This is a genomic window from Nocardia wallacei, from assembly GCF_014466955.1.
Lineage (GTDB): Bacteria > Actinomycetota > Actinomycetes > Mycobacteriales > Mycobacteriaceae > Nocardia > Nocardia wallacei.
On sequence record NZ_AP023396.1, the window covers coordinates 3,512,336 to 3,569,371 of the forward strand.

Annotated in this window: 52 protein-coding genes (2 of these 52 only partly in view); 31 read left to right on the forward strand and 21 right to left on the reverse strand. The window is 71.0% G+C overall.

What is annotated here, in order from left to right; genetic code table 11:
* From NWFMUON74_RS15580 to NWFMUON74_RS15605, 6 genes are all read right to left on the reverse strand, one after another.
* On the reverse strand, positions 1-1,272 hold the 5' portion of the coding sequence (locus NWFMUON74_RS15580; protein ID WP_187688499.1) for a SpoIIE family protein phosphatase. The gene continues 1,041 nt to the left of window position 1, outside the view; only the first 1,272 of its 2,313 coding nucleotides appear in the window; it begins with the start codon at positions 1,270-1,272; its stop codon lies off the left edge, out of view.
* On the reverse strand, positions 1,269-1,901 hold the full coding sequence (locus tag NWFMUON74_RS15585) for a SpoIIE family protein phosphatase (RefSeq protein WP_187688500.1): 633 nt from the start codon (positions 1,899-1,901) through the stop codon (positions 1,269-1,271). Before NWFMUON74_RS15585 ends, NWFMUON74_RS15580 begins: the two co-directional genes overlap by 4 nt.
* Positions 1,894-2,274, reverse strand: coding sequence for an ATP-binding protein (locus tag NWFMUON74_RS15590; protein WP_187689184.1), 381 nt, complete (start codon positions 2,272-2,274; stop codon positions 1,894-1,896). The genes NWFMUON74_RS15585 and NWFMUON74_RS15590 overlap by 8 nt, the downstream gene beginning before the upstream one ends.
* Positions 2,275-2,309: 35 nt before the next feature.
* Positions 2,310-2,684 carry an STAS domain-containing protein gene (locus NWFMUON74_RS15595; RefSeq protein WP_187688501.1) on the reverse strand — a complete coding sequence of 125 codons (375 nt, stop codon included), beginning with the start codon at positions 2,682-2,684 and terminating at the stop codon, positions 2,310-2,312.
* 14 nt (positions 2,685-2,698) lie between these two features.
* Positions 2,699-3,592: an STAS domain-containing protein gene (locus tag NWFMUON74_RS15600; RefSeq protein ID WP_187688502.1), complete on the reverse strand. Its 894-nt coding sequence runs from the start codon at positions 3,590-3,592 to the stop codon at positions 2,699-2,701.
* Between the two features lie 129 nt (positions 3,593-3,721).
* On the reverse strand, positions 3,722-4,234 hold the full coding sequence (locus NWFMUON74_RS15605) for a MarR family winged helix-turn-helix transcriptional regulator (RefSeq protein WP_187688503.1): 513 nt from the start codon (positions 4,232-4,234) through the stop codon (positions 3,722-3,724).
* 235 nt (positions 4,235-4,469) lie between these two features.
* Here NWFMUON74_RS15605 and NWFMUON74_RS15610 point away from each other — a divergent pair, with 235 nt between their 5' ends.
* The gene (locus tag NWFMUON74_RS15610; protein ID WP_187688504.1) at positions 4,470-6,146 is read left to right on the forward strand and encodes a fumarate hydratase; all 1,677 of its coding nucleotides are present in this window, start codon (positions 4,470-4,472) and stop codon (positions 6,144-6,146) included.
* A 7-nt stretch (positions 6,147-6,153) separates the two neighbouring features.
* Here the strand turns inward: NWFMUON74_RS15610 and NWFMUON74_RS15615 are convergent, their stop codons facing one another.
* Positions 6,154-6,306, reverse strand: a complete 153-nt coding sequence (locus NWFMUON74_RS15615; RefSeq protein ID WP_187688505.1) for a hypothetical protein — start codon at positions 6,304-6,306, stop codon at positions 6,154-6,156.
* Positions 6,307-6,483: 177 nt separating this feature from the next.
* On the opposite strand from NWFMUON74_RS15615, the gene NWFMUON74_RS15620 reads away from it, so the two are divergent.
* The 4 genes from NWFMUON74_RS15620 (at position 6,484) to NWFMUON74_RS15635 (ending at position 9,417) form a co-directional block, all read left to right on the forward strand.
* Entirely contained in the window at positions 6,484-6,966 is a 483-nt protein-coding gene (locus tag NWFMUON74_RS15620; protein WP_187688506.1) for a M15 family metallopeptidase, read from the forward strand.
* A 172-nt stretch (positions 6,967-7,138) separates the two neighbouring features.
* Positions 7,139-7,387, forward strand: a complete 249-nt coding sequence (locus NWFMUON74_RS15625) for a hypothetical protein (RefSeq protein WP_187688507.1) — start codon at positions 7,139-7,141, stop codon at positions 7,385-7,387.
* Positions 7,388-7,631: 244 nt separating this feature from the next.
* Complete coding sequence (locus NWFMUON74_RS15630; protein WP_187688508.1) at positions 7,632-8,597, forward strand: helix-turn-helix transcriptional regulator; 966 nt, start codon at positions 7,632-7,634, stop codon at positions 8,595-8,597.
* A gap of 232 nt (positions 8,598-8,829) precedes the next feature.
* Entirely contained in the window at positions 8,830-9,417 is a 588-nt protein-coding gene (locus tag NWFMUON74_RS15635; protein ID WP_187688509.1) for a TetR family transcriptional regulator, read from the forward strand.
* Between the two features lie 6 nt (positions 9,418-9,423).
* Here the strand turns inward: NWFMUON74_RS15635 and NWFMUON74_RS15640 are convergent, their stop codons facing one another.
* The 4 genes from NWFMUON74_RS15640 to NWFMUON74_RS15655 all read right to left on the reverse strand — a co-directional run bounded on the left by NWFMUON74_RS15640 (position 9,424) and on the right by NWFMUON74_RS15655 (position 17,939).
* Entirely contained in the window at positions 9,424-13,620 is a 4,197-nt protein-coding gene (locus NWFMUON74_RS15640; RefSeq protein WP_187688510.1) for a TIGR02680 family protein, read from the reverse strand.
* Between the two features lie 3 nt (positions 13,621-13,623).
* Complete coding sequence (locus tag NWFMUON74_RS15645; RefSeq protein WP_187688511.1) at positions 13,624-15,033, reverse strand: TIGR02678 family protein; 1,410 nt, start codon at positions 15,031-15,033, stop codon at positions 13,624-13,626.
* Complete coding sequence (locus NWFMUON74_RS15650) at positions 15,033-16,535, reverse strand: TIGR02677 family protein (protein WP_187689185.1); 1,503 nt, start codon at positions 16,533-16,535, stop codon at positions 15,033-15,035. The genes NWFMUON74_RS15645 and NWFMUON74_RS15650 overlap by 1 nt, the downstream gene beginning before the upstream one ends.
* Before the next feature lie 213 nt (positions 16,536-16,748).
* Positions 16,749-17,939, reverse strand: a complete 1,191-nt coding sequence (locus tag NWFMUON74_RS15655; RefSeq protein ID WP_197987020.1) for an NsdA family TPR-like regulatory protein — start codon at positions 17,937-17,939, stop codon at positions 16,749-16,751.
* Between the two features lie 281 nt (positions 17,940-18,220).
* Here NWFMUON74_RS15655 and NWFMUON74_RS15660 point away from each other — a divergent pair, with 281 nt between their 5' ends.
* Positions 18,221-18,502, forward strand: a complete 282-nt coding sequence (locus tag NWFMUON74_RS15660) for a hypothetical protein (RefSeq protein WP_232111045.1) — start codon at positions 18,221-18,223, stop codon at positions 18,500-18,502.
* Positions 18,503-18,535: 33 nt separating this feature from the next.
* Here NWFMUON74_RS15660 and NWFMUON74_RS15665 read toward each other — a convergent pair whose 3' ends face one another.
* Positions 18,536-19,420 carry a PAC2 family protein gene (locus NWFMUON74_RS15665; RefSeq protein ID WP_187688513.1) on the reverse strand — a complete coding sequence of 295 codons (885 nt, stop codon included), beginning with the start codon at positions 19,418-19,420 and terminating at the stop codon, positions 18,536-18,538.
* Between the two features lie 256 nt (positions 19,421-19,676).
* Here NWFMUON74_RS15665 and metH point away from each other — a divergent pair, with 256 nt between their 5' ends.
* The 6 genes from metH to NWFMUON74_RS15695 all read left to right on the forward strand — a co-directional run bounded on the left by metH (position 19,677) and on the right by NWFMUON74_RS15695 (position 29,624).
* Complete coding sequence (metH, locus tag NWFMUON74_RS15670) at positions 19,677-23,255, forward strand: methionine synthase (RefSeq protein ID WP_187688514.1); 3,579 nt, start codon at positions 19,677-19,679, stop codon at positions 23,253-23,255.
* 141 nt (positions 23,256-23,396) lie between these two features.
* The gene (locus tag NWFMUON74_RS15675) at positions 23,397-25,040 is read left to right on the forward strand and encodes a serine/threonine-protein kinase (RefSeq protein WP_187688515.1); all 1,644 of its coding nucleotides are present in this window, start codon (positions 23,397-23,399) and stop codon (positions 25,038-25,040) included.
* 88 nt (positions 25,041-25,128) lie between these two features.
* Complete coding sequence (locus NWFMUON74_RS15680) at positions 25,129-25,800, forward strand: HAD family hydrolase (protein ID WP_269475337.1); 672 nt, start codon at positions 25,129-25,131, stop codon at positions 25,798-25,800.
* Positions 25,801-26,196: 396 nt separating this feature from the next.
* Positions 26,197-26,973 (forward strand): HalD/BesD family halogenase, encoded by a 777-nt coding sequence (locus NWFMUON74_RS15685; protein ID WP_232111046.1) that lies wholly within the window; start codon positions 26,197-26,199, stop codon positions 26,971-26,973.
* Positions 26,974-26,985: 12 nt separating this feature from the next.
* Positions 26,986-27,810 carry a class I SAM-dependent methyltransferase gene (locus NWFMUON74_RS15690; RefSeq protein ID WP_187688517.1) on the forward strand — a complete coding sequence of 275 codons (825 nt, stop codon included), beginning with the start codon at positions 26,986-26,988 and terminating at the stop codon, positions 27,808-27,810.
* Positions 27,807-29,624, forward strand: coding sequence for a choline/carnitine O-acyltransferase (locus NWFMUON74_RS15695; RefSeq protein ID WP_187688518.1), 1,818 nt, complete (start codon positions 27,807-27,809; stop codon positions 29,622-29,624). The genes NWFMUON74_RS15690 and NWFMUON74_RS15695 overlap by 4 nt, the downstream gene beginning before the upstream one ends.
* Before the next feature lie 89 nt (positions 29,625-29,713).
* On the opposite strand, the gene NWFMUON74_RS15700 is transcribed toward NWFMUON74_RS15695, so the two are convergent.
* Complete coding sequence (locus NWFMUON74_RS15700) at positions 29,714-29,866, reverse strand: hypothetical protein (protein WP_187688519.1); 153 nt, start codon at positions 29,864-29,866, stop codon at positions 29,714-29,716.
* A 2-nt stretch (positions 29,867-29,868) separates the two neighbouring features.
* A complete protein-coding gene (locus NWFMUON74_RS15705) occupies positions 29,869-30,234 on the reverse strand; it encodes a hypothetical protein (RefSeq protein ID WP_187688520.1) in 366 nt (121 codons plus the stop codon).
* Positions 30,235-30,432: 198 nt separating this feature from the next.
* Between NWFMUON74_RS15705 and NWFMUON74_RS15710 the strand changes: the two genes are divergently transcribed.
* The 3 genes from NWFMUON74_RS15710 to hisG all read left to right on the forward strand — a co-directional run bounded on the left by NWFMUON74_RS15710 (position 30,433) and on the right by hisG (position 32,247).
* Positions 30,433-30,999 carry a GNAT family N-acetyltransferase gene (locus tag NWFMUON74_RS15710; protein WP_187688521.1) on the forward strand — a complete coding sequence of 189 codons (567 nt, stop codon included), beginning with the start codon at positions 30,433-30,435 and terminating at the stop codon, positions 30,997-30,999.
* Positions 31,000-31,046: 47 nt separating this feature from the next.
* Entirely contained in the window at positions 31,047-31,328 is a 282-nt protein-coding gene (locus tag NWFMUON74_RS15715; protein ID WP_187689188.1) for a phosphoribosyl-ATP diphosphatase, read from the forward strand.
* A gap of 67 nt (positions 31,329-31,395) precedes the next feature.
* Positions 31,396-32,247: an ATP phosphoribosyltransferase gene (gene hisG, locus NWFMUON74_RS15720; protein WP_187688522.1), complete on the forward strand. Its 852-nt coding sequence runs from the start codon at positions 31,396-31,398 to the stop codon at positions 32,245-32,247.
* Between the two features lie 171 nt (positions 32,248-32,418).
* On the opposite strand, the gene NWFMUON74_RS15725 is transcribed toward hisG, so the two are convergent.
* Positions 32,419-33,285 (reverse strand): RecB family exonuclease, encoded by an 867-nt coding sequence (locus tag NWFMUON74_RS15725; RefSeq protein ID WP_187688523.1) that lies wholly within the window; start codon positions 33,283-33,285, stop codon positions 32,419-32,421.
* 52 nt (positions 33,286-33,337) lie between these two features.
* Here NWFMUON74_RS15725 and NWFMUON74_RS15730 point away from each other — a divergent pair, with 52 nt between their 5' ends.
* Complete coding sequence (locus NWFMUON74_RS15730) at positions 33,338-34,171, forward strand: tRNA (adenine-N1)-methyltransferase (protein WP_187688524.1); 834 nt, start codon at positions 33,338-33,340, stop codon at positions 34,169-34,171.
* 97 nt (positions 34,172-34,268) lie between these two features.
* Here the strand turns inward: NWFMUON74_RS15730 and NWFMUON74_RS15735 are convergent, their stop codons facing one another.
* Entirely contained in the window at positions 34,269-34,754 is a 486-nt protein-coding gene (locus NWFMUON74_RS15735; RefSeq protein ID WP_232111047.1) for a WKL family lipoprotein, read from the reverse strand.
* A 270-nt stretch (positions 34,755-35,024) separates the two neighbouring features.
* On the opposite strand from NWFMUON74_RS15735, the gene arc reads away from it, so the two are divergent.
* The 9 genes from arc to NWFMUON74_RS15780 all read left to right on the forward strand — a co-directional run bounded on the left by arc (position 35,025) and on the right by NWFMUON74_RS15780 (position 47,646).
* Entirely contained in the window at positions 35,025-36,785 is a 1,761-nt protein-coding gene (gene arc / locus NWFMUON74_RS15740) for a proteasome ATPase (RefSeq protein ID WP_187688525.1), read from the forward strand.
* Between the two features lie 207 nt (positions 36,786-36,992).
* Entirely contained in the window at positions 36,993-38,471 is a 1,479-nt protein-coding gene (locus NWFMUON74_RS15745) for a serine/threonine-protein kinase (protein WP_187688526.1), read from the forward strand.
* A complete protein-coding gene (locus NWFMUON74_RS15750) occupies positions 38,468-39,694 on the forward strand; it encodes a DUF7373 family lipoprotein (RefSeq protein ID WP_187688527.1) in 1,227 nt (408 codons plus the stop codon). The genes NWFMUON74_RS15745 and NWFMUON74_RS15750 overlap by 4 nt, the downstream gene beginning before the upstream one ends.
* Positions 39,695-39,697: 3 nt before the next feature.
* The gene (locus NWFMUON74_RS15755) at positions 39,698-41,233 is read left to right on the forward strand and encodes a serine/threonine-protein kinase (protein ID WP_187688528.1); all 1,536 of its coding nucleotides are present in this window, start codon (positions 39,698-39,700) and stop codon (positions 41,231-41,233) included.
* A 26-nt stretch (positions 41,234-41,259) separates the two neighbouring features.
* The gene (locus tag NWFMUON74_RS15760; RefSeq protein WP_187688529.1) at positions 41,260-42,639 is read left to right on the forward strand and encodes a serine/threonine-protein kinase; all 1,380 of its coding nucleotides are present in this window, start codon (positions 41,260-41,262) and stop codon (positions 42,637-42,639) included.
* Positions 42,636-43,922, forward strand: a complete 1,287-nt coding sequence (locus NWFMUON74_RS15765; RefSeq protein WP_187688530.1) for a DUF7373 family lipoprotein — start codon at positions 42,636-42,638, stop codon at positions 43,920-43,922. Before NWFMUON74_RS15760 ends, NWFMUON74_RS15765 begins: the two co-directional genes overlap by 4 nt.
* Positions 43,922-45,439 (forward strand): serine/threonine-protein kinase, encoded by a 1,518-nt coding sequence (locus NWFMUON74_RS15770; protein WP_187688531.1) that lies wholly within the window; start codon positions 43,922-43,924, stop codon positions 45,437-45,439. Before NWFMUON74_RS15765 ends, NWFMUON74_RS15770 begins: the two co-directional genes overlap by 1 nt.
* 54 nt (positions 45,440-45,493) lie before the next feature.
* Positions 45,494-46,126, forward strand: coding sequence for a TetR/AcrR family transcriptional regulator (locus tag NWFMUON74_RS15775; RefSeq protein ID WP_187688532.1), 633 nt, complete (start codon positions 45,494-45,496; stop codon positions 46,124-46,126).
* On the forward strand, positions 46,123-47,646 hold the full coding sequence (locus NWFMUON74_RS15780) for an ArnT family glycosyltransferase (protein ID WP_187688533.1): 1,524 nt from the start codon (positions 46,123-46,125) through the stop codon (positions 47,644-47,646). The genes NWFMUON74_RS15775 and NWFMUON74_RS15780 overlap by 4 nt, the downstream gene beginning before the upstream one ends.
* 22 nt (positions 47,647-47,668) lie before the next feature.
* Here the strand turns inward: NWFMUON74_RS15780 and NWFMUON74_RS15785 are convergent, their stop codons facing one another.
* On the reverse strand, positions 47,669-48,394 hold the full coding sequence (locus tag NWFMUON74_RS15785) for a peptidylprolyl isomerase (protein WP_187688534.1): 726 nt from the start codon (positions 48,392-48,394) through the stop codon (positions 47,669-47,671).
* Positions 48,395-48,592: 198 nt separating this feature from the next.
* Here NWFMUON74_RS15785 and NWFMUON74_RS15790 point away from each other — a divergent pair, with 198 nt between their 5' ends.
* Entirely contained in the window at positions 48,593-48,868 is a 276-nt protein-coding gene (locus NWFMUON74_RS15790; RefSeq protein WP_187688535.1) for a hypothetical protein, read from the forward strand.
* 54 nt (positions 48,869-48,922) lie between these two features.
* Here the strand turns inward: NWFMUON74_RS15790 and NWFMUON74_RS15795 are convergent, their stop codons facing one another.
* Positions 48,923-49,441, reverse strand: coding sequence for an NUDIX hydrolase (locus NWFMUON74_RS15795; RefSeq protein ID WP_187688536.1), 519 nt, complete (start codon positions 49,439-49,441; stop codon positions 48,923-48,925).
* Positions 49,442-49,448: 7 nt separating this feature from the next.
* Complete coding sequence (locus tag NWFMUON74_RS15800; protein WP_187688537.1) at positions 49,449-50,153, reverse strand: GntR family transcriptional regulator; 705 nt, start codon at positions 50,151-50,153, stop codon at positions 49,449-49,451.
* A gap of 169 nt (positions 50,154-50,322) precedes the next feature.
* Here NWFMUON74_RS15800 and NWFMUON74_RS15805 point away from each other — a divergent pair, with 169 nt between their 5' ends.
* The 5 genes from NWFMUON74_RS15805 to NWFMUON74_RS15820 all read left to right on the forward strand — a co-directional run bounded on the left by NWFMUON74_RS15805 (position 50,323) and on the right by NWFMUON74_RS15820 (position 54,404).
* Entirely contained in the window at positions 50,323-51,585 is a 1,263-nt protein-coding gene (locus tag NWFMUON74_RS15805) for an MFS transporter (RefSeq protein WP_187688538.1), read from the forward strand.
* A 25-nt stretch (positions 51,586-51,610) separates the two neighbouring features.
* Positions 51,611-52,357: a LamB/YcsF family protein gene (locus tag NWFMUON74_RS15810; protein WP_232111048.1), complete on the forward strand. Its 747-nt coding sequence runs from the start codon at positions 51,611-51,613 to the stop codon at positions 52,355-52,357.
* Positions 52,354-52,986 (forward strand): 5-oxoprolinase subunit B family protein, encoded by a 633-nt coding sequence (locus NWFMUON74_RS35700; RefSeq protein WP_197987021.1) that lies wholly within the window; start codon positions 52,354-52,356, stop codon positions 52,984-52,986. Before NWFMUON74_RS15810 ends, NWFMUON74_RS35700 begins: the two co-directional genes overlap by 4 nt.
* Positions 52,987-52,994: 8 nt before the next feature.
* Positions 52,995-53,861 carry a 5-oxoprolinase subunit C family protein gene (locus NWFMUON74_RS35705; protein ID WP_197987061.1) on the forward strand — a complete coding sequence of 289 codons (867 nt, stop codon included), beginning with the start codon at positions 52,995-52,997 and terminating at the stop codon, positions 53,859-53,861.
* A 165-nt stretch (positions 53,862-54,026) separates the two neighbouring features.
* The gene (locus NWFMUON74_RS15820) at positions 54,027-54,404 is read left to right on the forward strand and encodes a nitroreductase family deazaflavin-dependent oxidoreductase (protein ID WP_187688541.1); all 378 of its coding nucleotides are present in this window, start codon (positions 54,027-54,029) and stop codon (positions 54,402-54,404) included.
* Positions 54,405-54,417: 13 nt separating this feature from the next.
* Here NWFMUON74_RS15820 and NWFMUON74_RS15825 read toward each other — a convergent pair whose 3' ends face one another.
* Together NWFMUON74_RS15825 and NWFMUON74_RS15830 are read right to left on the reverse strand one after the other, a co-directional pair.
* The gene (locus NWFMUON74_RS15825) at positions 54,418-55,920 is read right to left on the reverse strand and encodes an alpha/beta fold hydrolase (protein ID WP_232111049.1); all 1,503 of its coding nucleotides are present in this window, start codon (positions 55,918-55,920) and stop codon (positions 54,418-54,420) included.
* Between the two features lie 129 nt (positions 55,921-56,049).
* Positions 56,050-57,036, reverse strand: partial view of a condensation domain-containing protein gene (locus NWFMUON74_RS15830; protein WP_187688542.1) — the 3' portion only. It continues 372 nt past the right edge of the window; the window shows 987 of its 1,359 coding nt (coding positions 373-1,359); its start codon lies beyond the right edge, outside the window; it ends in the stop codon at positions 56,050-56,052.

Genomic DNA, 57,036 nt, shown 5'->3' on the forward strand with positions numbered 1-57,036 from the left:
CGAGAACCGCGGCGGCAGTTCGATCGGGCCGAGCATCGCGCGTTGCAGCGTGAGCGAGGTGGAGCGAGCCTGGTCGAAGTTGCGGGCGCGCTGCACGGCCAGGCTGAGATGCCCGACCAGCAGCGAGAACAACGCCCAGTCACCGGGACTGATGGCCCGCGGCGCGGCGAAGCGCAACCACAGCGCGGCATCACCGGTCTCGCCCAGCGGGGCCACGATGCCCTCCGAGGTGGAGGCACCCTCCGGGATCGCGAACATCGTCCGGCCCGGTCGCATCCGGGCCCGGTCGAGTAGCGCCCGCGCCCGGGCGTCGAGCACCTGGCGGGAGACCGCCGCCTCGGATTCCGTTGCGCCGGTGGACGATTCGCTGCCTTCCGGCTCGGCGTCCGGATTGTCGCCGCCGGTGCTCGCCACCGGTCCGGACACGTACAGTTCGGGCCCGGTCTGACGGTTCGGCCACACCGACACCACCGCCGTCTCGGCCCCGATCGCGCGGCGCAGTTCCTCGAGCCCCACCGTGAGCACCTCGACCACGCTGGTGCCGCCCGCCACGGCGGTGGCCAGCCGCGACACCGCTTGATCGCGGGCCTGCGCGTCGTGCTCGGCGGTGACGTCGCGGATGGTGCCGACGAAGATGCGCTCGTCGTCCTCGGGTTTCACCAGCGACGAGGTGCTCACCGCCAGCCACAGTCGCCGGCCGTCGCGGTGGCACACCGGCATCACGAACCGGGCCGCCTCGGTGCCCAGATCCGGATACTTCCCGCCGTCGTCGGCTGCCCACGGGTGCGGCAAGGGATAGGGCGCGCCGTCGGGGCCGTAGCCGGTGATGGCGCCGAAGGCGGAGTTCACCTCGGTCAGGGTGCCCCGCGAATCGGCGACGAAGAAGCCGTCCTGCAGCGATTCGACCAGCGCCGTGCGGAACGCGTCGCGCCCCTCCAGGTCCTCGGTGCGCAGCCGCTGCAATTCGTAGCTGCGGTTGATGTCGAGGAAGCCGCGGGTCGCCACGTCCAGCGCGGCGAGGGTCTGCAGCAGGAATTCCAGCGCGGCCTCGGCGCGATTGCCCGTCTCGGTGCCCTTGGCGGCGTCGACCAGACCGGCGCGGTCGAGGAGGCGGAAGTGGTGTTCGGTGAGATCGAGGATGCTCACGCCCTCGACCAGGGCACGGCGGCCGAGCTCGTACCCTTCGGCGAGGGTGTTCTGGGTGGGCGAATCCAGGTGCAGCCGAAGGGCGTTCGCGTAGGCGTCGCGGAATGCCGCGAGCACGGCGCTCACGGCGCCGGATCCGTGTGCCCGCGGTGCCGGGCCGCCAGCACCAGCGCGTCGTCGGTGTCCTTGGCGTGGCGGCCGAGGATGTCGGCGGTGATGTCGGCGGTGGATTTGGCCAGATCGATGGCGTCGACGAAGTCGTCCACGATGCCGTCGGTGGACATCAGCAGCAGATCGCCGGGGCGCACCGCGACCGTCTGGGTCTGCAGATTGGGAGGCAGCAGATAGCCGACGATGCCGCCGGTCAGCAGGGCGGTCGCGCGCAGGGCGGGTTTGCCGGGCCCGGCCGTCACCACCCGCGACTCCACGTTCCCGACGCCGAGCCAGTGCAACTCGTCCTCGGAACTGAACAGCGCCAGCGACACCGCCGCCCCGCGGGTGTCGGCCATGGCGCGATGACACAGCACCATCAGCACGTCGAGCGGTTCGGCGCGATTCTCCGACAGCACCTGGCCCGCCCGGTCGGCGGCCTCACCGGCCGCGGCGCCGTGGCCCAGCCCGTCGAGCACCGCGAACAGCACCGCGCCGCCCCCGGCGTCCAGCACCACCGATCGATCCCCCGATACCTTCTGACCGGGTAGGGCACGGCCCGCGACCGCCCACTCGACCGCGCCGATGTAGCCGTCCTCATACACCGGTGGGTACCCACTTCCACATTTCCACCAGCGTGCCCTGCCCGGGCGCGGACTCCACCAGCAGCCGATCCATCAGCCGCTTGGCGCCCGGCAAGCCCAGGCCCAGGCCCCGCCCGGTGGAATAGCCGTCCTCCAGGGCGCGGGCGATATCGGGAATGCCGGGCCCCTGGTCCTGGGCCTGCACGACGAGCGCGCGACGGCCCTCCCGCTCTTCCACGGTCACGCGGACCTCGCCGGTGCCCGCATAGCTGGTGATATTGCGGGCCACCTCCGAGATGGCCGTGGAGATCATGGTGATGTCGGTCAGGGTGAAGCCCAGCTTGGCAGCCAGCTCCCGCCCGGCCTGACGCGCGGTCACGATGTCGTTGGACATCTTGACCGCGATCACCACGTTGTCAGCGGTCACGGTCACGAACCATCTCGCTGGAAGGTGGCGAACTTTCTGTTGAGCCAGGCCAGCCCTTCCTCGAGGTCGAGCGCGGTATGCATGTCTTCGAACGTCAGGCCCAGTTGCACCATGGCGAACGCGACCTCCGGCTGCAGCCCGACGATCACCGTCTGGGCGCCGCGCAGTTTGGTCATGTGCACGATGGTGCGCAAGGAACGGGCGGCGAAGGAGTCCATCACATCGATCGCGGTGACGTCGACGATGATGCCCTTCGCGCGGTATTTGCTGACGTACTTCATCAAGTCGTCCTGCAGCCGCTCGGTATCGGCATCGGTCAGTGCCGACTGCACGGACGCGATGAGGTAGGTGCCCTGTTTCAGAATGGGTACCGGCATGGGGGCGCCCCGGGTCAGCGTCCGTGTCGATCGGTCACGCGGGAGACCTCGTAGCCGAGCAGCCGCTCCGCCTCCTCGATACCGCCCTGCAGGTCACCGACCGCCTTTATCTTCGACAGATCGAGGCCTATGGTCACCAGGACCAGCGCGATCTCCGAGGACAGGCCGGTGATGATCACGCTGGCGCCCATCAGGCCCGACGCGTCGACCGTCTGCACGAGGTGGTTGGCCACCGTGGAGTCGATCGAGGGCACACCGGTGATGTCGATGACGACCAGCTTCGCGCGGTTGGCGCGGATGGCCCGCAGCAGCTGCTCGGTGAGCTGGCGGGCCCGCTGACTGTCCAGCACACCGATGATGGGCAGGATGAGCAGCTGTTCGCGCACCTGCAGGACCGGCGTGGACAGCTCGCGGATGGCCTCCTGCTGCTGGCGGATGACGCGCTCGCGCTCCTGCACGAAGGACACGGCCACGGTGTTGGCGATGCGGTTGGCGGCCGGTTCGTACGCGTCGAGTACGCGTTTGAGCAGGTCGAAATTGGACTGGTATTTCTCGAACAGGCTGCGCGCCAGCACATCTCGCAGCAGCAGCACGATGCCGATGACCTCGTCGGTCTCGACGCCACGGGGAATGATGCGCTCGGACAGATCGCGGGCGTACGCCTGCAGCGCCTCGACGCTACCGGTTTCCAACACCTCGACGTAGTTGTCGTAGACCGAGGTCGCCTCGGAGAAGATCTCCTCCGGCGTCATAGCGGTCAGCAGCTGGGCATCCGTGATGCGGCGCGCCCATTCCTCGCGGAGCTCTGTGCGATTCTGACGCAGGTGTTCGACCAACTCCGGGAGGAGGTTGTCGACCTGGCCGGTCGGCCGGGAATCCGGCGACAGACCGATGGACACGTCGGACATTGGAAACTCCTGCCCCTTTCGTAAGGGTAGGTGGCTACTCGTCAGGTGACTCGCACGGCTGCAATCCAGCATGCCACTACGAGCCTAGTCTTACCCGATACCCGCTGAGACACAAAACAAACATCCCCGTCAGGGGATGTTTCGGTCCTCCGGCGGGGCAGGGGAGGCTGGGTGCGGGGCCTCGCCCGGTCTTCGGTGATGGGCCAGCAGGGTGTCGTAGATGTCGGCGAGGGCGGTGAGCTGGTCGCGGTCGAGCACGTCGATCATGTGCCTGCGCACGCTGGCGACGTGTGCGGGTGCGGCGGTGTCGAGCACGTCCGCGCCCTTGCCGGTGAGCACGGCCGCGGTGCGGCGGGCGTCGTCGGGGATCGATTCGCGGGCCACCAGCCCGCGCTTCTCCATCCGGGTGATCTGATGCGACAGCCGGCTCTGCGACCACTCCAGCACGGCGGCCAGTTCGGCGAAGCTGCGCCGGTGGTCGGGGGCGTCGGCCAGGCGGGCCAGCACCGTGTACTCGACATAGGTGAGATTCGAGGCGCGCAGCGAATCGCGTCCGACCGCCGCGGCGATGAGATCGCGAGTGAACACGAAACCGAGCCACGCGCGCTTCTCGAGATCGTCGAGCCAACGGGGTTCGGTCACGATTCCTCTCCAGGTCCCTGATACGTCATGCTATTGCCTCCCCGGCCTCGGCCACCACTCCTGACGACAGGTACACCCCCATTGTTGAAGGTGCAACCTTTGTGACCCCGATGAGATTAGGCTTGCCTGAGATCGGGCCGGCATCGGGTGCTGGCTAGAGTCGAATCGCTTGGATTCACCCGGCTGCCCGTGCGCCCGTGCGCCGCAGCCCCTCGTCGAGGAGTGTGTGCGAAACGTGTCCGCGCCTGAGTTCCTGTATTCGGATCTGCTGCCGATCGGTGCGGACGAGACGCCGTACCGGCTGCTGACCACCGAGGGCGTGCGCACGTTCGAGGCGGGCGGGCGGACCTTCCTGGAGGTCGAGCCGGAGGTGCTGCGCCTGCTCACCGCCGAGGCCATGCACGACATCAGCCACTACCTGCGCCCGGCGCACCTGGCGCAGCTGCGCCGGATCATCGACGATCCGGAATCCTCCGGCAACGACCGGTTCGTGGCGCTGGACCTGCTGAAGAACGTCAACATCTCCGCCGGCGGCATCCTGCCGATGTGCCAGGACACCGGCACCGCGATCGTGATGGGCAAGAAGTCCGAGGGCGTGCTCACCGGCGCCGACGACGCGGAGTGGATCAGCCGCGGCGTGTACGACGCGTACACGAAGCTGAACCTGCGGTACTCGCAGCTGGCGCCGCTGACCATGTGGGACGAGAAGAACACCGGCTCGAACCTGCCCGCGCAGGTCGAATTGTATTCGGCGGCGGGCGATCCCGCGCATCCGGCGTACAAGTTCCTGTTCATGGCCAAGGGCGGCGGCTCGGCGAACAAGTCGTTCCTGTACCAGGAGACCAAGGCCGTCCTGAACCCGGAGCGGATGCTCGAGTTCCTGGACGAGAAGATCCGCTCGCTCGGCACCGCGGCCTGCCCGCCCTATCACCTGGCGGTCGTGATCGGCGGTACCAGTGCGGAATTCGCCCTCAAGACAGCGAAATACGCCTCGGCGCACTATCTGGACGACCTGCCGACCGAGGGCTCGATGGCCGCGCACGGCTTCCGTGATCTGGCGCTGGAGGAGGAGGTCTTCAGGCTGACCCAATCCTTCGGCATCGGTGCGCAGTTCGGCGGCAAGTACTTCTGCCACGACGTGCGGGTCGTCCGGCTGCCGCGGCACGGCGCGAGCTGCCCGGTGGCGATCGCGGTGTCCTGCTCGGCCGACCGGCAGGCGCTGGCCAAGATCACTCCCGAGGGCGTGTTCCTGGAGCAGCTGGAACGTGAACCGGCGCAATACCTTCCGGAGCAGACCGATGCCATCCTCGGCGGCGACGTGGTGCGGATCGACCTCAACCGGCCGATGTCGGAGATCCGCGCCGAGCTGTCGAAGTACCCGGTGAAGACCCGGCTGTCGCTGACCGGGCCGCTGGTGGTGGCCCGCGACATCGCGCACGCCAAGATCAAGGAGCGGCTGGACGCGGGCGAGCCGATGCCGGAGTATCTGCGCGACATGGCCGTCTACTACGCCGGTCCGGCCAAGACGCCCGACGGATACGCGTCCGGCTCGTTCGGGCCGACGACGGCCGGGCGGATGGATTCCTACGTCGACCAGTTCCAGGCGGCGGGCGGCTCATTCGTCATGCTGGCCAAGGGGAATCGCTCGGCCCAGGTGACCAGAGCGTGCAAGGAGCACGGCGGGTTCTACCTCGGCTCGATCGGCGGCCCGGCGGCCCGGCTGGCGCTGGACTGCATCAAGAACGTCGAGGTCCTCGAATACCCCGAACTCGGCATGGAGGCCGTGTGGAAGATCGAGGTCGAGGATTTCCCGGCGTTCATCGTGGTCGACGACAAGGGCAACGACTTCTTCGCCGAGACGCAGAAGCCGATCGCGCTGCGGGTGCGCACCCGCTCCAAGGAACGGGTCTGAGCGCGTCTCATCGCGCGGCGGTCCGCACCGCGGTCACGTAGTTGTCGCGGGCGCCGGAATCGGTTCTCGTCGGGGCTCGGGTGGTGAGCGCCACGAGCGCGGTCGCACCGAGCCCGGCCGCCAGCGACACCAGTACGTGCGCCGTCATCGGAAGTGCCATGACACCCTCCTCGCCGTCGGGCCGACAGACCACCGAACGCCTGTAAAGGTAGCCGGTGGGCGGGGAGTTCGGCCGCGGACACGCAGACGCGCGTCGACGTGCAGGGTGATGGTCCGAAAACTACGGATAGTCCTGTTTGCTGTCGAGTAGCTGTTATCGCTGGATAGGATCTTTCGCATGCTGCGAGGAGTTGTGTGGTCGGTGTTGGTGGTCGGGATCGGGATCGGTGGCTGGGCGGCGCCCGCCGGGCAGGCCGCGCCCGTGTCCACCGAATCCGCCGAGGGCACAGCGGGTCTCGACCCGGCCCTGGCCGCCGCGTACACCCTCGCCGAGCGGCAGGCGCACGCCGAAGGGGTGCCGCTGTCGATCACCTCCGGCTATCGCACGCCCGAGCAGCAGCAAGAACTGTGGCAGGACGGCCTGGCCACCTACGGCAGTCCCGACGCGGCGCGCCGCTGGGTGCTGCCGCCGGAGGAGTCCACCCACGTCCAGGGCCGGGCGGTCGATGTCGGGCCCGAGGAGGGCGCTCGCTGGCTCGAGGACAACGGCAACCGCTGGGGGCTGTGCCGCACCTACGCCAACGAATATTGGCACTTCGAGCTGGCGACCGTGCCGGGCGGCGTGTGCCCGCCCGCCATCCCCGACGCCAGCGAACGCTGAGGGGCCGAGCTGCGAGTGTGGCAACTGTCCAGTTGACAGTTGTTCCCGAAAGACACGCCGATTGTCCTGTGCATTACCGGTGTGGCGAACGCCGGGATCGGTAATCCTGGTGTGCTGGCGGGTTTCCGGCAAACGGCCGGAGGATCCGGACGATCGAAACGATGGAGGTTCGGTGACAGGTCGGGTGCACGGCGCGGACTATTGGTCGGTACCGATCCCACGGCGCGAGGATCGCGCCGAGCGCCGCCCCGCCCCCGCTTGGACCCCCGGCTGGCTGTTACTGGACCTCCCCACCGCCCTCCTCCTCGCCGTCTTCGTCGGTACCGGCTGGCTCGGCTACGCCCAGCCGGGCCCGGCGGAAGCGGACGCCCCCACCCCGACCATGGTGATCCCGGCCGAGCCCCGTCTCACCCCGCCCTGACCGGACGCTAGCCAGTCGAATGCCGGTGTGGCACAGGGCTGTTGCCCGTTGACTTCGCCCGTGGCCGATCATCCGGGCGTGGGCGGACGCACCGGCCGCCGGTGGTACGGACAACCCGTGTGTACCTGGGCATTCGAGCGGGGTGCCTCTCGTCTCGGTGCCGGGCTCGTCCTGGCCCGGCGCACACGGCACGTCGCCCCATCTAGGACAGGACCAGTCCTGGTGGTGCGGCAGGATGCATCGTATGACCGATACCCCTGCTCGTCTGCTGCGCCTGCTGTCGCTGCTGCAGACGCCGCGTGACTGGCCCGGTAGTGAATTGGCCGTGCGGCTGCGGGTGACCGATCGGACGGTGCGGCGGGATATCGAGCGGTTGCGGGCGTTGGGGTATCCGATCGAGGCGACGCTGGGCGCGGCGGGCGGCTACCGGCTGCTGGCGGGGACGGCGATGCCGCCCTTGCTGCTCGACGACGAGGAGGCGGTAGCGGTCGCGGTCGGGCTGCGCGCGGCGGCGGGCCAGGCGGTCGCCGGTATCGAGGAGGCGTCGGTGCGCGCGCTGGCGAAGCTGGAACAGGTGTTGCCCGCGCGCCTACGCCGCCGGGTGAGGGTGGTGAGCACCGCGACCGCGGCCGCCGCGGGCGATAGCCCGAATGCCGACCCCGAGGTGCTCAGCGCCCTCGCCGCCGCCGTCACCAACAAGGAGCGGGTGCGTTTCACCTACCGTGACGCCGCCGGGACCGAGACCCGCCGCCACGTCGAGCCCGCGGGCCTGGCGGTGCGAGGCAGACGCTGGTACGCGGTGGCCTACGACCTCGACCGCGACGACTGGCGCAGCTTCCGCGTGGACCGCGTCGACCGAGCCCAGCCCACCGGCGCCCGCCGCACCCCGCGCACCCTCCCCGCCGCCGACGCCGCCGCCTACCTGGCAGGCGACCGAACCGATTGGGGCACACCGCGATACAACGTGGACATCACCATTCACGCTCCGGCCCACCGGATCACCGGCCGCCTCGGCGAGACGCCGGGAATCCTCGAACCGACCGGCGATCACACCTGCCGCCTACGCACGGACCGCGACGACGACCCCCGCTGGCTCGCCACCCGCCTACTCACCCTCGGAGTGGATTTCGAGATCCGCCGGTCCCCGGAACTGGACCGAGAACTCCGCGACCTACGTGCTGTGATCGGCCGCGCGCTCCGTTCGGCCTGACCATCCCCGGGTCTGCCGCCCGTTGGATCGCCGTCATGGCGTCGACCGCTCCTCGGCGTGGTCCGTGCCCCCGAAAAGCGTTGATGGCGGCCATACTTGCGGCGTCCATGGTGAACTGCTCGAGCACCGCGGGTCGTGATCGCGAAGAAGTTCTCCACTCGAGGTGCTCTGCCGCCCGGTGATTTTCGGCCCCTCACGCCCCGGACGGCGACGGTCTGTGCAGGATGGTGAGGTGCCCGTGAACACTCGCAGCGACGCCCAGCGCAGCCGGTTGCTGCTCGTCGACGCGGTCCGCAGCCTGCTGCGGTCCGGCCGGGTCGGCTTCTCGATGCCCGAACTGGCCGCGGCGGCCGGAGTCGGGGTGGCGACCGCGTATCGGCACTTCCCGACGCCGCAGGACGCGATGCAGGCGTTCCACCGCCGCGCCATCGAACAGCTCATCGGAGCGCTCGACGCGGTCGACCCCGGACTCGAGCCGGTGCCGCGTTTCCACCGGTGCTGCCAGATCTGGGTCGAGCAGGCGATGCAGTGGGGCCCGGCGGTGCGCTATGTGCGCAGCAGCAAGGGTTTCGTCGAACGCCTCACAGACGGCGACGAATCCATCACCGCCCTGCACGACCACCTCGCGGGCGTACTGGACGCCCTGGCCCGCGCGGGCCAGACCACCGAGTACGACCTCACCTACGCGGTCCTGTTGTGGATCACCATCTTCGACGAGCGCGTCGTCTACGACCTCACCGAACACCGGCGCTGGACCCCGGCCGAGGTGACCGACCACCTCACCCGCGCGGTGGCGGGCGCACTCGGCATCGCGGTGTGAGCGCGGTCAGGAACTCGGCGCCAGCGCCTCGTCGAAGGTGATGCCGCCCTCGACGGTGTGCGGGGTGCGGCGGCGATTCGGCGAGCCCAGGGCCGCGGTGAGATCCGAGCCGTCGTGTTCGGCCAGCAGATCCTTCGAGTCCCACACCAGCAGCGTCGCGCTGACGGTGTTCTCGGCCGCCGAATGCGCCAGGTCGTAGTGAGCGCAGGCGGGTACGTGGTCGTAGGTGATCCACAGGTCGTAGCCGGTCATGAACAGATCCAGATCGAAATCGACCGACAGGCCCAGCAATTCGCTGCGGCCGTTGTCGTCGACACCGGCGAACGCCTCGTCCAGTGCCAGCAGGCGCGGGGCCTGCGGGTCGGCGGAATCCAGCATGACGTGCGCGGCCGCGAACAGCGGCAGGTGCAGCGACACCGACTGCTCACCGCCGGACAGGGCGCTGTGCCGGGCCACCGTCAGCCGGTCCTCGGTGCCGTCGGCGGTGACGAGCGTGAACGAGAACACCCGCCAGGTGCGGTAATCCAGTGTGGTGGCGAGGATTTCGGGGTATGAGCGCTCCGGGTGCGCGGCACGGGCGGCGCGGATCTCGGCGGCGAAATGCGCGCGGATGGTCGCCAGGTCCTCGGGGGCCAGATCGGAGGCGTCGCGGTCGAGCAGTTTGCACACCGCGCGGGCGGACTCGGACAGGTTGTCGGCGAGCACCCAGTGCACGCCGATGGTGTTGCCCGACGACATCCGGCGCTGTTTCATCTCGGAACCCATGCGGGTGATGAGATCGCGTGCGTCGCAAGTGCGTTCGTGGATCTGCTGGGCCAGTCCGGTCAGCAGCGCGTCCTCCAGGATGCGGCGCTCCGCGTCGGTGAGCAGGAGTTCCTGGTCCGAACGCGCGGCGGCGATGCGGTCGGCGAAGTCGGCGAGCGCGGCCGCGCCCTGATCGTCGTGCACCTGGACCACGGTCAGGCCGTCGGCGGCGTCCCACTGCAGGCGGTAGTCCTGGCGGGCGGCGGCCAGCGCCGCGTCGAATTCCTGCAGGGCGGAGGTCACCGCGCTGCGGGTGGACTTGCGGGCCGCCTCGCCCGCCCGCACCCCGGACGTCGCGGCGGAGAGATTCTCGAACAGCTCGTGCACGTCGTCGGGGAGCACTCGCAGTTCGTTACCTCCGGGACCGGTCGTCTCGATGCGGTACAGCAGCTGCTCGGGGGTCGACCAGGCGGCGTCACTGCTGGGCCAGCGGCTGTTCTCGGGAGCGCCGAGCAGGCTGAGCAAGTCCGGACGGGCGTACGGCGCAAGCTTTTTCACGTCGGCGAGCAGTTCGGTGAGGGCGGTGCCGAGCGAATCGTGGGCGGCCCGGTAGGCGCCCTCGGCCGTGCCCACACCCTCGATGGCGTCGGCCGCGGCCTTGCGCGCCGCCTTCTGCTCGGCGCGCGCGGCGTCGATGCGTGCGCGGGCCTGCTCGAGGTCGCGGTCGATATCGGCGGCTCCGGCGCCCAGCGCCTCCCGCAGCGTCTCGAGTTTGCGCAGCTGCTCCTCGTAGCCGGCGCGGGCGGCCTCGGCCTCCTCGGCGAATGCCTCGGCCAGATCGCGGGATTCGGCGAGGCGGTCGTCGGCCTCGCGGGCGCGCTCGTGCTCGCGCTGATGGTCGCCGCGCAGCCGCAGCAGGGCGGTGCCGGTGTTCTCGAAGTGCCGGATGGCGGCGGCGAGGGCGTCGAGTTCGGCCGGGTCGCGCGGCGCTCGGTGGGCGGCGGCGACCGCGCGCACCTTCTTGTCCGCGGCGCCGAACTCGGCCACTGCCTGATCGAGATCGCGTTCGGCCTGTGCCGCGGTCTCCGAGCGGGAACGCAGCATGCCCGCGGCCTCCGAGACCGCCCGCAACGCCGCGGTGACGCCGTGGGTGCGGGGAAGGGCCTTGGCGGCGGCGGAGATTCGCGCGAGTTCCGCGGTGGCGGCCTGCTCCTCGGCTCGGGCGGCGGCCTCGTCCTGCTCGGCGGATTCGACCGCGGTGGTGAGTTCGGCCAGCCGCAGGTCACGCCGCCGGGCGCGGGCGGTGGCGCCGATGAATTCGGCGTGCGGCTTGGTGTGGCGGCCCACCTGCACGCCCTGGCGGAAGCGGCCGTCTGCTCCGACCGCCGCCCGCGTGGCGGGATCGGACTCGATGTCGCCGAAGGCGATCGAGGCCAGCACGTCCGCGACAAGCTGCCGGGGCACGGCGGAATCCTCTTCCACGACAAGCACGTCCGCGAGCGTCGGGCCCGCGGGACGGGCGGCCGGAGGCAGTGGTACCAGGAATTGGTCCGATTCGTGCGGCGGCAGGTCGGCCGCCGCGCTCACCCAGGCGTCGAGCAGGTTCGCGCCCTGCAGCGCGGCCTCGACGGCGGCGGCCCGCTCGGGGCCGACATCGTCGGCGAAGCGCACCAGCCGCCACAGCGGTGCGCCCGCGCGGCCGTCGCGGGTATCGGTGCGGGCGGCGGAAAGTGGTGGGGCGTCGTCTTGTTCGGCCGCTACCTGCCGGTGCTCGGCGCGCAGTGCCGCCGCGCGTTCGGCGGCCTGCGTGGCGGCGGCACGTGCCTGCTGGCGGCGGGCACGGAGGTCCTCGGTCAGCGGTTCGGTGCGCTCGGCCAGCACCTCGGGGAGGGTGGTGGCGGTATCGGCGCCCGCCTCGGCCAGCGCCGCGTCCAACGCCTCGAACAGGCCGGACCGGACGGGCGTCAGCACCTCGCGATGCTCCTCCCACCATTCCCGCAGTGCCGCGGCGGTATTCGAGCGGGCCAGCGTCACCGACGCCTCGGCTTCGGCCAGCGCGGCGGCGGCCGCGTCCCGCTGTTCCCCGGCGCGCTGGGCGGCGCGTTCGGTGCGGCCCCGGTCGGCGGCGGCCGTGTCGACCAGCGACAGGGCCTGCCGGACGGCGCGCACGTCGGCGTCGCGCTCCTCGGCGTGGCTGCGGACGGTGGTGGTGAGCTGCTCGGCGCGGGCCTGCTCCGGCAGTGCGGCCCAGGCGATCCCGGCCTCCTCGGCGGCGGCGCGCAGTTCGTCCTCGCCGCGCGACAATGCCGCGGCCGCGGCCTCGACGGCGGCCCGGCCGCGTTCGGCCTCCGCGGCGCGCTGGTCGACGGCCTGCTGGGCCTTGGTGGCCTTGTCGCGGTGCACGGCGGCGGAGGTCTCCAGGCGGCGCACGGCGTCGGCCAGGTCGTCGAGTTGCTGTTTGCCCTCGTAGGCGCTGGAACGCTGCAGTGTCTCGCGGTCGGCCAGGGCCTGCTCGTAGGCGCGGTCGGCCTCCTCGGCGCGGGTCTCCGCGGCCGCGCGCTCGGCCTCGCGGCGCTCGCGCAGCGCGGTGGCGGCGAACAGGGCGGTGCTGGTGTGGGTGACCGTCTCCAGCCGTCCGCGCACCTGCTCGACATCCGACTTCGCCTGCACCCCCAGGTATTTGCGGTAGACGTCGACGAATGCGCGCGTCGCCGTGTCGGCCTGGACCAGACCCTCCAGGGTGCGGCCGACCTCCTCCATATCGCTGAACGAGCGGGCCGCGTCCAGGATGAGCTGATCGTCGAGCGGGCGCAGGCCGTCGGTGAGCGCCTGCGACAGCCCGCGCGGATCGAGGTTCTTGGCCAGCTGCGGGCGGCGCAGCGTGAGGATCAGATTGATCAGCTGGTCGTAGCGCTGCAGCCCGAGCCCGAACATGCGGGCGTCGATGGCCGCGCGATAGTCGACCGGCCGATCCGTGATGGCGTCGGTGCCGATCTGCTCGGCGAGTTGCTTGCGGGTCAGCGGCCGGTCGTCGGGGCCGATGAGCGAGAAGTCCACGCCCACCCGGCCGTCGGCGACGAAGTACCAGCGGGTGACCTTGTCCGAGGAACGGGTCGCGCGCATGCCGATGCCGACGGTCACGACCTCCGGGTCGTCCCAGCGCCCGCGCGCGAACTCCATCCAGACATACGAGTACGCCGACTCCTGCTTGCGGTACAGCAGGTTCGACTTCATCGTCCGCTCCTCACCGGCGAACGGGTTGAGCCGGCGCGGCTCGATCCGCCCATCGAACACGAAGGGGAACAGCACCTCCAGGGCCTTGGTCTTGCCGGACCCGTTCGGCCCGCGCAGCACCAGCCGCCCGTCGGCGAAGCAGAACTCCTGGTCGCGGTAGTCCCAGAGATTGACGATTCCCGCCCGGGTGGGAACGAACCGCACGCCACCATGAATGGACTCCATCAGCTACGCCGTCCCCTTCCCTTGTTCCGGTTGCGCGTGGGCGCCGAGTTTGCGCGCCGAGGCGAACAATTCGGATTCCGCCCGGGTCCGCACGGTGACGACGGCGCCGCGGTAACGCGCCAGCGCGGGCAGCACCACCAGCTCCTCGTCGAGGACCTCGACCAGGTGCAGACGCTCGAGCAGCGCGACCACCTCCCGGGTGAGCCCGGGCGCGTCGGCCTGCCACTGGGCGGCGAAGGTGGAGCCGTAGCGCTCGGTGAGCGCCTGCACGGTCTCGCGCACCCACGCGAGGCGCACGACCGGATGCTCCGGAATCTCGGTCTCCTCGGCGGCCCGGCCCGAATCCGCCTCGGCGGCATCGGGTTCGGAGTCGACCACCAGCGGCGTGAACACGGTCGAGGCCGGGATGGCGGCGTCCAGCTGGGCGGCCAGCGCGGTGTCCGGCGGCGGCAGCGGACGCCGGGGCACCGGATTGTCGATATCCAGCACCAGATCCGCGATCTCGCCGATCAGCAGCAGCGCCACCTGGGCCAGGGTGCCGGTGCCGGGGAAGCGGACATCGGAGAAGCGGCCCGAGACGTCGATCAGCGCCACGCCCTCGGCCCGCCGCTCCGCCCGCAGGCCGGTGAGCAACTCGACCTCGGCTACCAGTTTCTCCGTGCCCAGCAGGGCGCGTTCGTCCTCGGGCAACCGCTCGGCGTACACCACCGGCAATTCCACCAGGGCGCGCCGCACCCGGCGCGCGGCGGCGGCGCGGGTCTGCGGCGCGGGACGGCCCGGCGCGGCGTCGGATTCGTCGGTCAGCAGGCCGTGCACACTGTGCAGATGCTGTAGCACCCGCGGGGGCCGGAAGATCGCGAACACCACCGAGCGGTCGATGTCGTAGAGCGCCTCGCCCGCCTCCGGATCGGCGGCCCAGCCGCCCGCGTCGCCGTCGGCCAGCGTCAGGGCGCCGCGCGCGGCCAGCCACGCGATGGCGTCGACGAACGCGTCCCGGTCGGCGGCGCGGTCGGTGGTCAGCTCCAGGCCCTCGACCCGGGTGGCGTAGGACGCGACCTGATCGGCCAGCTCCGACAGCGTGATCTGAGCACCGGCCCGGCCGAGCGCGGCCAGTGCCAAGGCGAGATAGGCGTAGCGGCGGCGATCGAAGACCCGCTCGGCAGGCGTGCGCGCGGGCCGCCCGGCGTCGAGACGGTCCTGTACCGGGAACAGCCGCGCCGTGGTCTCGGTGACCTCCAGCCGGTAGCCGAACAGCTCGGCCAGATCCTCGCGCAGCTCGGTCGCCCAGCGCCGCAGCAGCGGCAGCGCGATCCGATCGGGGAAGGTGCGGGTGACCAGGTGGTTGGCCAAAATCACCCGGGCGGCGCGCTGATAGCTGTCCAGGGCGAGCGGGTCGATGGTGCGCGCGTGCATCACGACCGTCCGGATCCGGTACGGGCGCGGGTGTTCTCGCGCACCTCGAGGCGGCGGTTGTTCAGGTGCAGCAGGCCGCGGGCCGTGCGCACCACGGTGGACCCGGAGTGCTCGCGGACCGTCAGCGTCACCCCGCTGTCGGATCCGGTGGTGCCGCTCACCCGCCCGCTGACCGGTACCCACGCCGTGGACGCCGCATCCAGCAGTCGCAGCAGCACCTCGGTCTCGCGCTCGTCGAGTTGCCGGTCGTGCACATCGGCCGCGGCCAGCGAGCGGGCGGCGGCGGCGCGGGCCTGCTGCGCCTCGAGCTGCTCCTGGCGCAGGCGGCGGACACCGGCGTCGTTGCGCTGAATGCGGGACGGGGCGCCGGGCGACGGCGGCCGACCGGTCTCGGCGAGGGTGCGGGCGATCTCCAACGGCGGTGCGTCCCACCAGGATCGGTTCGGCGGGACGATGTCGGCGTCGGGATGCTCCATGGCCAGGTGGCGCGGCCGGCCGAGCCCGAACACGGCGTCGAACAACGCGTGCGCGCTCTGCGTGGTGGGCGCTGCGGTGAACCAGCCCGCCAGGTGCCGCAGCGCGGACTCCCGGCTCACCCCGCCCTTGCGGGTCTCGGTGACCCGCCGCAACAGCGACAGCACCGCGGCGATCGCGCTCATGGTGGCCTCGCGCAACCGCTCCGCCTCGGTGCCCGGCGCGCCCTCGCCCGCGGTGACCTCCGCCGCCGCCGCGACGAACCAGCCGCGCAGGCCCTGCCAGCGGGCCCGCCAATCCGCCTCGCGCTCGGGCACACTCAGCAGCACCCGCTCGTCGCAGGCGCCCGCCCGGGCGATGAGCTCGGCCACGCCGGTGTCCTCCACCTCGGCGATGGCCGCGGCCAGCCGCGGCGCGAAGCGGGCCAGATCCATACTGAACTCGCGCATGTGCGCCAACAGCGCATCCTTGTGCGCGAGAAACGATTCCGGGGTGGCCTCGGTGGTGCGGACCAGGTCGCCCAGCGTCAGGTAGAAGTGCGCGGCGCGGTCGGCCAACTCGGACAGCGCGGTGTCGAGCCGCTTCAGGATGCGGTACACCCGTTCGGCGTCGCCGGTGCGGTTGGCGCGGGCCAGCGCCTCGAGGTCGGCCAGCAACTCCGGCAGGACCAGCCGCGACAGCGACGCCTCGTCCAGCCGGGCGCCCAGCACCTCCGCGACCGCCCGGTAGGCCTGATATCCGGAGCGGGAGAACTGATAGACGAAGTGCCGGTTGCGATACTCGGCGAGGGTGGCGGCGCGGCTGCCGTCGTAGCTGCGCTCCAGCACACCCCACTGGTGCAGTTGCTCGAGCAGTGGACCGACCTCGGTGGCGGTGAGCCGCGGCGCTTCCGGGAATCTGGTCAGCGTGTCGGCGACGTCGCTGGCGTGCAGCAGCACCACGTACGCGGCGCGGGCGTGGTCGAAAGCGCGCAGTACCCACAGGTATTCGCCGCGCTTCTCGGCGGTGGCGAAGGAGAACAGCCGCAGCCGGTCGCCGAGGGCGGATCCGTCGAGCGGGACGGGCTCGGCCGAGCCGTCGAGCCCGAGTGGCGCGAACACGACGCGACCGCGCTCCAAGGCGGTGGCGTCGGGCAGCAATCCTTCAGCGGACTCGGTCACCGGGATGAGAGTAGTACCGGCCACCGACAGCCCGCCGCCGTCCCCGGCCTCGGCGCGCCGCCGCCGCCCGCCACGCCGTGCTCAGCTCGCGAGCGAACGCAATTGGTCCAGGTACATGTGGGTACGGGGATCGCCGGGAAACCGCTCGATCATCTCCCGCGCCGCCTCTCCGGCGATCCACAGCAGCGACGGCAGCGACCGGCGCTTCCCGGCGAAGGCCCGCATGCCCGCGTCGACGGCCAGCTCCAGCTCCCGGTCGCGCACCGCCACCACGGCGAGGGTCAGATGCGCCTCCGATACCCGCATCGGCCTGCGCAGAGCGCCGTCCGGCCCGGTCGAACTCCGGATCACCTGCTGTGCATACGCTTCCGCGAGCCGATCGTCCCCGGCGACCCGCGAGCAATCCATGGCGTAGAAGTCGAACTTCTGCGGGTCGACGACGAAATGGTTGTCCAGATCGGCGGGGTGGTCGAGTTGCTCCAAGATCGCTCGGCCCTGTTTCAGGCTGGCTTCCATCTGGGCGCGATCACCGAGGCGGGCATACGCTTTGGCTTGCTGCGCGGCGAGCTGTACGCCGACACCTAAGTGCTGGGAGGTAGCCAGCGCGGCCTCAGCGGCCTCGATCGCGCCGCGGTAATTGCCCTGCGTCAAGGCGAACCACGCGGCCATTTCGGCTCCCCAGCCGATGATTTCGGCGTGCTCGGCCTCCTGTCCCAGCGACAGCGCCGCCCGCCGGGTGGCCTCCGCGGCGGTCCGCCGACCCAGATCGTAATCGGCGCAACCGACCAGCAATGCCACCCAGCCCGCGAGCACCAGCACCTCGCGGTGCTGTGCCAGCGTCAGCCGGCCGTCCAGCAACGAGGTGATGCGGCGCAGCCACGCGGTGCCCTCGGCATGCAGCTCGTGCGGGTCGGTACAGGGGTATTCGCTGCACAGCCGCTCGGCGGTGATGCGGATCGCATCCAAAGTGGCCGAAGAGACATCGGACATGCGCAGCCGCCCGATGAACTCCAGCGTGTCCATCCCCGTCGAGGACAGCAGCTCGTCGTCGCGGTTGGGCCGGGCCTTGGGGAAGAAGGCCGCGGTCACCGTGTCGAAGGCCGCGGCGATGATCGGCGCGTAGAAATCGTCCGGGCGCGATTCGCCCGATTCCCAACGGCGCCAATTGCGTAGCAACGTGCTGTCGGTCGGCAGATTGTGAGACGACTTGGCGCGCATGGCGCGTACGGCTTCGGCCTGTGACCACCCCCTGGCGTCGCGTTCGGAACGCATCCTGACAGCCCAGACGGGTCGATCGTCTCCAACGGCCACGGATGTAGTATCCCACCAGTTAACGCGAGATGGCCCGGATAGGGCATACAGATGTCACCGGATTGACATCTGCAATTGCATTTGTGTGTGGCGCATGCTCGAAGTGGGCGATTTGCCGGCCCGATGCCGTACCGGTCGGTCTGGCATCAGCTCTACCGAACGACGCGGTACCGACATGAGAACAGCGAGTCCCTGTCCACATCCATACGGAGGTTCGGGTGCAAGCGTTGATCTATGGATACGTGCGTGACGATCTGGCCGACGGCCACAGCGACGAGCTCGAGGACGCGATGTGCGTCCTCGCCGCCAACGAGGGCTTCTGCTTCGCCGCGACGTTCCATGAATCGACCCAGGGTGACGGCGCCGCGTTCGCGGAGCTGACGGCCGAACTCAAGCGCGCCGACGCCCACCACGTGGTGGTGCCGTCACTCGATCACTTTGCCGGCCAGACGATTCCGCGCGAATTGCTGATCGCGAAGCTGGCCCGGGAGGCGGAGGCGCGGGTGTGGACCATGGAGTGCTGACATCGTCGGCAGCGCCCGGGGCGGTCGCGGGCCTCAGAGGCTGAATCCGCCCGGGCCCCGCCGCCGCAGATACTTCTCGAACTCCGCGGCGATGGCGTCGCCATCGATCTTGGCCATCGCCTCGTTGAGATCGATGGCGGCATCGCCGCGTTCCTCCAGCGATCGGACGTACTCGCTGACTTCCTCGTCGCCCGCGGTCATCTCGTCGACGGCGGCCTCCCAGTCCTCGGCCTGGGCGGGTAACTCACCGAGCGGAACCTCGATATCGAGGACATCCTCGACCCGGCGCAGCAGGGCGATGGTGGCCTTGGGGTTCGGGGGCTGGGAGACGTAGTGGGGCACCGCGGCCCAGAACGAGACGGCCGGGACACCCGCGCGCACGCACGCATCCTGCAGTACGCCGGTGATTCCGGTGGGGCCCTCGTACCGGGTCTGCTCGAGGTTGAACCGCTCGGCCGCCTCCTTGCTGTAGGCGGTGCCGGTGACGGGGACGGGCCGGGTGTGCGGGGTGTCGGCGAGCAGCGCGCCGAGAATGACGACGGTCGAGACCTTGAGCTGCTCGGTGAGTTCCAGGATGTCGTGGCAGAAGCTGCGCCAGCGCATGTTGGGCTCGATGCCGTGCAGCAGCACGATGTCGCGGCTGCTGCCGGGCGGTGAGCACACCGACAGCGTGGTCGACGGCCACTGGATCTCGCGCGTGACACCGTCGACCTGGCGCACGGTCGGCCGGTTCACCTGGTAGTCGTAATAGTCCTCGGAGTCGAGTTCGGCCAGTGGTTCGGCGTCCCAGATCAGTTCCAGATGTTCGACGGCGCCGCTGGCCGCGTCGGCCGCGTCGTTCCAGCCCTCGAAGGCGGCCACGAGCACCGGATCACGCAGCGTCGGCAGGTCCGGATCGGGTGATGCACTGGGGTTCACCCGGTCAGCCTACGGCGTGAGGGCCTTACCCTTCACGGCATATGTAGCAACGCGCGTGTCGAAGGACTCGTGCGCCTGCCGAGCGCCCTCCTTGCGCGCGGCACCTGCCGTTCGCGGCCCGGCTCGATTCCGGACCGACGGAGCGGGGGAGCGAAGCGGAGGAGCGCAGGAGGGAAGAATCGAGCCGGGCCGCGAACCGCGACGCCGGAGGCGGCGCCGAAGAATACCGTCGGAGCGGCCCATTACCCTTGGGTACATGCCTTTGTCCTCACGCGCCGAGTTCGATACCACTTTGCTCGACACGCTCACCCGGCGTGTCGTGGTCGGCGACGGTGCGATGGGCACCATGCTGCAGGCCGCGGATCTGTCGCTGGACGACTTCCGGGGCCTGGAGGGCTGTAACGAGATTCTCAACGAAACCCGCCCCGACGTGCTGCGCGAGATCCACCGCGCGTACTTCGAGGCGGGGGCCGACGCGGTGGAGACGAACACCTTCGGCTGCAACCTGCCCAACCTGGCCGACTACGACATCGCCGACCGCATCCGTGACCTGTCCGAGCGCGGCACCAGGCTGGCCCGCGAGGTCGCCGACGAGATGGGACCCGCCGCGGACGGTACCGCCCGGTTCGTCCTGGGTTCGATGGGACCGGGCACCAAGCTGCCCACGCTGGGTCACGCGCCGTTCGCGGCGCTGCGCGACGCCTACACCGAGGCCGCGCTGGGCATGCTCGACGGCGGCGCCGACGCCGTACTGATCGAGACCTGCCAGGACCTGCTGCAGGTCAAGGCGGCGGTGACGGGCAGCCGGCGGGCGATGGAGCGGGCGGGCCGGCGCATCCCGATCATCACGCACGTCACCGTCGAGACCACCGGCACGATGCTGGTCGGCAGCGAGATCGGGGCCGCGCTGACGGCGATCGAGCCGCTCGGCGTCGACATGATCGGTCTCAATTGCGCCACCGGCCCGGCGGAGATGAGCGAGCACCTGCGTCATCTGTCCAAGCACGCGCGGCTGCCGGTATCGGTGATGCCCAACGCCGGGCTGCCGGTGCTGGGCGCCAACGGCGCCGAATATCCGCTCACCCCTGAGGAATTGGCGGCCGCGCTGCACGGCTTCGTCACCGAGTTCGGGCTGGCGCTGGTGGGCGGCTGCTGTGGCACCACCCCCGAGCACATCCGGCAGGTGGCCGAGGCGGTGGCGCAGGTGTCGCCCGCGCCGCGCGAGCCGCGGCACGAGCCCAGCGTCTCGTCGATGTACACCGCGGTGCCGTTCGAGCAGGACGCGTCGATCCTGATGATCGGCGAGCGCACGAATGCCAACGGCTCCAAGGCCTTCCGCGAGGCCATGCTGGCGGGCGACTGGCAGAAGTGCCTGGACATCGCCAAGGACCAGACCCGCGACGGCGCGCACATGCTGGACCTGTGTGTCGACTACGTGGGCCGCGACGGCACCGCCGACATGTCGGAGCTGGCCAGCCGGCTGGCGACGGCGTCCACGCTGCCGATCATGCTGGACTCCACCGAAACCCCCGTACTGCGCGCGGGGCTGGAGCATCTGGGCGGCCGCTGCGCGGTCAACTCGGTGAACTACGAGGACGGCGCCGGTCCGGATTCGCGCTTCCAGCAGACGATGCGGCTGGTGGCCGAGCACGGCGCGGCCGTCGTCGCGCTGACCATCGACGAGGAGGGCCAGGCCCGCACGGCCGCGAAGAAGGTCGAGATCGCCGAGCGGCTGATCGCCGACATCACCGGCAACTGGGGCCTGGAGGAGAGCGACATCATCATCGACACGCTCACCTTCACCCTGGGCACCGGGCAGGAGGAGTCGCGCCGCGACGGTATCGAAACCATCGAGGGCATCCGGGAATTGAAGCGCCGCCACCCGAATGTGCAGACCACCCTGGGCCTGTCCAATATCTCCTTCGGCCTCAATCCCGCCGCGCGGCAGGTGCTGAACTCGGTGTTCATGCACGAGTGCGTGCAGGCCGGGCTGGACTCGGCGATCGTGCACGCGTCGAAGATCCTGCCCATAGCGCGCATTCCCGAGGAGCAGCGCGAGACGGCGCTGGACCTGGTGTACGACCGCCGCCGCGAGGGCTACGACCCGCTGCAGAAGCTGATGGCGCTGTTCGAGGGCGTGTCCACGGCCTCGTCCAAGGCGTCGCGGGCCGAGGAGCTGGCGGCGCTGCCGCTGTTCGAGCGGCTGGAGCGGCGCATCGTCGACGGCGAGAAGGCCGGCATGGAGGCCGACCTGGACGTGGCGATGGCCGAGGTGCCGCCGCTGAGGATCATCAACGAGACCCTGCTGTCGGGTATGAAGACCGTCGGCGAGCTGTTCGGGTCCGGGCAGATGCAGTTGCCGTTCGTGTTGCAGTCCGCCGAGGTGATGAAGGCGGCCGTGGCGTACCTGGAACCGCACATGGAGGCCACCGACGACTCCGGCAAGGGCCGGATCGTGCTGGCCACCGTGAAGGGCGACGTGCACGACATCGGCAAGAACCTGGTCGACATCATCCTGTCCAACAACGGCTACGAGGTGGTGAACCTCGGCATCAAGCAGCCGATCGCCACGATCCTGGACGCCGCGGTCGACAAGAAGGCCGACGTGATCGGCATGTCGGGGCTGCTGGTGAAGTCGACGGTGGTCATGAAGGAGAACCTCGAGGAGATGAACACCCGGGGGATGGCCGGCCAGTTCCCCGTTCTCCTCGGCGGCGCCGCGCTGACCCGGTCGTATGTCGAGAACGACCTGACCGAGGTGTACGAGGGCGACGTGCACTACGCGCGCGACGCGTTCGAGGGCCTGCGGCTGATGGACGACATCATGACCCGCAAGCGCGGCGGCGCGGTCGAGGACGACAGCCCGGCGGCGGTCGCGGAGCGGGAGAAGGCCGCCGAGCGCAAGGCGCGGCACGAACGCTCCAAGCGGATCGCCGCCGAGCGCCGGGCCAAGGAGGCTCCGGTCGAGGTGCCCGAGCGGTCGGACGTGGCCGCCGACCTGCCGGTCGCGGTGCCGCCGTTCTGGGGTACGCGGGTGGTGAAAGGCCTTGCGGTAGGCGAATATTCGGGTCTGCTCGACGAGCGGGCGCTGTTCTTGGGCCAGTGGGGCCTGCGCGGGCAGCGCGGCGGCGACGGGCCCAGCTACGAGGAGCTGGTCGAGTCCGACGGGCGCCCCCGGCTGCGGTACTGGCTGGACCGGCTCACCGCGGAGGGCGTGCTGCAGCACGCGGCGGTCGTCTACGGATATTTCCCCGCGGTGTCCGAGGGCGACGACGTGATCGTGCTGGAGGCCCCGGATCCCGCCGCACCGGAACGCTACCGGTTCACCTTCCCGCGCCAGCAGCGCGACCGGTTCCTGTGCATCGCCGATTTCGTCCGCTCCCGGGACCTCGCGGAGCAAATGGGACAGGTCGACGTGCTGCCGTTCCAGTTGGTCACCATGGGGCAGCCGATCGCGGATTTCGCCAACGAGCTGTTCGCGCAGGACAATTACCGCGACTATCTCGAGGTGCACGGCATCGGCGTGCAGCTGACCGAGGCGCTGGCCGAGTACTGGCACCGGCGCGTGCGCGAAGAGCTTGTGCTGGAAGGGCATTCGGTGTCGGAGGAGGATCCGGCCGACGTGCAGGACTACTTCAAGCTCGGCTATCGCGGCGCCCGCTACTCCTTCGGCTACGGCGCCTGCCCCGACCTGGAGGACCGCGCGAAACTGGTGTCGCTACTGGAGGCCGAGCGCATCGGTGTGACATTGTCGGAGGAGTTGCAGCTGCATCCGGAGCAGTCCACCGACGCGTTCGTCCTGTTGCATCCGGAAGCAAAGTACTTCAACGCGTAGACTTTTCGAGGTTTCCGGGCTTTGCGCGCAGTGGCGTGGGCCCGACACGAGTGGCCCGGGGACAGCAGCGGAGCGTCACCACGCAGGACGCCGCTCGTGGCGTGAATGGATTCTGCGTGAGCGGGTAAGGGGTACGACAACATGACGTCAGATCGGCTGATCGCGGGGCGGTACCGCCTGGGGGATCCCATCGGTACGGGGGCGATGGGGGTCGTCTGGCGGGCCACCGACGTGCGGCTGCGCCGCACGGTCGCGGTCAAGCAGCTGTTGCTGGCGCCGGGTCTGACGCGGTCGCAGGCGCTCGAGGCGAAACTGCGGGCCATGCGTGAGGGGCGGATCGCGGCCCGGCTGCACCACCAGAACGCGGTGACCGTGTTCGACGTGGCCGAGGAGGACGGCCAGCCGTGGCTGGTCATGGAATTCGTGGACGCGCAGAGCCTCGCGACGGTGATGCGCGAGCAGGGCCCGCTGGACCCGCAGCGGGTGGCACGGATCGGGGCGAAGGTGGCGGCGGCGCTGGCCGTCGCGCACGACGCGGGCATCGTGCACCGGGACGTGAAACCGGCCAACATCCTCGTCGCCGAGAACGGCACCGTGAAGATCACCGATTTCGGCATCTCCCGGGCCGTCGGCGACGTCACGGTCACCTCGACCGGGTTCCTCGCGGGCACACCCGCGTACCTGTCGCCAGAAGTGGCGCGCGGCGAGGACCCGGAACCGGCCTCCGACGTGTTCGCGCTGGGGTCGACGCTGTACGCGGCGGTCGAGGGCACGCCGCCGTTCGGCGAGGGCGAAAACCCTTTGGCCGTACTGCATTCGGTGGCCCGCGCGCAGGTGCCGCCGCCGCGGCGCGCCGCGGCGCTGGGCCCGGTCCTGATGGAACTGCTGGCCGCCGACGCGGGCAACCGGCCCACCATGCGCGAGGCGCAGACGGCCCTCGCCGCCGTGGCCGACGGCCGCGCGGCGCCACCACCCAAGGCGGCGACCAAGATCCTGCCCAAGCCCGGCGCCCCGCTGGACGCGGCGGCGACGACCGTCCTCGCGGGAGCCGCCGCGGGCAACGCCGAGGACCCGACCGTGCACGTGGCGGCGGCGGCGCCGAGCGGCGGCACGGTGCCCGCGGGATCGCCCGCGCCGCAACGCAAGCCGCCCGGGACGGGGCCGAACCGGCGGGTGCTCGCGCTGGCCGCGGCGGGCGCGGTGGCGGTGCTCGTGCTCATCGGCCTGCTCGTCGCGCTCGACGGCAACGACGATGGCGGTGAGCGGACCACGGCGGGCGGCGAGTCGTCGCAGGCGGCGCCCCCGCCGCCGTCCGCCGCCGCCGTGCCGCCACCGGTAGACGACGGGCAGCCCACCCGGGCTCCGGCCGCCACGACCACGCCGGCGGCGCCGTCGTCCAGCGCCGCCCCGTCCAGCACTCCCGGCGCGACCTCGTCCGCGCCGCGCAGCAGCACGCCGCCGACCACGACCGCGGCACCGGCTCAGCCGGTCAGCGCCGCGGCGTTCGTGTCGAGCTACTACGGCATGCTGCCGGCCAACACCAGCGGCGCGTGGTCGCTGTTGTCGCCGGCGTATCAGGCGCAAACCGGCGGATACGACTCGTACGTGCGGTTCTGGAGTCAGTTCAGCGGCGTGAGCGTGTCGAACGTCGTGCAGAACGGGGACCGGGCGTCGGCCACGGTCACCTATCGGTACCGCAACGGCCGGCAGGAATCCGAACAGCGGTGGTTCCGCGTGACCAACGAGGGCGGCAGGTCGCTGATCGTCGACTCCCAGCGGGGCTGAGCCGCCGCCGCGGGACCGGGGTTTGCTGATGATCAACTAGACTGGCGTCGCCCCGCCAGCCCGGCCCGACGAACGGAGCAGACCACCTGTGCCCGCCCTCGCCGCAGTCCTGTGGGACATGGACGGGACCTTGCTGGACTCGGAGAAGCTCTGGGATGTCGGAGTGCGCGAGCTGTCGGTCGAACTGGGCGGGGAGATGACCGACGCGACCCGCCACGCCCTGATCGGCGCCGCGGCCGACGACGCCCTGCGCATCATCTTCGCCGGTCTGGACCTGTATCCCGATCCGGCGGCGATGGCCGAGGCGGGGGAGTGGCTGCACCGGCGGGTGACCGGCCTCATGGCCGGGCCCGTCCCGTGGCGTCCCGGCGCGGCGGACGCCCTGGCCGCCGTCCGCGCCGCCGGCCTGCGTTGCGGGCTGGTGACCAACACCACCCGCGCCATCACCGAGCTGTGCCTGGACACCCTGGGCCGCAACAACTTCGACGTCACGGTCTGCGGCGACGAGGTGCCCCACGGCAAACCGGCCCCCGAACCCTACCTCCACGCCGCCCACCTGCTCGGTGTCCCGCCGGAACACTGTGTGGCCGTGGAGGATTCACCGACCGGCGCGCACGCCGCCGCCACCGCGGGCTGTGCCGTCCTGGTAATCCCCTGCGAAATCCCCGTCCCCCGGCGCCCCGGCTACATCTTCCGCGATTCCCTGGCAGGCCTCACCCCCGCCGACCTCCGATCGATCCACGCGGCGCTGCAGCCCTAGCCCACCCGACCCGTGCGGTGCGACACCGGCGGGCTGCTTCGCCGCGGCGGAAGAAGTCTGCGCCGAATCGCGGAGGCGTGATCGGGAATTCAGTTGTTCGCCGTGCACCGGGAACCTGTCGGCCCGGCACGAACCACGCGGTGGTTCGGCTGTGGAGGGGAATAGCTCTGGCGCACACTGTTACTCGCGGGTTTGTGAGCTTTGACAGTGATCTTGGTGAATCCCGGGCGTGTTCTCGGACGGCAGTACAGAATGGGCTGCATGACTTCGACCGGGGAGCGGGCCGATGCGCGCGAAGATGCTGGGGGACAGGGTGGTTGGTCGGCACTTCACAAAACGGTAGACACCGGTCGGTATCCTTTGCGGGAGCCCGGTAGCGCCGACTGGGACCGCATCGTGGCGCGGGCTCGTGCCGAATTGGCCGCCGACGGCTGCTGCGTGCTCGCGGGTTTCATCCGCCCGGAGCTGCTGGAGACGCTGCGCGCCGAGGGCGACGCACTCGCCCCGCACGCGTACTACACGGTCGAGAAGGTCAACGCCTACAACATCCCGCTCGATGCCGACCTGCCGCCCGACCACCCGGGCAATATCGTGCTCGAACGCGGAAACGCCTTCGTCGCACGGGATCTCATCCCCGCCGAGGCCCTGATCCAGCGCCTCTACACCAGCCCGGACTTCCAGCGCTTCATCGCCGACTGCTTCGGCCTGGCCGAGCTCCACGAATTCGCGGACCCGCTCGCGGGCCTGTGCCTGAACGTGGTGGCGCCCGGCATGTCGCACCCGTGGCACTTCGACACCAACGCGTTCACGGTCTCCATGCTGACCCGTGCGCCCGAGGCCGGCGGGGTGTTCGAATACTGCCCGGCCATCCGCTCGCCCGAGGCGGAGAACCTCGAGGATGTGCGCGCCGTGCTGACCGGCGGCGGCGAGCGGCTGATCCGCCGGCTGCACCTGCGGCCCGGCGATCTGCAGCTGTTCCAGGGCCGGTTCTCGCTGCACCGTGTCTCGCCGGTGGAGGGCGCCACGCAGCGGCACACCGCGATCTTCGCCTACAGCGAGCAGCCCGGCGTCGTCGGCAACGTCGAACGCACCCGCCAACTGTTCGGACGGGTCCTACCGGACCATCTGGCCGCGGCCGGCAATGCCGTCCGCGGGGACCGACTACTGGACTGAGAGGAATCGCCTGTGCAGGTTTCGCTGGACAACACCGGAAAAGCGTCGTTCGACGACATCTACGACCGCCCCGATCCATCCGCCTACTACAGCCGGATGGCCGATCTGGACTACTGCATTCCGGAACTGGCGAAACCACATTTCGAGCGGATCATCGCGGACCGCCGCGCCGCGATCGGCGCCGCGCCCACGGTGCTCGACATCGGATGTTCCTACGGCGTGAACGCCGCGCTGCTACGCCTGGACACCACCGTGGCCGAACTGGCCGAACACTATCGCGACGGCGACACCGCGGCGCGCATCGCCCGCGACCGGGCCCGGCTGGCCGCCGCCGACCCGGCGCCGGAGGTCCGCTTCATCGGGATGGACGCCGCCGCCCCGGCCCTGTCCTACGCCGCCGCAGCGGGTTTGCTGGACGACGTCGTGCACGCCGATCTGGAGGCGGCCGACCCCACCGAGCCGCAGCGCCGCCGGCTCGCCGCCGCCGATCTGGTGATCTCCACCGGGTGCGTCGGCTACGTCACCGACCGCACCCTGCTCCGGGTGGCACGTGCCCACGGCACGCGGCTGCCCTGGATGGCACACTTCGTGCTGCGGATGTTCGACTTCGAGCCGATCGCGAAGCAGCTGGCAGATCTCGGGTACCGGATCGAGCAGGTACCGGGCACCTTCCGGCAGCGCCGCTTCGCCTCCGAGGCCGAACAGACCCAAGTGCTGAACACCCTGTCCGCCAATGGGATCGATCCCACCGGCCTGGAGTCGGACGGGTGGCTGCACGCCCAGTTGCACCTCTGTATCCCCGAAGACCGACCGACCACAGACGAGGACCGCCCGTGACCGACCGCACCTTCGCCTTCGACGACCAGCTGCCGCGCGTGCCGCTGCCCACCCTCGAGGACAGCTGCGCGCGATTCCTGGAATGGAGCGCGCCGCTGCTGACCGAGGACGAGCGTGCCGCGACCGAGCGCGCGGTCGCGGACCTGTTGCGGCCCGACGGCCCGGCCCGCATCCTGCACGCCGACCTGGAGCGTTTCGACGCCGAACCGGGCGTGCAGAGCTGGCTGGACGAGTTCTGGCCCGCGCGGTATCTGGGCCGGCGCGATCGAATCGCGTTGAACGCCAACTTCTTCTTCCTCTTCCGCGACGACACCGCCCTGGCCCGGTCGACCTCCGCCCAGCAGGCCGAGCGCGCCGCCGCGATCATCACCGCGGCGGTGGACTACAAGGTGCGGCTGGACGCCGAGGCGATCCCGCCGGTGACCCAGCGCGGGCAGCACCTGTCGATGGCGCAGAACAAGTTCCTGTTCGCCGAGACCCGCATCCCGGGCGATCCGCAGGACACCGTCCGGGTGCCCTACAGCGAGCAGTGGCCCGGGCCGTCGCAGGCGCGGCACATCGTGGTGTTCTACCGCGGCAACATGTTCCGGATGGACGTGATCGGCGCCGGTGGCACACCTTTCGGCCAGGACGATCTGGTCGACGGCCTGCGCGCGGTCATGAAGGCGGGCACGCGCCGCGCACCCACCGACACCTCCGTCGGTCACCTCACCACCCTGGCGCGTGCCGAATGGGCCGGTGTCCGTACCGCATTGCGGGCCGAGCCGGCCAATGTCGCCGCGCTGGAGACCATCGAGACCGCGCTGTTCTGCGTGTGCCTGGAGGACTTCGCGCCGCGCGACACCCAGCACGCGTGCGATCAACTGCTGCACGGCGACAGCGGAAACCGGTGGTTCGACAAGGCGGTGTCGTTCATCGTGTTCGGTGACGGCAGCGCGGGCATCAATGTCGAGCACTGCGGGCTCGACGGCACCACCATCCTCTCCTTCGTCGACGACCTGCTCGAGGCGCCCGTCGCCGAGCACGCGGAGCGGTCCGGCGCGCAACCGCAGGGGCTGCCCGGTGTCGAGCCGATCGAGTTCGTCCTCGATGAGCGCCTGCGTGGCGAGATCTCGGGCGCGGCAGCGGCATTCGCCCAGTTCGCCGCCGACAACGCGACGCTGACGGTGTCGTTCGACGAGTTCGGCGCGAATCGGGCCAAGCAACTCGGCATGTCGCCGGACGCCTTCGCGCAGCTGAGCTACCAGCTCGCCCACCGGCGCAGCAAGGGGCTCACCGGCGCCACCTACGAGTCCATCGCCACCCGCCAGTACCGCAACGGCCGCACCGAGGCGATGCGGGTGGTCACCCCCCAGATGCTGGAATTCGTTGCGGCCATGGACGATCCGCAGGCGGACGCGGAGGAGAAGCGGGCGCACCTGCGCGCGGCCGCCGACGCCCACGTCAACCGTGCCAAGGACTGCCAGCGCGGCGCCGCGCCGGAGCAGCACCTGTGGGAGCTGCAGTTGATCCAGCGCCGCCGAGGCGAACAGCTCGGCGCCACCGAGCCGATGTCGTTCTACGACAGCCCCGGCTGGATCATCACCCGCGACGACTACCTGAGCACCAGCTCCGCCCCCTCCGCCAATATCGAATACTTCGGCTTCGGCTGCACCAGCCAGAAGTGCATCGGTGTGGCCTACGTCCTGCTGCCCGACCGCTGGAACCTCTACCTCGCCACCCCCAAATCCGTTGCCGCCCAAATGCACGACTTCGCCACCCACCTCCGCACCGCCGTAGCGGAACTGCAGGAGCTGCTCGCCCCCGCGCAGTAACGATGCCCACCGAGGTGGATCGCCACAGCCCGGCGATCCACCTCGGCCCGCGCCACCGAACCACCGACCGCCCTCGGTCCGGGCTGTCGTTACCTCGAGTCTGTATCGAATACGGCACACGGCAAGGTCATCAGTTCCAGATGCTGGGCCATGCCGTGCCGCTCGATCTCACTCAGCTCGTGTTCCTCCTTGCCCAGCAGGACTTTCGGGTCCACCAGGCTCCGGGACGTGGCATCGTCCATATCTACCGGCGCCGGTCGTCGAGCAGGGCCTGCAGCATGGTCGTCGTCGGGGCGTGGCGAGCGTCGGACGTGCGGGCCAGATTCTCGAGCGACCGCTGTAGCGCGACCAATGCGTCGGTGTGATGAGCCTGCGTCGATCTGATTTCGGCGAGCTCAACGGTGTGCTCGTGGAGAATCGCGGTGTGCTCGGCGAGTGTCGTCGTGTGCTCGGCGAGTGTCGCAGTGTGGTCGGCGAGTGTCGTGCTGTGGTTGGCGAGCATTGTGGTGTGCTCGTGCTGGGTGGCCTTGATGTCGGCGAGGTCGACCGCGGTGTTCTGGGCGAAGGTCTCCAGGCCGCGGAGGCGGTTGTCTGCCGTGGCGTCGTTCATGTGCTCCCCCTGGTGTCGATGCCGTCTGCCCGGGCGAGGGACTCCTCGTCCCGGATGCCGACCACCGTAACCAGCCCGCGGCGACTCGCCAAGGTTCGCCGCGTTCCCGCACCCCTTCGGCGTGCCTGCTCGCGGAAAGCGCTGTGACCGGCGAAAACCGGAGGCGGCGGGGAGCGGCGGTTGCTAGCGTGGACGGCTGTGAAGCACACGCGCGCACCGGAGTTCAGCTGGCGGCGAGTCGTGGCGGCGGACTTCCCGTTGCTCGCCGGGTGGCTCGCCCAACCGCATGTGCGGCGCTGGTGGAATCACGAGTTCACGCCGGAGGCGCTGGAGCGCGATTTCGGCCCGGGCGTGCGCGGCGCCGAGCCGGGGGAGGATCTGCTGGTATCGGCCGACGGCGAGCCCTTCGGTCTGGTACAGCGGTGCCGGCTGGCCGACTACCCGGAGTACCTCGACGAGCTGGCGCCCCTGATCGAGGTGCCGCCCGGCGCGGCCTCGCTGGATTACCTCGTCGGCGACCCGGCCCGGGTGGGGCGCGGTCTCGGCTCGGCCATGCTGCGCGCGATCGTCGCGGCCACCTGGACCGACTACCCGGACAGCGGCTGCCTGCTCGTACCCGTCGCCGCCGCCAACCCGGCGTCGTGGCGCGCGCTGGAGAAGGCGGGTATGCACCGCATCGCGGAGGGCTATCTCACCCCGGACAACCCCGCCGACGACGGGAACCACTACGTCTACCGCATCGATCGCCCCCGGCCCGCGGCGTGAGGCGCGCCCCGGCACCCGATAACCGATTGCGGAACGTACGCGGGCGTCTGAAACAATGGCTCCCCGTGAAGACTTTCGAAACCCTGTTCGCCGAGCTGCAGGATCGTGCGGTCAACCGCCCCGAGGGGTCCGGGACCGTGGCGGCATTGGACGCGGGCGTGCATGCGCAGGGCAAGAAGGTTCTGGAGGAGGCCGGCGAGGTCTGGCTCGCCGCCGAGCACGAGAGCGACGAGGCGCTGTCCGAGGAGATCTCGCAGCTGCTGTACTGGGTGCAGGTGCTGATGGTGGGTCGCGGGCTGCGGCTCGAGGACGTCTACCGACATCTGTGACGGATAGCCCGCCGGATGCCCGGCGGACCGACGCCACCGTCCGTCACGAGTCCCGAAAGGACACCCCATGCTCCGCGTCGCAGTCCCCAACAAAGGCGCCCTCTCCGAATCCGCGGTCGAGATCCTCACCGAGGCCGGTTACCGCAAACGCACCGACTCCCGCGACCTGTCCGTGCTCGACAACGCCAATCAGGTCGAGTTCTTCTTCCTGCGCCCCAAGGACATCGCCATCTACGTGGGCTCGGGCGAACTGGATCTCGGCATCACCGGACGAGACCTGGCGCTGGATTCGGGTGCGCCCGTGCAGGAGCGGTTGAGCCTCGGGTTCGGCCGCTCCACATTCCGCTACGCCGCCCCCGCCGGACGCGAGTGGAAGGTGCAGGACCTCTACGACAAGCGCATCGCCACCTCCTATCCCAACCTCGTACTGCGCGACCTGCAGCGCCACGGCATCGAGGCCGAGGTGATCCGCCTCGACGGCGCCGTGGAGATCTCCATCCAGCTCGGCGTGGCCGACGCCATCGCCGATGTGGTCGGTTCCGGGCGGACGCTGCGCCAGCACAATCTGGTGGCGTTCGGCGAGTCGCTGTGCGATTCGGAGGCGGTGCTGATCGAGGGCGCCGGATCCGACCGCGGTGACAAGACACGCAATCAGCTGGTGGCGCGTGTGCAGGGCGTGGTGTTCGCGCAGCAGTACCTGATGCTGGACTACGACTGCCCGAAGGAACTGCTCGACGCCGCCGCGCGGATCACCCCCGGACTGGAGTCGCCGACGGTCTCGCCGCTGGCCGACGAGGGCTGGGTCGCCGTGCGCGCCCTCGTGCCGCGCGGCCAGGGCAACGACCTGATGGACCAGCTCGCCGAACTCGGCGCCAAGGCCATCCTCGCGACCGACATCCGCTCCTGCCGCGCGTTCTGAGTCCGCGACCGTCCGGGCGGATGGCAGACTGGAGACGGTCGGGGAATCCGAGGTAGGAAAGGATCGCTGTCATGCTGCCCGTGCTCGTCCCCGCCAAGGTTCCGACGAACCTCTTCGAATGGATCGCTCAGCTGCTCTGCCATCTCGGCGGCGGTGTGTGCATCGCCTGATCTACCGCCGCTCCGGTTCGGCAGCGAGGTCTGCCACGGGCCAGCCCGGATACGGCGGCGGTGTACCGCCGAAGGCCGGGCACAGGGACTGATAATCGCAGTAGGCGCACAGCGAGTTGCGGTTCGGCGGGAATTCCCCGGTGCGCCCGGCCGCGCTGATGGCCGCCCACAGTGCCGAGAGGATGCGCTCGAAGCGCGACAGCTCGGCCTCGTTGGGCGCGTAGGTGAGGATCTCGCCGTCGGACAGGTAGATCAGGCGCAGCTGGGCCGGGACGATTCCGCGCGTGCGCAGCAGGATCAGCGCGTAGAACTTGAGCTGGAACAGGGCCCGCTGCTCGCCCGCCGGGCCGGGGGAGCGGCCGGTCTTGTAGTCCACCACGCGCAGCTGCCCGGTGGCGGCGACATCGATGCGGTCGACGTAGCCGCGCAGCGGGGAGCCGTCGTCGAGGCACACCTCGATCAGCGACTCGCACGACTCGGGCTCGAACGCGGTCGGATCCTCCAGCGCGTAATAGGCCTGGACCAGCCGATGCACCTCGCCGAGGAACTCGCCGGGACCGCCCTCCTCGACCAGTGTGCCGACCTCCGGGCGTTCGGCCAGCAAACGTTCCCACGCGGGTGTCACGAGGGCGGCGGCGCGCTCCGGACCACGTTCACCGCTCGGTAACCCGTACAGCGATTCCAGCACCGAGTGAACGACCGTGCCGCGCACCGCATACCGCGCCGGCGGTTCCGGAATGCGATCAATCGCACGCAATCGGTATTTCAGCGGACATTGTTTGAAATCCATTGCCCGCGACGGCGACAGCGCCGGCCGGGGTGATACCCGGGCTGCCGGGTCCGGGGTCGTCGTCGGTGGCGTGGCCATACCTGGCAGGCTATCCGGGGGCACCGACATAAACATCGAAGAACGGAGATCCATGACGGCCAGACGGACCGGTCCATTCACCAGCGGTGACCGGGTGCAGCTGACCGACGCCAAAGGCCGTCAGCACACCGTGGTGCTGGAACCCGGCAAGGAGTTCCACACCCACAAGGGGCCGATCCGGCACGACGAGCTGATCGGCGCCGACGAGGGCTGCGTGGTCCAATCCGCCAACGGCACACCGTATCTGGCGTTGCGCCCGCTGCTGGTGGATTACGTGCTGTCGATGCCGCGCGGCGCGGCGGTGATCTATCCGAAGGACGCCGCCCAGATCGTGCACGAGGGCGACATGTTCCCCGGTGCCCGGGTGCTCGAGGCCGGGGCCGGTTCGGGCGCGTTGACCTGCTCGCTGCTGCGGGCGGTCGGGCCGCAGGGCCGGGTGCTGTCCTACGAGATCCGCGAGGATCACGCCGAGCACGCGATCCGCAACGTCGAGAGGTTCTTCGGCGAACGTCCGGCTAACTGGGACTTGACCATCGGCGACGTCGCCGAACACGACGGCGGGCAGGTGGACCGGGTGGTGCTGGACATGCTCAAGCCGTGGGACGCGTTGCCCGCGGTCTCCCGGGCCCTGATCCCCGGCGGCGTGCTGCTCGTCTACGTCGCCACCGTCACGCAGCTCTCGGAGGTGGTGGAGGCGCTGCGGCAGCAGCAGTGCTGGACCGAGCCGAGGTCCTGGGAGTCGCTGGTGCGGCCCTGGCACGTGGTGGGTCTGGCCGTCCGCCCCGAGCACCGCATGCAGGGGCACACCGCGTTCCTGATCAGCGCGCGCCGCCTGGCCGACGGCGTCACCCCGCCCAAGCCGCAGCGCCGTCCCTCCAAGGGCTGAGGCCCCCGTAGGCCCAGTAGCCCCCGTAGGCCCCCGTACGCGCGACAGTGGCCCGCATCCGATGCCCCGGGACGGGCCACTGTCGCGCGCGGCCGGACTACGCCTGGCAGGGCGCCTTGCCCATGGCGAGGATCTGGCAGGCCGAGGCGTCGGAGAGCTGCCAGCCCGCGTCGGAGTGCTCCCAGGTCATCGGCATCGCGGGGGCCGGGCCGTGCGGCGAGGTGATGACGACCTGCGCGGTGGCGTCCTCGTCGTCGGTCTTGACATCCGACACGGCGAAGGTGATCTTGCCGTAGTTGGCCAGGCCCTGGGTCATGGTGTCGATGTTGGCCGTGCGCTTCTCGCCGTCTACGACCAGTTTCGCCTTGTCCGCGGTCGGTTTCGCCGGGTCGACGAAGCCGTCGAGGACGGCCTGCAGCGCCTCCGGCGTGGGCGCGGCGGCGTCGCCGTGCTCGTGGGCGGAGCTGCCGCTCGCCGCGCTGGTGGCGGCGACGGCGCTGGTGGTGCTGGTCGCGGCCGCCGAATCGTCGGACGTGTCGGACCCGCATGCTGTGATACCGGTAACGGCGAGGGCCGCGAACACGGTAGCCGTGACAAGACGAATGCGGGAAACACGAACGGAGTGTGCGACGTTGCCACTACAACGGGTACCACCGGTGGGAAGGAGCATCGAGTAACACACCTTTCGGCTCGGTCCGGCGAATGTGCTCACCGGAATAGGTTAGGGCAGGCTAACATGGTCCCCCGGCCGTCGGCCGTGGCTGAAGATGTGATCACGACGAAACCATGTCGGAAAGCGAGAACGGTTCGCGCCCGGTAGCGTTGATAGACCGGGACTGGGAGGAGCAGCATCATGAGCCCCATCGAGAATTCGGATTCGGCGGCCTGGAGGGAACTCGAGGTAGTACGCGCCGAGGCGGCTGCACTCCGAAGGCAACTCGCCGACGCCCCTGATCGTTCGCGGGAATTGGAAGCGCGCATCGATTCGCTGACAATTCGCAACACCAAGCTGATGGACACGCTGAAGGAAGCCCGCCAGCAGCTCGTCGCCCTGCGCGAGGAGGTAGACCGGCTGGGCCAGCCGCCGAGTGGCTACGGCGTGCTGATCGGTGTCTACGACGATCAGACCGTCGACGTGTTCACCTCGGGGCGCAAGATGCGCCTGACGTGCTCACCGAACATCGACACCGCGACCCTGCACTACGGGCAGACCGTCCGCCTCAACGAGGCGCTGACGGTGGTCGAGGCCGGTGTCTTCGATCAGACCGGCGAAATCGGCACCCTGCGCGAGATCCTCGATGACGGGCGCAGGGCGTTGGTGGTCGGTCATGCCGACGAGGAGCGCGTGGTCTGGCTGTCGGGCCCGCTGAGCAAGCTGGTCGACATCGACGACCTCGAGGATCCGGATCAGCCGATTCGCAAACTGCGGCCGGGTGATTCGCTGCTGGTCGACACCAAGGCCGGCTTCGCCTTCGAGCGCATCCCCAAGGCCGAGGTCGAGGACCTGGTCCTCGAAGAGGTCCCCGATGTCGACTACGAGGACATCGGCGGCCTGTCGCGCCAGATCGAGCAGATCCGCGACGCGGTGGAACTGCCGTTCCTGCACAAGGATCTGTTCCGCGAGTACGCGCTGCGCCCGCCCAAGGGCGTGCTGCTCTACGGCCCGCCCGGCTGCGGTAAGACGCTGATCGCCAAGGCGGTGGCCAACTCGCTGGCGAAGAAGATCGCCGAGGCGCGCGGTGAGGACGCCAAGGAGGCCAAGTCCTTCTTCCTCAACATCAAGGGTCCCGAGCTGCTCAACAAGTTCGTGGGCGAGACCGAGCGCCACATCCGGATCATCTTCCAGCGCGCGCGGGAGAAGGCGTCCGAGGGCACGCCGGTGATCGTGTTCTTCGACGAGATGGACTCGATCTTCCGCACCCGCGGCTCGGGCGTCTCGTCCGACGTGGAGACCACGGTGGTCCCGCAGCTGCTGTCGGAGATCGACGGCGTCGAGGGCCTGGAGAACGTGATCGTGATCGGCGCCTCCAACCGTGAGGACATGATCGACCCGGCCATCCTGCGGCCCGGCCGCCTCGATGTGAAGATCAAGATCGAGCGCCCCGACGCCGAAGCGGCACAGGACATCTTCTCCAAGTACCTCACCGAGAGCCTGCCGCTGCACGCCGACGACATCGCGGAGTTCGGCGGCGACCGGGCCAAGTGCATCCAGGCGATGATCGAGCGGGTCGTCGACCGGATGTACGCCGAGAGCGAGGACAACCGCTTCCTGGAGGTCACCTACGCCAACGGTGACAAGGAGGTCCTGTACTTCAAGGACTTCAACTCCGGCGCCATGATCCAGAACATCGTGGACCGGTCCAAGAAGTACGCGATCAAGTCCGTGCTCGAGACCGGCAACCCCGGTCTGCGCATCCAGCATCTGTTCGATTCGATCGTGGACGAGTTCTCCGAGAACGAGGACCTGCCCAACACCACGAATCCCGATGACTGGGCTCGCATCTCGGGTAAGAAGGGCGAGCGGATCGTGTACATCCGCACCCTGGTCACCGGCAAGAACGCCAGTGCCAGCCGCGCGATCGACACGGAGTCGAACACGGGCCAGTACCTGTAGTACCGGCAGACCACAGGGGCCGCGCTTCCGGGAGGAGGCGCGGCCCTTCGTGTTGCCGGTGCTGGTGAAAGTGGGGTGACGCGAAAACTCGGATCGCAAGGTATCGTGCCCGCAGACAAATCGGACGGGGCGAGGGCAACTGCGCCGCAACACCTTTGAGGTTGCGGGCGAGTTGCTCACAACTGGATCACGGGGGAGGGAGGCTCGATGGACGTCGCCGAGCACGCATCCTTCGCTGGGTATCGCATCGAGCGCGAGCTGGGGTCTGGCGGCATGGGCACGGTCTATCTGGCCCAGCATCCACGGCTGCCGCGCAAGGATGCGGTGAAGGTGCTGGCGGAATCGCACGCCGACGATGCCGCCTTTCGCGCGCGTTTCCTGCGCGAGGCCGAGCTCGCGGCGGGGTTGCAGCACCCCAATCTGGTGGCGATCCGCGACCGCGGCGAGGACGAGGGCCGACTGTGGATCGCGATGCAGTACGTCGACGGCGGCGATCTGGGCGAACTGATCCGCCGCGGCCCGGCCGTGCTGGACGTCGCCCGCGCGGTGCACATCCTGTCCGAGGCGGCCGAGGGGCTCGACGAGATCCACCGGGCCGGGCTGCTGCACCGCGACGTGAAGCCCGCCAATATCCTGATCGCCGAGCAGCCCGGCGGCGCTGACCGCGTCCTGGTCACCGATTTCGGCATCGCCCGCCCGGCCGACGATTCGACGACGCTCGCCGGTCCCGGTGGCCTGTCGGCCACACTGGCCTACGCCGCGCCGGAGCAGCTCAGGGGCGAACCGGTGGATCGGCGCGCCGACATCTACGCGCTGGGTTGCACGCTCTACCAGATGCTCACCGGCTCGGTGCCGTTCCCGCGTCACAGCCCCGGGTCGGTGATGTACGCGCACCTGCACGAACCGCCGCCACGCCCGTCCGAGCGAAACCCCAGGGTGCCGGCGGCATTCGACGCCGTCGTCGCGAAGGCCATGGCCAAGAAGCCCGGCGATCGGTTCGCCACCTGCGGTGAACTCGCGGCCGCCGCGCGGGCGGCCGCGTCCGGGCACGGCTCGGCCGGGTGGCGACCGGGCCGGATCGGCGTGCTCGCCGGGGTGGCCGCGCTGGTCGTGGTGGTCGCGGCCGTGGTGTACGGCCTGCGTGACTCCGAGTCCACCGGTCCGGCGCGCGCCGACCATCGTCCGGTGACGGGCACGATCGAGCCGAGTCAATGGGGTGCGTACGCGTATATCCCGCAGACGTTTCCGGATCTGCTGCCGCCCAGCCCGTACGGCGTGGGCTATCAGGAGCTGACCAGCTGCACCCCCATTCTGGCGGGCGGCGAGGTCGGCGATCTCGACGCCGCGGTGCCGGTGGGCCACCTGTTGTGCCTGGGCAACCTGGATCCGGCCCTGCAGGTGGACGTCACCTGCAACGCCGACCGGTCGCCGATAGCGCCGAACCGCACGTTCGCCGCCGTCGAGGGTGACGAGGCCTGGTCACGTCCCACGGGGACGGGCCACTTGTTCTGGGGCACGGAGAATTTCACCGGCTCCCCGGCGATGCGCCTGAACCGGCCCGCGGTGGGCGTGCTGGACGTGTACTTCGACGACCCGGACCGCAACTTCTGCCGCGTGCACGTGCTCGGTGACGTCACCACCGGCGCCGAACTGCGCCGCCTGTGGTGGCCGGAGGTGCCGCTGTGAGGAGCGGAATCGTCCTGTGCGCACTGCTGCTCGTCGCGGGCTGCGCCACCGGCGGACGCCCGAACGCGGCGTATCCCGATCCGCGATCGCTCGACGCGGGCTCCTACAGCGTGGAACCGCTCGACGAACCGGCCAACGGCAACGAGCACTACGGCCGCGTGCTGGAATCGATGCGGCTGGCCGAGGCGCTGATCGACCCGGCGGAAGCCGATGCGGCGCTGAGCCGTTCGCTCGGCGCCTCGCCGATGATGCCGCTGCCCGCCCCGGCCAACGCGGCCGTGCTGCTCGCCAACCCGGTGCGCCCCGTCCTCGAACGTGACGGCATGCTGGCCGGCGCGGCGGTCGCGGGCGCGGATGTCGACATCCCGTCCGGGCGGCCGGTGATCGGTGGTTCGCGCCTGCTGACCTCGATCGTGCTGCGCTTCCCGGACGCGGCCGCGGCGCAGCGCGCGGCGACCGACATCGACGCGGTCGACGCGGCCGTCAATCCCGACAACGTGCCGGTGCCGATCCCGGGACATCCTGCCGCCCATGCGCATTGGCGGCCGGCGGTGCCGACCATGGCGGCCACGATCGCGCAGGGCGAGTACGTGGTCAGTCTGCTGCTCGGCCACACCGCGCCGGACGCGGCGGTCCTGACCGGTCTGGCGGCGAAGGCGTTCACCGCGCAGTTCGCCCGCCTGCGCGACTTCGCGGCAACCCCGCCCGACCGGTTGGCGGCCCTGCCGCTGGACCGCGACGGCATGGTCCGCCGGATGGTGCCCGACGCGCCGGGGCGCTGGTCGTATCCGGCCGTGATGACCACGAGCAAGGAACTCGACGCCGGATGGAACGCGCTGGTGCTGGGCCGGGGCGTGGTGTACGGGCCGCGGGCGGCGTGGTTGTGGGGCGGGCGCAAGCAGACCGATCACCCGGTCGAGCTCATGGCCAACAACGGTTTCAACGCGCTCATGCGGTACGCCGACCCCGCGACGGCCCGGCGTGCCTTCGACGATTCGAAGCGCAAGGACACCGCGCAGGCGGACCTGCGGCCCGCCTCCGCCCCCGGCGGCGTACCCGACTCGCTGTGCTGGGAGAGTTCGCAACCGGACGCCCTGCGGATGACGAGGTTCATCTGCCGATTGGTGCACGGCCGGTACACCGCGGCGATCGTCGGCCGCGACCTGACGGTGACCCAGCAGAAGACGGCGGCACAGTACGGGCTGCTGGTGAACGGCGGCTAGCAGATGTCGGTAACACCGCGTCCCGGTGTGATTTTCGCCGGGTACCGGATCGAGCGAACGCTCGGTTCCGGCGGGATGGGCACGGTCTATCTGGCCGCGCATCCGCGCCTGCCCCGCTTCGACGCCCTGAAGGTGCTGCCGGGCGAGCTCGGGCGGGATCCCGAGTACCGCGCCCGGTTCGCGCGCGAGGCGGAATCGGCCGCGCGCCTGGACCACCCGAATATCGTGGCGGTGCGCGACCGCGGCGTCGAACACGGCTACCTGTGGATCGCCATGCAGCTCGTCGACGGCATCGACGGCGCGGAGGCGTTGCGCCGCACGCCCGGCGGGCTCGCGCCGCGGGTCGCGGCGCACATCGTCACCGAGGCGGCCCGCGGCTTGGACGAGGCTCATCGCGCGGGCCTGCTGCACCGCGACGTGAAACCGGCCAACCTGCTGCTCGAGCCGCGCGGCGCGGAGCAGTTGCCCCGGGTGTACGTCTCGGACTTCGGCATCGCTCGCGGCGCCACCGACACCGCCGGGCTGACCGAGACGGGTTCGGTGCTGGCGACCGTTGCCTACGCCGCGCCCGAGCAGATCACCGGCGCGGCCGTCGACCACCGGGCCGACGTCTACGCGCTGGGCTGCACCCTCTACGAATTGCTCACCGGCACGAAGCCGTTCCCGCGCCCGACCCCGGCGGCGGTGCTGCACGCCCATCTCACCGACCCGCCACCGCGCCCGACCGCGCAGCGGCCCGGGCTGCCGTCCGCGTTCGACGCGATCGTGGCGCGGGCGCTGGCGAAGAATCCGGCCGATCGGTATCCGAGCTGCGGCGCGCTGGCCGCCGACGTCGCGTCGGCCGCCGGTGGCGAGGCGCACCGGTACGCCCCGGTTCCCCTCCCCGCGGCGCGCGGGCCGATGCGGCGGCGGCTGTCCTGGACGGTGGCGCTGCTCGCTGTCGTCGCCACGGCGGCGGTGGCGGGTGCGGTCGCGATGACCAGAGACACGACCGCGCCGCCCGCCGCGGTCCCGGCGTCGGGCGCCACGGCGACTTCGGCGAGCGCTACGGCCGAGCGCCCGCCGCCCACACCCGGCACCAGTCCGCTGTCCTGGGGCGACTACGGCTACCTGGTGCAGCCCTTCCCGAACCTGTTGCCCGCCAACCCCGTTGCCGGTGGATATCAGGGGCTGCGGTGCGTGGTGGTCGACGAGCAGTTGAAGCAGGTGCCCCTCACCGGGAAGCCGGACCACGGCCGGGTGATGCTGTCGTGCCAGGGCAACAAGAACCCTGTCGACTCGGTGCTGGTCATGTGCAACGCCAACCGCACTCCCACGACGGTGCGCGCCTATCTGGACGCGAAGGTCACCGGTGACGAACGGTGGGAGCGCCCGACCGGCACGGGCCGCGTCCTGTGGTCGGACGCGGCCGACCCGCGCCAGGGTGTCGTCCAGATCCAATTCGACGATCCGGCACGCAATTACTGTCAGATCCATGTCTGGGGCGGCGCTACCGGGCAGGAGGTCATGGACCGGTGGTGGCGCGATGCACCGCTGTGACGGCCCCGAATTCGGACGGAGGGCGCATGACGCTCGATGAAGGCGCGATCATCGGCGGGTACCGGCTGGGCCGCCGGCTCGGCGACCGCGGCGGCGCAACGGTTTTCGAGGCGCGGCAGCAGAGCACCGGCCGGTTGGACGAGATCACCGTCCGCGCCCCGGGGCACGACGACGAATTCCGGGACCGGTACCGGTGCACGGCCGAGCGGGCGGCGGCGATCGGGCACCCGAACCTGGCCGCCGTATTCGACGCCGGTGTGTACGACGGCCGGTTGTGGATCGCCACGCAGCACATCGACGGTGTCGACGCCGCGGCGATGACCGACCGCGGCGGCGTGGACGTCACCCGGGCGGCGCGCATCGTGGCGGCGGCGGCTCGCGGGCTCGGCGAGGTGCACCGGGCCGGGCTGCGGCACGGCGATGTGCGCCCGTCCGACATCCGGGTCGTCGAGCGGCCCGGCGCCGCCGACCTCGTGGTCCTCACCGGGCACGGGATCGCCCGCGCCGCAACCGATCCGGTGACATTCCCGGCGCCGGAGCAGCGCAGCGGCGGCGCGGTGGACCAGCGCGCCGACGTGTACGCGCTCGGCTGCACGCTGTATTCGATGCTGACCGGGACATCTCCGGACCCCGAAGCGACCGTGCCGCCTCCCTCGCGGGCGAACCCCTGGGTGCCCGCCGCACTGGACGCGGTGGTGGCGCGGGCGACGGCGGACCGGCCGCAAGACCGGTACCCCGACGGCGGCGCGCTGGCCGCCGCGCTCGACGCCGCGATCGAGACGAGGGTCGCGGATCCGCCCCGCCCGCCGCGGCGGATGCTGTGGTCCGCGGCTGTCGCCGTCCTGGTGCTGCTGGTGGCGGTCGCCGTGGCGGTCTGGACCGTGACGGGCCGCGGCGAGGAGTCCGCCGCGCCCGCCACGTCCACCGACGCGCGGTCGCCGGAACTGAAGGCGGCGCTGTGGGGCGCGTACGCGTATGTGGCGGATGCCTTTCCGCGGCTGCTACCGGTCTCGGTGGACGGCATCGGCTTCGACGAACTCACCCACTGCACGCCCGTGGACGACGGCTTGCGGCCGGTGTCGCTGTACGAATCCGCGCGCATCGGCCGGGTGATGTGCGGCGGAAACAGCGAACCGGTCGTCGGGATCGTCATCGAGTGCATGGCCGACCGGTCCCGGGTGACGCCCCGCCCGGCGGACTGGGCCGTCGGCGGTGAGCGGTGGACCCGGCCGTCCGGGTCGGGCCAGGTGCGCTGGGGTGACTACCAGAACACCGAGGGCGCGCGCCTGGGCCGGGTCGAGGTGTACTTCGACGACGCGGCACGCGACTTCTGCAAGGTGCAGATCAACGGGCGGGCCGCCGGGGCCGAACTGCACGCGCGCTGGTGGCCGGGAGCGCCGGTATGACCGGACGCGCGGGGCGGGTGACGAAGGGAGACAAGGTGCGACGGCGGTACGCGAGCCACCGAGTGATCGTCTCGGCGCTGGGTGCGGTGCTGCTGTTCGCGACCGGTTGCACCGCCGCGGGCAGCCCCACCCGGATGACGCCCGACCGCGCGGCCATCGATATCGGGCCCTACGGCGTCACTCCGCTGGCGCCGCCCGCCGGTTACGAGGAGAAGTACGGCCGGGTACTGGAATCGGTCCGGATGGGCGAGGCCGTGATCGATCCGGTGCAGGTCGATCCGGCGCTGACCTACGGCCTGGGCGCGGCCGCCTCGGTGCCGATCCCGACCCCCGCGAAGGCCGGATTCCTCGCCCAGCCGGTCCGCGCGGTGCTCGAACGACGCGGCATGCTGGCCGGGTTCTCCGTCGGCGGCATGGACGCCGGGATTCCCTCGCAGGTCGCGGTGGGCCGGGCGCGGCTGCTGACGGTGCTGCTGCTGCGGTTCCCCGACGACGCCGCGGCCCGGTCGGCGGCCACCGAGATCGACGCCGTCGACGCCGCGGTGAGTCCGGAGAACGTGGCGGTGCCGATTCCGGAACATCCCGAGGCGCACGGGCATTGGCGGCCCACCGCGCCGACGCTGGCCGCGACCACGGCACAGGGCTCGTTCGTGATCAGCGTGCTGGCGGGGGAGCGGACCACCGACCTCGAGGCGCTGCGGCGGCTGGCGGGCACGGCGTTCACGGCGCAGCGCGCGCGGCTGGCCGAGTTCCGCCCCACGCCGCCGGATCGGTTCGCCACGCTGCCTCTCGATACCGACGGCATGCTCGCCCGGCTGCTGCCGGAGGCGCCCGGGGTGTGGCCGTGGCCCACGGTGATCACCCGGCGCAACGATCCCAACGCGGGCTGGCTGACCGGCTTCACCGCGACCGGCATCGTCCTGGGGCCGCGGGCCGCGCACCGGTGGGGCAGTTGGCAGCGGCCCACCGAGGGCGTCGGCATGATCCTCGCGATCAACGGGCAGCACACCCTGCTGCGGCTGCCCGACGCGGTCACCGCGCGCCGGGAATACGAGGGATCGGCCGACGAGCTGACCGAACCGGGCCAGCGGCAGGCGCCCGCACCCGCGGGCATCCCGGACACGCGCTGCGTGGAGTCGCTGACCGGCCTGCAGTTCGGGCCCCGGTTCGCGTGCCGGACGCTCTACGGCAGGTACGAGGCGGTGGTCTACGCCCGTACCCTCGCCGACGCCCAGCACAAGATCTCGGCGCAGTATCTGCTGCTGGCGCGGACTGAACAGTGATGCGGGACAAGCTGATTCCCGGCACGGTCTTCGCGGGGTACGTGATCGAGCGCGTGCTCGGCGGTGGCGGGATGGGCACGGTGTACGTGGCCCGGCATCCGCGGCTGCCGCGCCGCGACGCGGTGAAGGTGCTGTCGGCCGAGCACAGCGCCGACGCGGAGTACCGGGCCCGGTTCGTGCGCGAGGCCGAACTGGTGGCGCGGCTGAACCATCCGAATATCGTGGCCGTGCACGATCGCGGCGTCGAGGACGGACGGCTCTGGATCGCCATGCAGTACGTCGAGGGTGGCGACGCGGCGGGGCTGGTGCGCGGCGGCGCGGTGCCCGCACCCCGGCACGCGGTGTGGATCGTGGCGCAGGCGGCGCGTGGCCTGGACGAGGCGCACCGGGCCGGTCTGGTGCATCGCGACGTGAAACCGGGCAACATCCTGATCGGTTCCCGGGCCGGGCAGCCGGACCGAGTCCTGGTGTCCGACTTCGGCATCGGCCGGTCGGTGGGCGACCCCACGGTGCTCACCGAGACCGGCGCGGTGGTGGCGACCATCGCCTACGCCGCGCCGGAGCAACTCATGGCCGACCGGGTCGACCACCGCGCCGACGTCTACGCGCTGGGCTGCACGCTGTACGAGCTGCTCACCGGCGCAAAGCCGTTTCCGCGACCGACGGCGGCGGCCGTGCTGCAGGCGCACCTCGCCGACCCGCCACCGCGCCCCACGGCGATCCGGCCCGAACTCCCGCCCGCGATCGACGCGGTCGTCGGCCGGGCGCTCGCGAAGCATCCCGACCAGCGCTACCCGAGCTGCGGTGCGCTCGCCGCCGACGCGGCGGCCGCGTTCGGCGCGCCGCGGGCACCCGTCCCGCCACCTTCGCCCCCGGCGGTGCCCGGACGGCGGCGCGGGTCACTGGTCGTGGGCGCGCTGCTGCTGGCGGTCGTCGCCGTCGTGGCGAGCGCCGTTGCGCTGCTGGGGAATTCATCCGACGAGACGGCGACGGCGGCACCGTCCACGACCGCAACGACCTCGCGTGCCGCCGCCACGACCACCGCGGCGGCGCGGAACACCTGGGGCAGTCACGCCTACATGACGCAGGCCTTCCCCGGGCTGCTGCCCGCGACCCCGGATGCCGCGGGCTATCAGGGCATTCGGTGCGTGGCGCTCGGTGCGGACCAGCGCCCGGCCGACGTCACCGTTCCCGTGACCGGCACGACCCGGCTGAACTGCAACGGCGACAAGAATCCGATCGAGGTACTGGTCGTGCGCTGCAATTCGGACTTCGCCCGCGTGCAGGACCCGGTCTACCAGCGCGGCACCACCTTCCGCGGTGACGAGCGCTGGCAGCGGGTCTCGGGCGCGGGCCGGATCGAATGGGGCGACGTCGTCAATCCGCGCGGCGAACCGGCCGGCGCCGTCACCGTGACCTTCGACGACCCCGGCCGGGAGTTCTGCCAGTTGCTGGCGCTGGGCGGACATTCCGGCCGCGACCTGGTCGATCGCTGGTGGGCGGGCGCACCCGTCTGACCCACCGGAACTCCTGGCATGACGCCGTCTGACCGCCTGCCTTAGAATTTGGCCATGCGGCCAGAAAATAGTCCGGATGGCCAACAGCGGACGTTCATCGAGGAGGCGCGACGGCGGCAGATCATCGGCGCGGCGGTCGAGGTGATCTCCGAATTCGGTTACGGCAAGGCCTCGCTCGCGCGCATCGCCAGGCAGGCGGGAATCTCCAAGGGCGTCGTCTCCTACCATTTCGACGGCAAGGACGACCTGATGGCGCAGCTGGTGGTCCAGCTGTACGTGTCGGCGGCCGAGCGCATCGCCCCGGCGGTGGCGGCCGCGGCGGGTCCGCGGGATGCGCTGCTCGCCTACATCCGGGCGAATCTCGCGTTCATCGATGACAACCGCAAACACGTCGCCGCACTGATGGACGTCGTGGTCAACCTGCGCGACGCGGACGGGCGGCCGCGGTTCGCCGGTGGCGACGGCGAACAGGAGATCCTGCGACCGCTGGTGGATCTGCTGGCCGAGGGCCAGCGGTCCGGCGTCTTCGGGGAATTCGATCCCGTCGCCATGGCCGAATCGGTCCGCGACTCCATCGATGGCGCGGCCGGACGGGCTATCCGCTCCGCGGATTTCGATCTGACCGGCTACTCGGCACACGTGCGCCGGCTCTACGACCTGGCCACTCGAAAGGAGCCCCGGCCATGACGACCACGGTGAACACCCCGGCGCCACAGTCGGATTCGCGAGACGACCGGCCGCCCTTCGCGACGCTGCCGATCGCGCTGGTGGTCGCTGCGGCCGCGGTGGCGCTGCTGTTGTCCATCGGCCGGTACGGGTTCTTCGGCGACGAACTGTACTTCCTCTCCGCCGGTCGGCGGCTCGCGGCGAGCTATGCCGATCAAGGCCCGGCGCTGCCCGCGATCGCCCGGCTGATGGACCTCATAGCGCCGGGTTCACTGGTGGCCCAACGCATCCCGGCGGTACTGAGCACCCTCGCCGCGATCGTGGTGTCCGCGCAGCTGGCCCGGGAGTTCGGCGGGTCCCGCGGCGCGCAGACGCTGTCCGCCCTCGCCTATGCCGGATCACCGTTCCTGCTGGTGCAGGGTACGCAGCTGTCCACCAACACCATCGACACCGCGCTGTGGGTGCTCATCGGCTGGCTGGTGGTGCGCTGGGTGCGTACCCGCCGCGACCACCTGCTGCTGTGGGCCGGCGTGGTGACGGCGATCGACATGCAGGTGAAGTGGCTCGTGCCGTTCCTCTGGGCCGCGATCGCGATCGGGGCGCTGGTGTTCGGTCCGCGGGAGCTGCTGCGCCGCCCGGCGCTGTGGTGGGGTGCCGCGCTGGTCGCGGCGACGATGCTGCCGAGCCTGGTGTGGCAGGCGCGGCACGGCTGGCCGCAGCTCGGCATGGGGGCGCAGGTGGCCGCCGAACAAAGCGTGGTCGGCGGCCGGTGGACGTTCGTCCCGCTGGCCCTGGTGCTGGCCGGGGTGCTCGGCGTGCTGTTGCTCGGCTTCGGGAGCTGGGCGCTGCTGCGCTGGGAACCGTTGCGCCCGTACCGCTTTCTGGGTATGACTCTGCCGCTGCTGGCGCTGGTGTTCGTAGCGTCGAACGGACGGCCGTACTACGTCGTCGGGGTGTACGCGGTGGTGATGAGTGCCGGGGCGGTCTGGTGGGCGAACCGGCCGGGCCGGTGGCGGCAGGTGCTCGCGGGCTCGCTGGCGGTGGCCTCGGTGCTCGTGGTGGCCTGGTCGCTGCCGTGGCAGCCGGAGTCGGAGATCACTCCGGCCGGTGACGACGCGTCGGCGGGGCTGGCCATCGGGCTGTACGGAAAATTCGGCTGGCCGGAACTGCGCGCGGCGGTACGGGATGCCTACCTCTCGATCCCGGAGTCGGAGCGGTCCCGCGTCGTCGTGGTCGCCGACGGCTACTGGCAGGCCGCCGCTCTGGACGTCGACCGCGACGAGACGGGCCTGCCCGCGGTGTACAGCCCGAACCGCGGCTTCGGTTACTTCGGCGCCCCGCCGGACGACGCGACGACCGTGCTCTGGGTGGGTGGCGACGAAGCCGATCTGCGGTCGCGGTTCGCCGAGGTGCGCGCGGTCGGGCGGGCCGATGCCCGGCTGGGTATGCCGGGCGTCAGCCGCGACGTGACCATCCGGCGTTGCGACGGCCCGCGCGAACCCTGGTCACGGGCCTGGGACGGCATGTTGCGCCTGGGCTGACCCGTGCGCCTGCCGGGGTGGCTCAGTCGTGCTGGGCCGTCACGCTTTCGAACACGACGTCGGTGGCCGGCGCGCCGTCACCGGAGCCGTCCCGGGTGCCGCCCGCGGCGATGTTCTGCAGCACGTCCATCCCGGCGGTCACCCGGCCGAACGGCGTGTAGCTCGCGGGCAGGCGGCTGTCGGAATACACCAGGAAGAACTGGCTGCCGTTGGTGTTCGGCCCGGCATTGGCCATCGCCACCGTGCCGGCGGGATAGGTGGCGCCGGCCAGGTTCTCGTCGTCGAAGCGGTAGCCGGGACCGCCGGTGCCGGTGCCGGTGGGGTCGCCGCACTGCAGCACGAAGATGCCCTCGGTGGTCAGGCGGTGGCAGCGGGTGTGGTCGAAATACTGCTCGCCGGCGAGGAAGACGAAGGAGTTGACCGTGCGCGGAGCGCGCGCGGCGTCGAGGTCGACGGCGATGGCGCCGCAGTTCGTCTGCAGCGTGGCGGCGTACGGATGGCCCGTATCGATCGTCAGCGCAGGCTCGGCGGGCCACTGCTTGCCGTTGGGCTGCGCGCCGGAGGAGGTCATGCAGCCGGGCGCGGCGGTGTGCAGCGGCTCGGGCGCCGCGGCGGCCCGCCCGGTGACGAGGACCGCGATCGCCACGCCCGCCGCGACGAGGCCCGCCCGCCGCAACGCCTTGCGCCGCTTGCGAACCGGGGCGCTGTTTCGGGTGTCGGGCTGTGGGACGTGGGCAACGCTACTCACCGGGGCGGCTCTCCTTGGTGTCGGAACACGGGGACGATGTCGCCCGGCATCATTCCACGATGTCGCCGTGGCGGGGGAGGAAGCGCGGAATCGATCGTGTCGCCGGTGCCGGGCCCCGGATCGGGGTTAGAGTATCCGGCACGTTGCTCGTCGGTGACCACGATCCGGCGCCGGGCGCCGGTCCAGAACGGAGCAGGGATGAAACGCATCGCATTCGGTGTGGCCGGACTGTGTACCGCGATCGCGGGTGTGGGCGCGGCGGCCGGAGGACCGGCCGCGGCGTCGATTCCCGAGGGTGTCTACTGCGCGCAGTCGGTGTGCTACAACAGCACGCCGCAGACCCAGACGGTGACCGGCACGGTGGTGTGCCCGTGGATCGAGATGCCGGTCAGCTGGGCCATCCCGCCGCAGAGCGCCGCCGCCGTGGACGCGGGCTGCCCGGACGGAATGCGGTCGGAGGCAGTCCGTCTCTGAGACCTCCCGGTGGCGAGGTTCACCGTTGTGCGGTGTGCCCCAGCGGGTTCCGGGTCAGCGCAGCAGATCGGGGATCAGTACCCGGGTGTCGGGCACGAACGGCCAGTCCGGGTCCCGGAGACGGTCTCGCAGTTCGGCGTCGGTCCACCACCAGCCGTCGGCGATCTCCTCCGGCTGATGGCGGACGGGTCCGTCGTGGCGTAGTTCGTAGGCGAACAGGTGGCAGCGCATGGGCGCGCCCAGCCACTCGCCGTCCCAGGACGCGCTCGCCAGCGGTCGCGGGCCGTCCTCGCCGGGGCCGGGCGTGATGCCCAGTTCCTCGGCCAGTTCACGCACCGCGGCGCCCGCCGGATCCTCGCCGGGCCCCAGCACGCCACCGGCCAGGCAGTCGTGCATGCCCGCGAACACGGCTTTGGTGCCGGTGCGCCGGTGCACGTACAGCCGCTCGCCGTCGCGCGAGCGCACCAGCACGCCCGCGCTGGCATGCCACAGTCCCTCGGCGTAGACGACCGCTCGCTCGGCACTGCCGATCTCGCGCCCGGCCGCGTCGTAGACCGCGATGACCTCGCCCATGCCGCGCTCAGTACGCCCGGTCGATATCGGCGTAGGCGGCGAGGATCTGCGCCTGGGCGTCGCCGAGGTAGTCGGCGAGCATGTCGGCCGCGGCCGCGGCGTCCCCGCGGGCCAGCGTGTCGAACACCTCGTGATTGCGGCGCAGATACGGCTCGTGGAAGGTGGTGGGGTCGGACACCACATGGAAGATCAGGCGCAGTTCGTTCCACACGTTCGACATCAGCGCGTCCAGCAGGCGGCTGTCGTTGAGCGCGGTGACGGCGCGGTGGAACTCGACGTCGGCAGTGCCCGCGCCGGTCCAATCACCCTGCGCCGCACACCGATCCGCGCGGGCCAGCACCGCCGCCACCGGCCCGAGATCGGCGCCGGTGCGCGGATGGTCGCGCAGCGCGGCGCATTCCACGATGCGGCGGCACTTGTATACCTCGGCGACATCCTCGGCGCTCGGAATGCGCACGAACACACCGCGATTGAGTTCGTGCACGACCAGCCGCTCCTCGATCAGCGTCCGGAACGCCTCCCGCAGGGTGTTGCGCGAAACCTTCAGCGCCGCGCAGATATCGGGCTCGGAGAGCCGGGTGCCCGGCCGGAACGCGCCGTCCAGGATGCCCTCGCGGACGATATCGGCGACCTGGGCGCTGCGGCTGGCGCGATCCAGCCGATCGCGGTGCGCGGCCAGGGCGGTGTAGCTCCCGGCGGGGGCCGACGTCATCGGGTGGTCCTCCTCGTCCAGCGGCCGACTGTGCGAGACCGAGATTACCCGCCCGCCGACACATCTCGGAACGATCCGTTCGTGGTATTGCAGGATCGTTGAACGATTTTCTACGATAGAGATCTGTGCCACCCGCCCTCCCGACCTCCGAGGGGTCATCATGACCGACATGCCCACCGCTTCCGCCGCCCGCCCGGCCGCCGGAGCCTTCGACTGGTTCCGCAGCCTGAGCGGCGTCGGCAAGCGCGCCTTCGTCGGCGCGTTCGGCGGCTACGGACTGGACTCCTACGACTTCCAGGTGCTCCCGCTGTCGCTGGGGGCGATCGCCGCCTACTTCGCCCTCGGTACCGGTCAGTCCGGGCTGCTGACGACCGTCACCCTGGTGGTGTCGGCGGCGGGCGGCGCGCTGGCCGGCGTGCTCGCCGACCGCATCGGCCGGGTCCGCACGCTGCAGCTGACCATCGCGGTGTACGCGCTGTTCACGGTGCTGTGCGGGCTGGCCTGGAACTTCGAGTCGCTGTTGGTGTTTCGCGCGCTGCAGGGGCTGGGCTTCGGCGGGGAATGGGCGGCCGGAGCCATCCTGGTCGCCGAGTACGCGAAGCCGGAGTATCGCGGCCGCGCGGTCGCGTTCGTGCAGAGCGCGTGGGCGGCCGGCTGGGGACTGGCGGTGTGCGTGTACACCGTCGTGTTCGAGGTTTTCGACGAGACGGTGGCCTGGCGGGTGCTGTTCTTCACCGGTGCGCTCCCGGCGCTGCTGATCGTCTGGGTGCGGCGGACCGTCACCGACGCCGAGGCGGTCACCGAGCGGCGCGAGCGGACGGCCGCGCCGGGCGGGTTCGGGGCCGTCTTCGGGCCGGGGTTGTTGCGCACCACGGTCTTCGCCTCGCTGCTGGCGACCGGCGTGCAGGGCGGCTACTACACGCTGGCGACCTGGCTGCCCACCTATTTGAAGGAGAGCCGCGAGCTCGATGTGGTCGGCACCGGTGGCTATCTGTTCTTCCTGATCGGCGGCGCGTTCGTCGGTTACGTCACCGGTGGCGTGCTCACCGACCGGCTCGGGCGCAAGCGCAACATTCAGCTGTTCGCGGTGCTGTCGGTGGTGTTCATGGTCGCCTACACCCGGATTCCCGCGGGTGCCGACACGCTGGTGCTGGTGCTGGGCGTGCCGCTGGGTTTCTCGACCTCGGCCATCTTCTCCGGCTTCGGGTCATACTTGGCGGAGCTGTATCCGACCGAGTCCCGCGGTACGGGCCAGGGATTCACCTACAACTTCGGCCGCGGCGTGGGCGCGGTGTTCCCGACGGTGGTCGGCTACCTGGCCTCGACGACGCTCGGACTGGCCGGTGCCATGCTGTTCGGAGCGCTCGGTTACGCCGTGGCGGTCCTGGCGCTGTTCGGGCTGCCGGAGACGCGCGGCCGGGAACTACTGTGACACAACCGATGTGAGGCGGGTGAGGATGATGGATCTCAACAGCGATCTGGGCGAGGGCTTCGGCGCCTGGTCGATGGGTGACGACGCGGCCCTGCTGGACATCGTCACCAGCGCCAACATCGCCTGCGGCTTCCACGCGGGCGACCCCGCGATCATGCGGCACACCTGCGAGCTGGCCGTGGCCCGCGGGGTGCGGATCGGCGCGCACATCTCCTATCGGGATCTGGCCGGTTTCGGGCGGCGGGCGATGGCGGTGCCGCCGCCCGAACTGTCCGACGAATGCCTGTACCAGATCGGCGCGCTGGACGCCTTCGCGCGGGCGGCGGGGGACCGGGTTCGCTACGTCAAGCCGCACGGCGCGCTGTACCACGCGGCGTCGGCGGACCGCGAGGTCGCCGACGCGGTGGTGCGGGCGCTGACCCGCTACGGCGGTCTCGGTCTGCTGGGCCTGCCCGGTTCGCGGCTGGCCGCGGCCGCGGCGGCGGCCGGAATCGCCTTCTACGCCGAGGGTTTCGCCGACCGGGCCTACACACCGGCCGGTGACCTGGTCGCGCGCGGCACGCCGGGCAGCGTGCTCGGCGAGCACGCCGCACTGGCGCAAGCGATCTCGATCGCCGTACACGGTGAGACCCGCGATGTCGACGGCGATCCGGTGGCCGTCCCGGCCGCGAGCCTGTGCGTGCACGGTGACTCGCCGGGCGCGGTGGCGATGGCACGTTCCATCCGGGATGCGCTGGCGGCCAAGGGTATCGAGGTCGAGGCGTTCTCGTGAGCGGGCTGGACATCCGGCCCGCGGGCGACCGGGCGCTGCTGCTGATCCCCGCGCCGGGCACCCTGGCCGGACTGGTGGACGAACTGCGCCGCCACCCCGTCGAGGGCGTGCGCGACCAGGTGCCCGCGGCCGAAACCGTGCTCGTCACCCTGGATCCGCGGGCGCGGGTGGAGGCGGTCGAGGCGCGGTTGCGGCAACTGGCCGAGGCGGTTGCGGCGGGCGCGGGCGAGGCCGCCGCCGATCCGGAGCGGGTGCTCGTCCCGGTCCGCTACGACGGAGCCGATCTGGCGGAAACGGCTGCGCTGCTGGGTATTTCGGAGGAGGAGCTGATCTCCCGGCACACCGGGTCGGCCTGGCGGTGCGCGTTCCTCGGCTTCGCCCCCGGGTTCGGTTATCTGGAGTCGGCGGACTCGGATCTGTCGGTGCCGCGCCGGGAGAGCTCCCGCACCGCCGTGCCCGCCGGGTCGGTCGCCCTGGCCGGGGGCTACAGCGCCGTCTACCCGCGCAGCACGCCGGGCGGCTGGCGCATCATCGGCACCACGGAGGTGCGGATGTGGGACCCGCGGCGCCCGGAACCGGCGCTGCTGCGTCCCGGCGCCCGCGTCCGGTTCGTCCGGGAGGGCACGTGAAAGGCACTGTGGCGGCCCTGCGGGTGGTCGCGCCGGGGCTGCTGAGCACGATCCAGGACCTCGGCCGCCCGGGCTGGTTCCATGCCGGGGTCGGGGTGTCGGGTGCGGCGGACCGGCGGTCGTTCGCGCTGGCGAATCGGCTCGTCGGCAACCCGGAGTCGGCGGCGGCGATCGAATGCGCGCTCGGCGGGCTGCGGGTGGAGTTCGCGGAACCCGCGGTGGTCGCGGTGACGGGTGCGCCCGCGCCGCTGACCGTCGACGGCCGCCCGGAGGCGCACGCGTCGGTGCTGTTCCTGGCCGAGGGGCAGCGGCTGGAGTTGGGTATCGCGGCGGCGGGATTGCGGTGCTATGTGGCGGTGCGCGGCGGCATCGACGTGCCGCCGGTGCTCGGCTCGCGCAGTCGCGACACGCTGGCCGGACTCGGCCCGGAGCCCCTGGTCGCCGGGGATGTGCTGCCGATCGGCCCGCCGCCGCGCGGGTGGCCGTCGGTGGAGGTGGCGCCGGTGCCCCCGATGACCACCGGCCCGGTCACCGCGCGGGTGCGCCTCGGTCCCCGCGACGACTGGTTCCGCCGCCCCGCCGATCTGTTCGCCGGGTGCTGGCAGGTCTCCTCCGACACCGACCGGGTCGGCGTGCGGCTCGACCGCGCGAGCGGCCCGCCGCTGACCCGGATCGATAACGCCGAACTGCCGACGGAGGGCATGCCGCTGGGCGCGATCCAGGTCCCGCCGTCCGGGCAGCCGGTGGTGTTCCTCGCCGACCACCCCGTCACCGGCGGCTACCCGGTGGTGGGCACGGTGCTCGACGCCGACGTCGACCTGCTGGCGCAGGTGCGGCCGGGGCAGCGGGTGCGGCTGCGGCCGTGGACGCTGTAGCGGCGCGAATGTCGTTGCGCGACAATCCGACCGTGGGAGGGCGGCGGGGCCGCGGGCCGGGGCGCACGGCCGCGGTGCGCGACCCGGGCCGCCGACGCGGGATCGGGCGCGCGGGCGCGGCCGCGGGCGTAGCCTGTGCCGCAGGGACAGTCGAGAGGGGTAGTCATGCCGTTGCCGCACGCGCTCGCGAGATTCAACCGGCGGGTCACCAACCGGGTCGCGGGCCTGGTCGCCGGGCGCGCGCCCGGGCTGGCCGTCGTGGTGCATCGCGGGCGCAGTTCGGGACGACGGTACCGGACCCCGGTCACCGTGTTCGCGCGGGACGGCGTCTATCGCGTCGCGCTCACCTACGGCCGCGAGGTGGACTGGCTGAAGAACATCCTGGCCGCAGGGGAATTCGAGCTGGAGATCAACGGGCGCACCGAGACCGTCCGGGCGCCGGTGGTGCGGCACGATCCGAAGGCGAGCTGGGCGCCGCCCGGCGTGCGGCAGGCGCTGAGCGCGCTGGGCGCCGAATTCTACGTCGAGGCGCCGCGCGCCTGACCGCTGTCCCGCGCTACGGGTTCGCCCGGTCGGCGGCGCAGACGAGGTCGGTGGCGGGGAGGATCCCGGCGCCGTAGTAGGCGTTGACCGCGTCGTCGATGCAGCTGCTCAGATCCGGCCGGAAGGTCATGTGGATGCGGACGTCACGCAAGGTGGCCAGCCGGGACGCGGTCAGGTCGCGGTGCAGCCGGACGCCGTGCTCGTACGGGGTGCGGGGATCTCCGGTGGCTTGCAGGATCAGCGCGGGCACCGCGTTGCGCACCTCGGTCGCGGGTTCGGCGGGGCGGGGCCAGAACGCGCACGGCTGAATGTTGTTGGCCATGGCGCCGAATACCGGCTGGGTCGCGCGGGTGGATTCGATGCCGTCCCAATACCATTGCGGGTCCGTCGGTGCGGGGGCGTCGCCGCAGGCGATGAAGGCCAGTTCGGAATTCTCACCCTCGCGCAGCGCGGACAGGGTCGCCGCGAGCCGCGGGCCGCGCGCGGTGGCGGGCGGGCGGTCGGCGGCGTCGGCGATCTCGCGGACCGTGTCGGCGAGTGCCTCGTTGGAGCGGAAGTTGTTGAGCATGTTGTGCAGGATGAACGGCAGCCAGTGGTCGTCGATGCGGAAACCGTCGAGGACGATGGGTTGCCGGGCCGCGGTCGCGAGCAGATCCTCGACGGTCCGCCGCACCAGTTGCGGGGTGTCGCCGAACCGGTAGGCGTCGTCGCGGGCGGCGGCCCAGCCGGCCCAGTCGTCGAGCGCGGCTTCGTCGGCCGGGCCCCAATCCCGCACCAGCCCCGACCAATACCTGCCGGGATCAATCGCGCTGTCGAGCACGACGCGGTCGGTGTGCTGCGGGAACAGCTGGGTGTAGACCGCGCCGAGATAGGTGCCGTAGGAGACGCCGAAATAGCTGATGGTGCGCTCGCCGAGCGCGGCGCGCAGCACGTCGATGTCCCGCGCGGTGTTGCGGGTGGTGAGCTGCCGGGCGAGTTCGGGATCACCGGCCACGCAGTCGGTGGCCATGGCCGCCGCGGCGCCGGTGTCGCGCAGGAAGCCCGCGAGGTTCACGCCCGCCGAGCGCACCATCTCACCGACCGGCCAGCCGCACGGATGACCGCCGTCCGAGCGGCCGACGCCGCGCGGATCCATCCCGATGAGGTCGTACTGCGCCCGCACGTCCGGGCTGAGCACATCACCGAGCAGACCCACCGAATCCAGTCCGGCCGCGCCGGGACCGCCCGGATTCGACACCAGCACGCCGCGCCGCCGGTCCGGATCGGTCGCGCGAACGCGGGATACGGCGATCGACAAGGTGCGCCCGAACGGCCGCGTGTAGTCCAGCGGCACCCGCACGGTCGCGCACTCGGTCCCGGTGGCGTCGAGATCCTCCCGCCCGCATTCCCGCCAGTCCGGGCGCTGCCGAGAGAACCAGTCCGGCGCCTCGAGTTCCGCCACCACCGCCGCCCCCGGCACCCCCGCCAGCATCGCCCCCACCACTACGCCGACCATCCACCGAAAAGCCCTCGCCACCAACCACTCGACCTCTCACCACGGAATTCCGGCCGCCACCGTAACCGCCCGCGGAAGCTACCGCCGAGGATGGGAGCACGGGCGGCGGAGGCGACCCGCCCTACTGGGCAAGCCGGTTCGAGATGCTGGTCAGTTGCGCGCGGCCGTCCGCACGAGTTCGGTCAGCACCTCCAGAAATTCGGAGACGACCGCCTGCCCGGCGGGCGTATCCGGGAATCGGGTCCGTAGGGACAGCCCTTCGTCGGTGCGGGCGAACCACAACTGCACGTCGTCGACCGGCATGGACCGGCTCAGCTGGATGGCCTGCCGGGGCAGGGCCCGGCCGAACTCGCTGCGCGAGCCGCCGGGCAGCAGCCGGTAGTCGGTATAGGACACGCTGAACAGGCCGCGGCGATCTCGCCGGAGTTCGGTGCCCATCGATTCGAACACGGTGACGGCCGGCAGCCGTGCCAGCCGCTGCCCGGTCCGAATGGCCGCGGCCGCACCGGGAATCGTGGTGGCGAGATCGTCCCCGGCCCGGACGCGTGCGGGCGCATTGGCCACGAGCCACCCGAAAGTGTTGTGGTGGCGCGGTTCCCGCCGGGTGTGTACCGGAAAGACGAGGTCGGTGTGCCCGCCGCCGCCGAGTTTCGCCACGGTGTGCGCGACGGCCGCCAGCACGACCGCGAAGACCGAGTGGCCGTCCTCGCGTGCGGTCCGGTGCAGCGCCGCGACCGCGCCGGGCGTGAGCACCGTACGGACATCGCTTCCGGGCGTGGCCGAAATGCCCGCGGGCACACCCAGTTCGAACGGGAAGTGCGGCAGGTCGTTCCCGGCCGCGCGGAGGAACTCGTGCCATTCGCGCAGCAGGGCCGCGCTGTCCGGCGGCGGGTTCGCGGCCGCCTTGGTGCAGTAGGACAGGAAGCTGCCCGCCTCGGGCAGCCGTGCGGCGGCGGCCGGGAGCGCGGCGGGACCGTCGTCGCAGGCGGTCCGGTACAGCTCGTCGAGTTCGGTGACGGCGAGCGTGATCGACCAGGCGTCACAGACGGCATGGTCGAATCCGCAGACGATCGTCGATGTTCCCGGTCGGCTGACCGCGCCGAGAAAATACGGCGGGAACGTGAACGGCGCGCACGC

Excerpts from the sequence above, each read along its gene's own strand:
- NWFMUON74_RS15805 (WP_187688538.1), top strand. The coding sequence starts at position 50,323 with ATGCCCACCGCTTCCGCCGCCCGCCCGGCCGCCGGAGCCTTCGACTGG.
- NWFMUON74_RS15810 (WP_232111048.1), top strand. The coding sequence starts at position 51,611 with ATGATGGATCTCAACAGCGATCTGGGCGAGGGCTTCGGCGCCTGGTCG.
- NWFMUON74_RS15775 (WP_187688532.1), top strand. The coding sequence starts at position 45,494 with ATGCGGCCAGAAAATAGTCCGGATGGCCAACAGCGGACGTTCATCGAG.
- NWFMUON74_RS15705 (WP_187688520.1), bottom strand. The coding sequence starts at position 30,234 with ATGAACGACGCCACGGCAGACAACCGCCTCCGCGGCCTGGAGACCTTC.
- NWFMUON74_RS15725 (WP_187688523.1), bottom strand. The coding sequence starts at position 33,285 with ATGGCCACGCCACCGACGACGACCCCGGACCCGGCAGCCCGGGTATCA.
- arc (WP_187688525.1), top strand. The coding sequence starts at position 35,025 with ATGAGCCCCATCGAGAATTCGGATTCGGCGGCCTGGAGGGAACTCGAG.
- NWFMUON74_RS15820 (WP_187688541.1), top strand. The coding sequence starts at position 54,027 with ATGCCGTTGCCGCACGCGCTCGCGAGATTCAACCGGCGGGTCACCAAC.
- NWFMUON74_RS15630 (WP_187688508.1), top strand. The coding sequence starts at position 7,632 with ATGACCGATACCCCTGCTCGTCTGCTGCGCCTGCTGTCGCTGCTGCAG.
- NWFMUON74_RS15675 (WP_187688515.1), top strand. The coding sequence starts at position 23,397 with ATGACGTCAGATCGGCTGATCGCGGGGCGGTACCGCCTGGGGGATCCC.
- NWFMUON74_RS15780 (WP_187688533.1), top strand. The coding sequence starts at position 46,123 with ATGACGACCACGGTGAACACCCCGGCGCCACAGTCGGATTCGCGAGAC.
- NWFMUON74_RS15655 (WP_197987020.1), bottom strand. The coding sequence starts at position 17,939 with ATGCGTTCCGAACGCGACGCCAGGGGGTGGTCACAGGCCGAAGCCGTA.
- NWFMUON74_RS15760 (WP_187688529.1), top strand. The coding sequence starts at position 41,260 with ATGACGCTCGATGAAGGCGCGATCATCGGCGGGTACCGGCTGGGCCGC.
- NWFMUON74_RS15765 (WP_187688530.1), top strand. The coding sequence starts at position 42,636 with ATGACCGGACGCGCGGGGCGGGTGACGAAGGGAGACAAGGTGCGACGG.
- NWFMUON74_RS15595 (WP_187688501.1), bottom strand. The coding sequence starts at position 2,684 with ATGCCGGTACCCATTCTGAAACAGGGCACCTACCTCATCGCGTCCGTG.
- hisG (WP_187688522.1), top strand. The coding sequence starts at position 31,396 with ATGCTCCGCGTCGCAGTCCCCAACAAAGGCGCCCTCTCCGAATCCGCG.
- NWFMUON74_RS15770 (WP_187688531.1), top strand. The coding sequence starts at position 43,922 with ATGCGGGACAAGCTGATTCCCGGCACGGTCTTCGCGGGGTACGTGATC.
- NWFMUON74_RS15795 (WP_187688536.1), bottom strand. The coding sequence starts at position 49,441 with ATGGGCGAGGTCATCGCGGTCTACGACGCGGCCGGGCGCGAGATCGGC.
- NWFMUON74_RS15745 (WP_187688526.1), top strand. The coding sequence starts at position 36,993 with ATGGACGTCGCCGAGCACGCATCCTTCGCTGGGTATCGCATCGAGCGC.
- NWFMUON74_RS15700 (WP_187688519.1), bottom strand. The coding sequence starts at position 29,866 with ATGGACGATGCCACGTCCCGGAGCCTGGTGGACCCGAAAGTCCTGCTG.
- NWFMUON74_RS15640 (WP_187688510.1), bottom strand. The coding sequence starts at position 13,620 with ATGGAGTCCATTCATGGTGGCGTGCGGTTCGTTCCCACCCGGGCGGGA.
- NWFMUON74_RS15730 (WP_187688524.1), top strand. The coding sequence starts at position 33,338 with ATGACGGCCAGACGGACCGGTCCATTCACCAGCGGTGACCGGGTGCAG.
- NWFMUON74_RS15800 (WP_187688537.1), bottom strand. The coding sequence starts at position 50,153 with ATGACGTCGGCCCCCGCCGGGAGCTACACCGCCCTGGCCGCGCACCGC.
- NWFMUON74_RS15615 (WP_187688505.1), bottom strand. The coding sequence starts at position 6,306 with ATGGCACTTCCGATGACGGCGCACGTACTGGTGTCGCTGGCGGCCGGG.
- NWFMUON74_RS15600 (WP_187688502.1), bottom strand. The coding sequence starts at position 3,592 with ATGTCCGACGTGTCCATCGGTCTGTCGCCGGATTCCCGGCCGACCGGC.
- NWFMUON74_RS15590 (WP_187689184.1), bottom strand. The coding sequence starts at position 2,274 with ATGTCCAACGACATCGTGACCGCGCGTCAGGCCGGGCGGGAGCTGGCT.
- NWFMUON74_RS15790 (WP_187688535.1), top strand. The coding sequence starts at position 48,593 with ATGAAACGCATCGCATTCGGTGTGGCCGGACTGTGTACCGCGATCGCG.
- NWFMUON74_RS15755 (WP_187688528.1), top strand. The coding sequence starts at position 39,698 with ATGTCGGTAACACCGCGTCCCGGTGTGATTTTCGCCGGGTACCGGATC.
- NWFMUON74_RS15620 (WP_187688506.1), top strand. The coding sequence starts at position 6,484 with ATGCTGCGAGGAGTTGTGTGGTCGGTGTTGGTGGTCGGGATCGGGATC.
- metH (WP_187688514.1), top strand. The coding sequence starts at position 19,677 with ATGCCTTTGTCCTCACGCGCCGAGTTCGATACCACTTTGCTCGACACG.
- NWFMUON74_RS15645 (WP_187688511.1), bottom strand. The coding sequence starts at position 15,033 with ATGCACGCGCGCACCATCGACCCGCTCGCCCTGGACAGCTATCAGCGC.